This window comes from uncultured Gimesia sp. (assembly GCF_963972345.1).
Taxonomy (GTDB): Bacteria; Planctomycetota; Planctomycetia; order Planctomycetales; family Planctomycetaceae; genus Gimesia.
In genome coordinates this window covers 1-47,087 of the sequence record NZ_CAXAVM010000030.1, presented here as the reverse complement: position 1 = coordinate 47,087, position 47,087 = coordinate 1, and the positions used below count along the sequence as shown (strand labels likewise).

38 protein-coding genes and 5 tRNA genes are annotated in these 47,087 nt (G+C 51.9%); 8 read left to right on the top strand and 35 right to left on the bottom strand.

Annotated elements, in window-relative coordinates:
• Nucleotides 1–102: 102 nt before the first annotated feature.
• From rplD to AACZ40_RS07475, 22 genes are all read right to left on the bottom strand, one after another.
• Nucleotides 103–732 carry a 50S ribosomal protein L4 gene (gene rplD / locus AACZ40_RS07580; RefSeq protein WP_291168242.1) on the bottom strand — a complete coding sequence of 210 codons (630 nt, stop codon included), beginning with the start codon at nt 730–732 and terminating at the stop codon, nt 103–105.
• Nucleotides 733–786: 54 nt separating this feature from the next.
• Nucleotides 787–1,476, bottom strand: a complete 690-nt coding sequence (gene rplC / locus AACZ40_RS07575) for a 50S ribosomal protein L3 (protein WP_291168240.1) — start codon at nt 1,474–1,476, stop codon at nt 787–789.
• Nucleotides 1,477–1,636: 160 nt separating this feature from the next.
• Nucleotides 1,637–1,969 (bottom strand): 30S ribosomal protein S10, encoded by a 333-nt coding sequence (gene rpsJ, locus AACZ40_RS07570; RefSeq protein ID WP_002649712.1) that lies wholly within the window; start codon nt 1,967–1,969, stop codon nt 1,637–1,639.
• A 271-nt stretch (nt 1,970–2,240) separates the two neighbouring features.
• Nucleotides 2,241–4,340 carry an elongation factor G gene (fusA, locus tag AACZ40_RS07565; protein WP_291168235.1) on the bottom strand — a complete coding sequence of 700 codons (2,100 nt, stop codon included), beginning with the start codon at nt 4,338–4,340 and terminating at the stop codon, nt 2,241–2,243.
• Between the two features lie 384 nt (nt 4,341–4,724).
• Entirely contained in the window at nt 4,725–5,204 is a 480-nt protein-coding gene (gene rpsG / locus AACZ40_RS07560) for a 30S ribosomal protein S7 (RefSeq protein ID WP_291168233.1), read from the bottom strand.
• 90 nt (nt 5,205–5,294) lie between these two features.
• Nucleotides 5,295–5,666 (bottom strand): 30S ribosomal protein S12, encoded by a 372-nt coding sequence (gene rpsL / locus AACZ40_RS07555; RefSeq protein ID WP_145114887.1) that lies wholly within the window; start codon nt 5,664–5,666, stop codon nt 5,295–5,297.
• Nucleotides 5,667–5,892: 226 nt separating this feature from the next.
• Nucleotides 5,893–10,254, bottom strand: a complete 4,362-nt coding sequence (gene rpoC, locus AACZ40_RS07550) for a DNA-directed RNA polymerase subunit beta' (protein WP_339673814.1) — start codon at nt 10,252–10,254, stop codon at nt 5,893–5,895.
• 95 nt (nt 10,255–10,349) lie between these two features.
• Entirely contained in the window at nt 10,350–14,066 is a 3,717-nt protein-coding gene (gene rpoB, locus AACZ40_RS07545) for a DNA-directed RNA polymerase subunit beta (protein WP_291168229.1), read from the bottom strand.
• 522 nt (nt 14,067–14,588) lie between these two features.
• A complete protein-coding gene (gene rplL, locus AACZ40_RS07540; RefSeq protein ID WP_291168227.1) occupies nt 14,589–14,996 on the bottom strand; it encodes a 50S ribosomal protein L7/L12 in 408 nt (135 codons plus the stop codon).
• A 134-nt stretch (nt 14,997–15,130) separates the two neighbouring features.
• Entirely contained in the window at nt 15,131–15,667 is a 537-nt protein-coding gene (rplJ, locus tag AACZ40_RS07535) for a 50S ribosomal protein L10 (protein ID WP_291168225.1), read from the bottom strand.
• Between the two features lie 75 nt (nt 15,668–15,742).
• Nucleotides 15,743–16,447 (bottom strand): 50S ribosomal protein L1, encoded by a 705-nt coding sequence (gene rplA, locus AACZ40_RS07530; RefSeq protein WP_291168224.1) that lies wholly within the window; start codon nt 16,445–16,447, stop codon nt 15,743–15,745.
• Between the two features lie 95 nt (nt 16,448–16,542).
• On the bottom strand, nt 16,543–16,968 hold the full coding sequence (gene rplK, locus AACZ40_RS07525) for a 50S ribosomal protein L11 (protein WP_339673808.1): 426 nt from the start codon (nt 16,966–16,968) through the stop codon (nt 16,543–16,545).
• Between the two features lie 68 nt (nt 16,969–17,036).
• Complete coding sequence (nusG, locus tag AACZ40_RS07520; protein ID WP_291168220.1) at nt 17,037–17,621, bottom strand: transcription termination/antitermination protein NusG; 585 nt, start codon at nt 17,619–17,621, stop codon at nt 17,037–17,039.
• Between the two features lie 175 nt (nt 17,622–17,796).
• Complete coding sequence (secE, locus tag AACZ40_RS07515) at nt 17,797–18,228, bottom strand: preprotein translocase subunit SecE (RefSeq protein WP_291168218.1); 432 nt, start codon at nt 18,226–18,228, stop codon at nt 17,797–17,799.
• 127 nt (nt 18,229–18,355) lie between these two features.
• Nucleotides 18,356–18,428: transfer RNA gene (locus AACZ40_RS07510), tRNA-Trp, on the bottom strand.
• Nucleotides 18,429–18,516: 88 nt separating this feature from the next.
• A complete protein-coding gene (rpmG, locus tag AACZ40_RS07505; protein WP_144980952.1) occupies nt 18,517–18,672 on the bottom strand; it encodes a 50S ribosomal protein L33 in 156 nt (51 codons plus the stop codon).
• 116 nt (nt 18,673–18,788) lie between these two features.
• A complete protein-coding gene (gene tuf, locus AACZ40_RS07500) occupies nt 18,789–19,985 on the bottom strand; it encodes an elongation factor Tu (protein ID WP_291168213.1) in 1,197 nt (398 codons plus the stop codon).
• A gap of 149 nt (nt 19,986–20,134) precedes the next feature.
• Nucleotides 20,135–20,207, bottom strand: a tRNA-Thr gene (locus tag AACZ40_RS07495).
• 39 nt (nt 20,208–20,246) lie between these two features.
• Nucleotides 20,247–20,317 (bottom strand) — tRNA-Gly (locus AACZ40_RS07490).
• A gap of 39 nt (nt 20,318–20,356) precedes the next feature.
• Nucleotides 20,357–20,438, bottom strand: a tRNA-Tyr gene (locus AACZ40_RS07485).
• Between the two features lie 82 nt (nt 20,439–20,520).
• Nucleotides 20,521–20,593, bottom strand: a tRNA-Thr gene (locus tag AACZ40_RS07480).
• 454 nt (nt 20,594–21,047) lie between these two features.
• Nucleotides 21,048–22,718 carry a sigma-70 family RNA polymerase sigma factor gene (locus tag AACZ40_RS07475; RefSeq protein WP_291168211.1) on the bottom strand — a complete coding sequence of 557 codons (1,671 nt, stop codon included), beginning with the start codon at nt 22,716–22,718 and terminating at the stop codon, nt 21,048–21,050.
• Nucleotides 22,719–23,558: 840 nt separating this feature from the next.
• Between AACZ40_RS07475 and AACZ40_RS07470 the strand changes: the two genes are divergently transcribed.
• Together AACZ40_RS07470 and AACZ40_RS07465 are read left to right on the top strand one after the other, a co-directional pair.
• Nucleotides 23,559–25,010: a DUF1549 domain-containing protein gene (locus AACZ40_RS07470; protein ID WP_291168210.1), complete on the top strand. Its 1,452-nt coding sequence runs from the start codon at nt 23,559–23,561 to the stop codon at nt 25,008–25,010.
• A gap of 26 nt (nt 25,011–25,036) precedes the next feature.
• Nucleotides 25,037–26,320: a DUF1501 domain-containing protein gene (locus AACZ40_RS07465; protein ID WP_339673798.1), complete on the top strand. Its 1,284-nt coding sequence runs from the start codon at nt 25,037–25,039 to the stop codon at nt 26,318–26,320.
• A 31-nt stretch (nt 26,321–26,351) separates the two neighbouring features.
• Here the strand turns inward: AACZ40_RS07465 and AACZ40_RS07460 are convergent, their stop codons facing one another.
• Nucleotides 26,352–26,654: a hypothetical protein gene (locus AACZ40_RS07460; RefSeq protein ID WP_291168208.1), complete on the bottom strand. Its 303-nt coding sequence runs from the start codon at nt 26,652–26,654 to the stop codon at nt 26,352–26,354.
• A gap of 216 nt (nt 26,655–26,870) precedes the next feature.
• Nucleotides 26,871–27,092, bottom strand: a complete 222-nt coding sequence (locus tag AACZ40_RS07455) for an H-X9-DG-CTERM domain-containing protein (protein ID WP_291168294.1) — start codon at nt 27,090–27,092, stop codon at nt 26,871–26,873.
• 113 nt (nt 27,093–27,205) lie between these two features.
• On the opposite strand from AACZ40_RS07455, the gene AACZ40_RS07450 reads away from it, so the two are divergent.
• From AACZ40_RS07450 to AACZ40_RS07425, 6 genes are all read left to right on the top strand, one after another.
• On the top strand, nt 27,206–29,281 hold the full coding sequence (locus AACZ40_RS07450; RefSeq protein ID WP_291168207.1) for a hypothetical protein: 2,076 nt from the start codon (nt 27,206–27,208) through the stop codon (nt 29,279–29,281).
• A gap of 38 nt (nt 29,282–29,319) precedes the next feature.
• Complete coding sequence (locus AACZ40_RS07445; RefSeq protein WP_291168205.1) at nt 29,320–30,210, top strand: hypothetical protein; 891 nt, start codon at nt 29,320–29,322, stop codon at nt 30,208–30,210.
• A 96-nt stretch (nt 30,211–30,306) separates the two neighbouring features.
• A complete protein-coding gene (locus AACZ40_RS07440) occupies nt 30,307–30,606 on the top strand; it encodes a (2Fe-2S)-binding protein (protein ID WP_291168203.1) in 300 nt (99 codons plus the stop codon).
• A 33-nt stretch (nt 30,607–30,639) separates the two neighbouring features.
• Nucleotides 30,640–31,392: an ABC transporter ATP-binding protein gene (locus AACZ40_RS07435; protein ID WP_291168201.1), complete on the top strand. Its 753-nt coding sequence runs from the start codon at nt 30,640–30,642 to the stop codon at nt 31,390–31,392.
• Complete coding sequence (locus tag AACZ40_RS07430) at nt 31,392–33,776, top strand: FtsX-like permease family protein (protein WP_339673793.1); 2,385 nt, start codon at nt 31,392–31,394, stop codon at nt 33,774–33,776. Before AACZ40_RS07435 ends, AACZ40_RS07430 begins: the two co-directional genes overlap by 1 nt.
• Before the next feature lie 2 nt (nt 33,777–33,778).
• Nucleotides 33,779–35,140, top strand: coding sequence for an HlyD family efflux transporter periplasmic adaptor subunit (locus AACZ40_RS07425; protein ID WP_291168197.1), 1,362 nt, complete (start codon nt 33,779–33,781; stop codon nt 35,138–35,140).
• 46 nt (nt 35,141–35,186) lie between these two features.
• On the opposite strand, the gene AACZ40_RS07420 is transcribed toward AACZ40_RS07425, so the two are convergent.
• The 11 genes from AACZ40_RS07420 to AACZ40_RS07370 all read right to left on the bottom strand — a co-directional run.
• The gene (locus tag AACZ40_RS07420; protein WP_291168195.1) at nt 35,187–35,783 is read right to left on the bottom strand and encodes an Hsp20/alpha crystallin family protein; all 597 of its coding nucleotides are present in this window, start codon (nt 35,781–35,783) and stop codon (nt 35,187–35,189) included.
• 248 nt (nt 35,784–36,031) lie between these two features.
• A complete protein-coding gene (gene nqrM / locus AACZ40_RS07415; RefSeq protein ID WP_291168193.1) occupies nt 36,032–36,265 on the bottom strand; it encodes a (Na+)-NQR maturation NqrM in 234 nt (77 codons plus the stop codon).
• The gene (locus tag AACZ40_RS07410) at nt 36,262–37,368 is read right to left on the bottom strand and encodes an FAD:protein FMN transferase (RefSeq protein ID WP_291168191.1); all 1,107 of its coding nucleotides are present in this window, start codon (nt 37,366–37,368) and stop codon (nt 36,262–36,264) included. The genes nqrM and AACZ40_RS07410 overlap by 4 nt, the downstream gene beginning before the upstream one ends.
• Entirely contained in the window at nt 37,328–38,551 is a 1,224-nt protein-coding gene (nqrF, locus tag AACZ40_RS07405) for an NADH:ubiquinone reductase (Na(+)-transporting) subunit F (protein WP_291168189.1), read from the bottom strand. Before nqrF ends, AACZ40_RS07410 begins: the two co-directional genes overlap by 41 nt.
• 45 nt (nt 38,552–38,596) lie before the next feature.
• Nucleotides 38,597–39,208, bottom strand: coding sequence for an NADH:ubiquinone reductase (Na(+)-transporting) subunit E (gene nqrE / locus AACZ40_RS07400; protein WP_291168187.1), 612 nt, complete (start codon nt 39,206–39,208; stop codon nt 38,597–38,599).
• A gap of 1 nt (nt 39,209) precedes the next feature.
• Complete coding sequence (locus AACZ40_RS07395; protein ID WP_291168185.1) at nt 39,210–39,833, bottom strand: NADH:ubiquinone reductase (Na(+)-transporting) subunit D; 624 nt, start codon at nt 39,831–39,833, stop codon at nt 39,210–39,212.
• 2 nt (nt 39,834–39,835) lie between these two features.
• Nucleotides 39,836–40,636 (bottom strand): Na(+)-translocating NADH-quinone reductase subunit C, encoded by an 801-nt coding sequence (locus AACZ40_RS07390; protein WP_291168183.1) that lies wholly within the window; start codon nt 40,634–40,636, stop codon nt 39,836–39,838.
• Nucleotides 40,626–41,870, bottom strand: a complete 1,245-nt coding sequence (locus AACZ40_RS07385) for an NADH:ubiquinone reductase (Na(+)-transporting) subunit B (RefSeq protein WP_291168181.1) — start codon at nt 41,868–41,870, stop codon at nt 40,626–40,628. The genes AACZ40_RS07390 and AACZ40_RS07385 overlap by 11 nt, the downstream gene beginning before the upstream one ends.
• A gap of 218 nt (nt 41,871–42,088) precedes the next feature.
• The gene (locus AACZ40_RS07380; protein WP_291168179.1) at nt 42,089–43,435 is read right to left on the bottom strand and encodes a Na(+)-translocating NADH-quinone reductase subunit A; all 1,347 of its coding nucleotides are present in this window, start codon (nt 43,433–43,435) and stop codon (nt 42,089–42,091) included.
• A gap of 443 nt (nt 43,436–43,878) precedes the next feature.
• Nucleotides 43,879–45,561 (bottom strand): family 16 glycoside hydrolase, encoded by a 1,683-nt coding sequence (locus AACZ40_RS07375; RefSeq protein ID WP_291168177.1) that lies wholly within the window; start codon nt 45,559–45,561, stop codon nt 43,879–43,881.
• A 217-nt stretch (nt 45,562–45,778) separates the two neighbouring features.
• On the bottom strand, nt 45,779–47,087 hold a 1,309-nt coding region (locus AACZ40_RS07370; protein ID WP_339673783.1), incomplete at its 5' end, for a sulfatase-like hydrolase/transferase.

The window sequence follows — 47,087 nt, the reverse complement described above, 5'->3', positions numbered from 1 at the left end:
ACGACCTGATACGGCTCCAGCTGAACGCCTTTTTTTGAACCATCCGACATAACAACTAACCTCAATACTCAGACTGGATGACTAAACTGAAAATCCTGTAAACTATTCTTCAACCCGACCGAGCAGCCGATCCAGGGCCGACTTGGTCAGAACCATCTGCCGCTGATGCAGAACATCATAGGCATTCAGGTCGCTTGCAGGTGAAACCTGCACTCCAGCAATATTGCGAGCAGATTTCCATATTACAGGATCATGCCCTTCCACAGTCAGCAGACAGCTGGTGCTGGATAACCCCAGAGCCTTCAGCACGCCTGTGACTTCTTTTGTTTTTGGAACCTGCAACACCAGCTCATCAATCAGCGTTACCTGTTCATCTTCGAATTTACTTAAAATTGCCATGCGGGTCGCCAGCTTGACTGCCTTCTTAGGCAAACGATAGCTCCAGTCTTTGGGAGTTTTCGCAAAAGTGTGACCACCACCACGCCGCACAGGAGTCCGGGAAGCACCAGCACGGGCACGACCAGTTCCCTTCTGACGGTACAGCTTCTTGGTACTGCCAACAACCATACCACGGCTCTTTGTTTTGGAAGAACCAATTCGCTTATTCGCCTCATACATCACGACTACATCGTGCAGTAACTGGCGATTGATTCCATTGGCCAGTTCCGTGGACTCAAATTCATATTTGCCCACTTCTTTGCCAGCTTTATCTTGAATTGCAACAGAAATCATTTCGACACCATTTATATAAGGCAGAACTGTCTACGTACTTCAAACACTCAAAAACTAATACTTGTTAGTCTGACGAATCACCAGGTCACCCCCGTTGGGCCCTGGCACGGCACCCCGGACCAGAAGAACGCCGTTCTCCTCATCGACCCGGACCACTTTCAAATGTCTGACAGTAATCTGCTTGCCACCATATCGACCACCCATTCGCGTCCCCTTCATTACACGGGAAGGATCCGCACTCTGACCAATCGAACCACCATGACGGTGAACCCGTTTCACACCATGCGAAGCACGTTGACCAGAGAAATTATGTCGCTTCATTACACCGGCGAAACCACGCCCCTTGCTGGTACCAATCACATCGATGAACGGCACATCAGCGAAGACAGACACAGTCAGCTCGCCACCCACTTCGCAACCATGATCTTCTCCATCGGTGCGAAACTCTTTCACAAACCGTTTGGGTTCACAGCCTGCTTTTTCAACAGTGACGACACCAGCTTCGGTCCGTTTCTTCTGACGCTTACTGTCCAAGGCAGCCACGTGACCACGTTCACTTCGAGCAGCGAGGCGGCGTGGTTTATCTTCAAAACCAACCTGAACCGCTTCATACCCATCCGTGTCCAGAGTACGCACCTGGAGGACATGGCAAGGACCAGCCTGAATTACAGTGACCGGAACCATTACCCCGTCATCATAAATTTGCGTCATTCCGACCTTTTTACCCAGCAGACCGACAGGCATACTCATCACCCTTAAACAACGGGAACAAAGCTTCCACGAACACCGTCCGTACAGACAGCAGGAAGCATAGCACCACCAGCCAAAGCTGGATCCCTAACCAATCAAGCGACACCGACACAGAGCCAGCACCGCGAGCATCATAACGAAAACCGATAAAAGACTAGTTTCCGCCAGCGGACGCCTTAATTTTAATATCAACTCCAGCAGGCAACGACAATTTATTCAAAGCATCAATCGTCTTACCGGTTGGAGACAAAATATCAACCAAACGCTTATGAGTCCGAATTTCAAACTGCTCGCGAGATTTCTTGTCGATGTGCGGCCCCTTCAGAACCGTATATCGCTCAATTCGCGTTGGCAACGGAATAGGGCCATGCACGATCGCACCGGTTCGCTTCGCGGTATCAACAATATCTGCTGCCGACTGATCCAAAACGGAGTGATCATAAGCTTCCATGCGAATTCGAATTCGCTCTTGACTCGCAACGGCCACCAATAATTTCCTTCTTTAAAATTAGACTCTTACCCCGTTTAGACATTTTTCTCACACGGGGAAGCGAGCAATACTAATGAGACCCTTACCACTTGTCAACAACCCCAACAAAGCTAAAACGCTTTTTTTGAAATTCTGACATCTTCACCTGGAATTCTCATTAGCCACTGGTCATCTGAATTCCGGTACACGGCTTTCAAACCAGCAGAGGAGACAAGTTACACATTCACCCGCTGGATACCAAGCGTCCAACCCTATGATTTTTCAAAAATTATCCAATCATCTCTTTTAAGACACTCGGCGGAGCCGGTGCGTACTTCAATGGCTCCATGGAAAACGAGGCACGACCCTGCGACAGACTGCGAATCTGGGTAGAATAACCAAATAACTGTGACAGCGGCGATTCGACCTCCATCACACACAGATCACCCCGCCACTCACTGTTTAACACATTGGCATTACGGGAACTGAGGTCCGCCTGGATATTTCCCCGAAACTCATCAGGAGTCACGACTTCCATCTTCATAATCGGCTCCAGCAACTGCATTTTTGCATCCATGATACAGCCATGCAATGCCTCGGAAACCGCGGCCTCAACCGCAGTATCATTCGTTTCCCCTTCACGGGCATGGGCATCCAGGACAGTGAATTGCACATTCATCAGCGGAAAGCCAACCTGGCCACCTCCATCAACCCCCATCCTTAAGGTCTCCATGACCACTTTAGTCAACGCCGGATCCAATTCCTCGGGCTTTAACTTACTGATAATGGAAACAGGTGACTCACCCTTGAAAGGTTCCAGCCGCAGCTTGACCCTGAAATACATATTGCCGTTTGCCGAAGGGCGATTGAACTCCACTTCTTTCTCGATCGCCGCAGCGACCGTTTCGCGATAGCTCACCCGAGGCTTATGCACACGCACGCTCAAATTAAATTCTTTCTGCATCCGGTTTCGCAACACTTCCAGATGCAATTCCCCCATACCCGACACGATTGTCTGCCCGGTCTCTTCATTAGGAATGGCCTTGAAGGTCGGATCCTGGCGGGACAGCTTGACCAGGGTCTCTTCGAGTTTTTTCCGATCCGCGCTCGACTCCGGCTCAACTGCCATCGAAATCACTGTCTCGGGAAATGAAATACTTTCCAGCAGGATCGGATGCTTGATATCACACAGTGTATCCCCCGTAACCGCATCTTTGGGCCCGATCACCCCGGCAATATCGCCGGCATCAATGCTGTCTGTTTCAACTTTTTCCCGCGCGTCGGCATGTACGCGCCAGAGCTGACTGATTAATTCCTTCTTCCCCGTTCGTGCATTCAGCAGTCGCGTACCACTCTTCAACTGTCCCGAATAAACTCGGATAAAGCATAAATCGCCGTGCTTGTCTGTCTGAATCTTAAAGACCAGGCCGCACATGGGCTCATCGACTGAAGTCTCCCGCGACTCAGGCTCGCCGGCTTCACCGCCCCGCTTTTTCGGTTGCGGATTGATCCCCGCCACAGGCGGACGATCCAGAGGACTGGGCAGAAACGCTCCCACCGCATCCAGCACAGGCTGTACGCCGATAAAATTCAGAGAAGAACCGCAAAATGTCGGCTGCAGATCACCCCGCAGCGTCGCCTCCCTCAACAGGCGCAGCAGATCTTCTTCCGGGATATCCTCGGTTTCGTAATACTGCTCCAGCACCTTCTCATCCAGCTCGGCAACGGCTTCCAGCATTTTACTCCGCCACTCCTGCGCCTGCTCAAGATACTCAGGGGCAATCTCACGGACTTCGAAGCTGGATCCCATCGACTCTTTGTCGTAATAGAGCGATTTCATTTTGACCAGATCAATCACGCCTTCAAAAGAGACCCCCGTGGAAGTGGAACCCTCCCCGATCGGGACCTGCAGCGCGACCGGATTGGCGCGCAGACGGCGACGGATCTCTTCAAATGTGCGATTGAAACTGGCACCAATACGGTCCATCTTATTGATGAAACAGATGCGGGGCACATTGTATTTATCCGCCTGGCGCCAGACGGTTTCGCTCTGCGCCTCCACCCCTTCCATCGCACTGAACACCACCACTGCACCATCCAGCACCCGCAGACTCCGCTCCACCTCGGCCGTAAAATCCACGTGCCCGGGCGTGTCAATGATGTTGATCGAGTAGCCTTTCCAGTGACAGGTGATCGCAGCAGAGTAAATGGTGATTCCCCGCTTCGCTTCCTCTTCATCGAAGTCGGTTGCCGTTGTCCCCTCATCAACACCGCCGGGCCGGTGCACCACGCCTGCATAATACAGAATCCGCTCCGTGGTCGTCGTTTTACCGGCATCGATGTGAGCGATAATCCCGATGTTTCTGATATGATCTATTGAAGCTGACATTTTCCCTGCCATCCCATTCACAAAATTATTAATATACCAGTGGCCCATCCATCCTGCATTAACCGGTGATCAATGCCAGGCGAGCACGCCAACGCGCGTGCAGACCACTCCGGTCAACGCGACACCCCAGATCTGCCAAGACGCTGGAACGCGTCGCATTGAACCATTCTCTTAGTCTATTATACTCGACCCAAATGGCCTTGGAGACGCCACGGTAAAACCTGGATACAAGCCTTACCTGGCAGCAACACCTCTCCTGCCTGCAACCCAACTCACACACTCTGCTGCGACTCTTTTCATTCTTGCACTGTATCAAAAAAAAAGACGCACAAAGTAATGGCGCGAGAGCCATACCAGTGCGTCTTTATGATCGATTAACTTACTTTAGCGTGAGAAGGCGAAGTGAGCAAATGCTTTGTTCGCTTCAGCCATTCGATGAATATTCTCACGTGTGGTCATGGCTGTCCCCTCTTTCTTGTGAGCGGACATGATTTCATCAGCCAGACGGACTTCCATCGGACGCCCCTTCTTGCCGCGAATTGCTGCCAGAATCCAGCGAATCGCCAGAGTCTGCTGACGCTTGGAACTCACAGGTGTGGGAACCTGGTAAGTCGCACCACCGACGCGCTTGGATCGGACTTCCACACTGGGCTTTACGTTTTCGACAGCCTGTGTGAAAACTTCGATCGGCTCCACATCGGGAACCTTCTCTTTGATACGATCCAGGGCATCATAAAAGACGTTTTGAGCAACGCTCTTTTTGCCATCGTGCATCAGGCAGTTAACAAACTTGGAAGCCAGCAGCGAATTGAACCGCGGATCTGGCTTCAACTGACTTACACTGGCTGTAAACTTCTTGCCCATTGCAACTTTTCCTCTGACAGTAATTTCAGCGTTCGTGCAGAACACTGACAAATGTGATCAAATATTAAATGTTTGTATTGAAACCAGGGTCTATTTAGGACGTTTGGTACCGTAGCGGCTGCGTGCCTGGCGACGGTCATTCACACCCAGTGTATCCAGCACACCGCGGATGACTTTATAACGTACACCCGGCAAGTCGCGAACACGACCACCACGCACCAGCACAATCGAGTGCTCCTGCAGGTTGTGACCTTCACCCGGAATGTAAGCCGTCAGTTCTTTCCCGTTGGAAAGACGGACACGAGCCACTTTACGCAAGGCGGAGTTCGGCTTTTTCGGAGTGACGGTTTTCACCTGCAGACAGACCCCACGCTTCTGCGGACAACCTTCCAGCAGAGGAGTTTTACTCTTGGAAGTCTGTTTTTTTCTTGGCTTACGAATCAACTGATTAATCGTTGGCATCTGAAACAATCCATCTTCGTTCAAAACTTGAACTACAATAAACACTTCTATTTACATGCAGCCATCGAAACAAATGGCCACTTTATTCGCTTCTTTTCCGTACCTCTCACGGAGACAGGAACGGGACAATGTATCCAGCCCGAACGCTTCCGTCAAGTCTCACACCTGATCCATTTTTGATCAAAGGCAATCGACTGATCCGAAATATCGTTCGGACTGCTACACTTTATTCATCATACGGATTCGGACTGGGTGGAGTATTTTCCACTGAGGGATCAGTTCCCCCCTGCCCGTAATCTTCTACATCCTGACCGCCTCCCAGGGGAACCGGTTTATCAGGCTGCACTTCGTTCAACAGACTCATGCGAGCTGCCAGAATCCGTTCTTTTTCTGCTTTCAGTTCTTCCAGTGCTTCCGGACGAATTCGCACCTCGGCAGTCTGATGCTGGTAGAAACCAGTTCCTGCCGGCACGAGGTGCCCCAGAATCACGTTTTCTTTCAGACCAACCAGGTAGTCGACCCGCCCTGCCAGAGCAGCTTCGGTCAGCACCTTGGTTGTTTCCTGGAAACTGGCTGCCGAGATAAAGCTTTCGCTCTGTACGGAAGCCTTGGTAATCCCCAGCAGCTGCGAACTGGCCGATGCCGGTCGCGGCTGAGTGAAGCTGGCAGGACCCTGTCCGGCCAGTTCCACCTGGGCATTCACTTCTTCAATCGTCGCCAGTGGGACCAGGTCGCCAGGCTGGAAGTCGGTATCACCGGCATCCACAACCTTGACACAGGCACTGGTCTCTTCATTGATCTGCTGGAAGGTCAGTTTGTCAAGCACAATGCCCGGCAGCAGATTGGTATCACCAATATCTTCGACCAGAACCTTACCCAACATCCGGGAAATAATGATTTCCAGATGCTTATCGTCAATCGTCACACGCTGTGCACGATACACATTCTGAATTTCATGCAGCAGGTACTGCTGGACTGCTTCCGTACCACTGACGCGTAAAATGTCATGCGGTACCAGAGGCCCACGCACCAGCGCGTCGCCGGCTTTCACCAGGTCGCCTGCATGCACCAGCAGATGCTTACCATGCGGAATGACGTGTTCCACTTCAGTTCCGTCTTCCCCACGGACAATCACGATTCGCTTGCCGCGTTTCTTTTCGGGAACGAATTCGACTTCGCCGTCGATTTCGGCCAGAACGGAAGGGTCTTTCGGGCGACGTGCTTCAAACAGCTCCGTCACTCGAGGCAGACCACCGGTAATGTCCTGGGTACCGGAAGATTCACGTGGGTTCTTCGCCACCACGGTTCCCGCGGTGATCTGTTTTCCTTCTTCCACTTCGATACTTGCCTTTTCAGGCAGGTAATAGAAGTCGAGAATCTTGCCGGTTCCATCTTCGATGATGATCTGAGGATGCAGCTCCCCTTTGTGCTCGATGATCGAACGACGAATGTGACCACTGGGGTCCTTGTCGGTACGAATCGTCTTGCCTTCCACACACTCTTCGTAACGGACGCGTCCGCCGACTTCCGCCAGAATTGAGATGGAGTGAGGGTCCCACTGACAGATCACCTGGCCATCAGTCAGCTCTTCACCTTCGCTGACCATCAGGGTCGCACCGTTGGGAATGGTATAGCGTTCGAGTTCACGACCCCGCGGATCGTTAATCACGACTTCACCATTTCGCGTCAGTACAACGCTGAAACCATCGTTGTTGACCACAGTTCGAATGCGGGCAAAGGTTGCTTTACCAGCACGACGGGTACGAATTTCGTTTTCTTCCACTTCACGGGAAGCGGTTCCGCCGATGTGGAACGTACGCATTGTCAGCTGAGTACCAGGTTCACCCACACTTTGTGCAGCGATAATCCCGACAGCCAGGCCTTCTTCCACCAGCGAACCGGTCGAGAGGTCCATGCCGTAACACAGCCGGCAGAGACCCAGAGAAGATTCACAGGTCATCGGGCTGCGGACCTGGATTTTCTCCAGACCCATACCTTCGATACGCCGGGCAATCTCAACGGTAATCAGTTCGTTTTCACGAACGATGACTTCATCGGTAATCGGGTCCACAATGTTCGTACGACTGACACGACCACGGATCGCATCGGTCAGACTCATTTCGACCTTTTCACCTCGATAGACCACACCACGGGTCATACCCTGAGTCGTACCACAGTCGTGCTCAGTAACCACCACGTTCTGACAGATGTCCGCCAGCTTACGTGTCAGGTAACCAGAGTCGGCTGTTTTCAGAGCAGTATCCGCCAGACCTTTACGTGCACCGTGAGTCGAACTGAAGTACTCCAGCACGGTCAGACCTTCACGGAAGTTCGCTTTAATCGGGGTTTCAATAATTTCCCCACTCGGCTTCGCCATCAGACCACGCATACCACCCAACTGACGCATCTGTTCGATACCACCACGGGCACCGGAATTTGACATCAGGTAGATCGGGTTCACGTACTTGCCGTCTTCACGGTAGTCGTTTTCCAGCTCGTGCATCATGGAAGTTGTGATCAATTCACGGGCGTGGGTCCAGGTATCGAGTACCTGGTTGTAACGTTCTTCCACAGTAATCAGACCACGGTCATACAGTTTGTTTTTCTGCAGAACTGTTTTTTCCGAATCCGCAATCACTTTTGCCTTGTTCGGCGCGGTCTTCAAGTCGCTGGTGGCGAAGGACAGACCACTGAGTGTTGATTCCCGGAAACCGGTCTCTTTCATCTTGTCAAGCAGGTTGATCGTTTCCCGTCGCCCCAGTTCGAGGTAACAGTCAGAAATCACGGTCGACAGGTCACGGCCTTTCATCGTCAGGTTGTAGAAGGCCATCTTCTTCGGCAGAATGTCATTGAAGATCACACGACCGACGGTCGTTTCAATCAAGCCACCCATTTTGAAGTCGTCTGCCCCGTCACCCTTAATCCGCTTGTCGGAAGGCATCCGGACCTTGATGATCGCGTGCCGAGCAAGTCGCTTCTGCTGGAAGGCAGCATGCACTTCGTTGACACCCGAGAAGATCATGCCTTCACCCAGCCGCTCTGGTTTCTTGAGCGTCAGGTAGTAACAACCCATCACGATATCCTGCGAAGGACGAATAATGGGCGCCCCGTCGGAAGGACTGAAAATGTTGTTGGTTGACAGCATCAACGTGGTCGCTTCCACCTGGGCTTCGATAGACAAGGGCAGGTGAACCGCCATCTGGTCGCCGTCGAAGTCCGCATTGAACCCACCACAAACCAGCGGATGGACGCGGATCGCGTTCCCTTCCACGAGGATTGGTTCAAACGCCTGAATCCCGATACGGTGCAGAGTCGGAGCCCGGTTCAACAGCACGGGGTGATTCTGAATGACTTCATCGAGAATATCCCATACATCCTCATCCTTACGCTCCAGCATGCGCTTGGCAGATTTGATGGTATCGGCATGGCCGCTGTCTTTCAGGCGACGAATGATGAAGGGCTGGAACAGTTCCAGCGCGATCTTTTTGGGCAGACCACACTGATGCAGTTTCAGTTCAGGGCCCACCACGATGACACTTCGTGCCGAATAGTCAACACGTTTACCCAGCAGGTTTTCACGGAAACGTCCCTGCTTACCTTTAATCATGTCAGTCAGCGACTTCAAAGGCCGGTTGGAAGAACCCAGTACCGGACGCTTACAGCGGTTGTTATCAAACAACGCATCGACCGACTGCTGCAGCATGCGTTTTTCGTTACGCACGATGACTTCAGGTGCATTCAGGTCAACCAGCTTTTTCAGACGGTTGTTTCGGTTGATAATACGCCGATACAGATCGTTCAAATCGCTGGTGGCAAAATTGCCTGAATCCAGTAACACGAGGGGACGCAGATCGGGAGGAATCACCGGAATCACTTCCAGTACCATCCACTCAGGGCGGTTGTCACTGTCTCGCAATGATTCGACAATTTTCAGACGCTTGATGTAATCTTTACGCTTCTGCTGACTGTTTGTTTCGAACAGGTCTTTTCGCAGTTGGACGGACAATTCGACCAGGTTCAGGCTCATCAACAGCTTCTTGATGGCTTCCGCACCCATTTCGATTTCAAAAGCACCCGGACCATACTTGGCCTGGTTCTGGCGTGCTTCTTCCTCGGTCATGGTCTGGCACATTTCCAGAGGGGTCTCCCCGGGATCGGTGACGACATAATCCTGGAAGTAAACCACCTTTTCGAGGGCGGTCGTCTTCATGTTCAGCAAAGCACCCAGGCGGCTGGGCATGGATTTGAAGAACCAGATATGCACGATAGGGGCAGCCAGTTCAATGTGACCCATCCGCTTTCTACGCACGCGGCTGTGGGTGACTTTCACACCACAACGGTCGCAGATCATGCCTTTATACTTCATGCCCCGGTATTTTCCACAGGCACATTCCCAGTCTTTTTCAGGACCAAAAATCCGCTCGCAGAACAGACCATCCCGCTCGGGGCGGTAAGTTCGATAGTTAATGGTTTCCGGCTTTTTTACTTCGCCGAATGACCAGCTTCGAATATCGTGTGGACTGGCCAGTCCAATTTTCACTGAACCGTAATCGTTAATTCGCTCGTAAGCTGTCTGTGCAACACTCACTGTGCACGCTCCTTATTTTCTGAACTAATTATGATCAGACATTGATCCTGAAAAAGAAAATTCATGCCGCACGCGTTCCCCATCCCGGGGACGCGCTACCCGGGATTCTTTTCCAGTTGTAGATTCAAACCAAGTCCACGGATTTCGTTGTTTAGCACGTCAAAGCTGGCTGGCGTACCGGCTTCCAATGTATTCTCGCCATTCACCATCGATTCATATATCTTCGTACGGCCTTCGACATCATCACTCTTGACTGTCAGCAGTTCCTGCAGAATGTAAGCAGCACCGTAAGCTTCCAGTGCCCAGACTTCCATTTCCCCGAATCGCTGACCACCGAACCGGGCTTTACCACCCAGAGGCTGTTGTGTAATCAATGAGTAAGGACCGGTTGAGCGTGCATGCACCTTGTCATCTACCAGGTGGTGCAGTTTCAACATGTAGATCTGGCCCACGGTTGTTTTCTGTTCGTAAGCCTCGCCTGTTCGACCATCGAACAACTGAGCCTTCCCATCACGGGGCAGACCGGCTGATTCCAGGTAATCCTGAATCTGTGATTCGACCGCACCATCAAAGACCGGACACACGGCCCGGAAGCCATGCTTCTCGGCAGCCCAGCCCAGGTGAGTCTCCAGAATCTGTCCCACGTTCATACGACTGGGAACCCCCAGCGGATTCAACATGATATCGATGGGTGTTCCATCTTCGGTAAATGGCATATCTTCGATCGGCAGAACCTTGGAGATCACCCCTTTGTTCCCGTGACGACCCGCCATCTTGTCTCCAACAGAAATCTGGCGTTTGGAAGCGACATACACCTTCACCATCTGCAGTACGCCGTTCGGCAGTTCTTCGCCGCGTTTCATACTGTTGACCTTCTGGTCACAGGTTTCGATCACGTCTTCCACATTGGGCCACAATTCCTCAATCACTGCACGGCAGTCTGCTTTTTTCTGCGGGCTGCGGATATCCATGTCATCCAGGTGAGACAGGAAATCATGGGCGTACTGCGACACGAATTTGTCTTCCGGAATTTCACGAATCTTGCGACCATCGTCATCCACCATCGGCTGTCCGAGGGCGTTTTCAAAGGTCTTGAGGAATTCGCGGAACTCTTCGGCAACTTTGTGATTCCCCTCTTCTTCGACCTTCTTCAGCTCTTCGTCATACTGCTTGCGCTCGTAATCGGTCAGGCTCATGCGACGGGCAAATTTTTCGGTATGAATCACGATCCCTTCCACACCACTGGATGCTTCGAGAGATTCGTTTTTGACGTCTTCGCCCGCACGACCGAAAATCGCATGCAGCAGTTTTTCTTCCGGCGTCAGTTCCGCCTTGGCCTTGGGTGATACTTTTCCAACCAGAATATCACCCTGGCGGACACGGGTACCGACCTTAATGATTCCGTCTTCGCTGATATGCCGCAGCGCCTTTTCACTGACGTTGGGAATATCGCGCGTGAACTCTTCACGACCCAGTTTGGTTTCGCGAATTTCCACGTCGAATTCATCGATATGAATCGAAGTATAAACGTCTTCTTTCACCAGTCGTTCTGACAGAATGATCGCATCTTCGAAGTTGTAACCGTCCCAGGACATGAAGCCCACCAGCACGTTACGACCCAATGCCAGCAATCCATCGGCGGCAGCAGCACTGTGGCAGAGAATCTGCCCCTTCTTCACCTGGTCGCCGATACTGACGGCAGGCGTCTGGTTCAGACAGGTGCGTTCATTCAGACCTTCGTATTTTCGCAGACGGTATTTCTTGCCGTTCACTTCAACCACGTTTCCGTCCACATAGGTCACTTTACCGGCTTTTTCAGCCCGCACGACCATCCCGGAGTTCTGAGCCACCGCAACTTCCATCCCGGTTCCCACCAGCGGTGGTTCGGCAATCAGCAGAGGCACAGCCTGGCGTTGCATGTTGGAACCCATCAAGGCCCGGTTCGCGTCGTCGTGTTCCAGGAACGGAATCAGACCGGCTGAAATCCCCACCATCTGAGCAGGGTCCACGTCGATGTAATCGACATCGCCGGCAGCAATCCAGACCACGTCATCACGGTGGCGTGCCATCACGCGGTCTTCGGTAAATTTACCATTTTCCACAGGCGTGTCGGCAGGAGCCACATGGACTTCTGCTTCTTCGTCGGCCCGCATCCAGTGCACTTCGTCGGTCAACTTACCATTTTTGACATAACGATAGGGAGTGACCAGGAAGCCATAGTCATCCACTTTTGAGAAAATACTCAAACTGGAAATCAGACCGATGTTGGTACCTTCCGGTGTTTCAATCGGGCAGATTCGTCCGTAGTGAGAAATGTGTACGTCGCGGACTTCGAAGCCGGCACGTTTCCGGTTCAAACCACCTGGCCCCAAAGCAGACAGACGCCGCTCGTGAGTCAGCATGGAAAGAGGGTTGGTCTGGTCAACGACCTGCGAAAGCTCACTGCGACCAAAGAAGAAATCGATGGCGGCAGAAACACTCTTGGGGTTGATCAGAGTCCGGGGTGACATTTCTTCAACGTCTTTTTGAGTCATCCGCTCCTGAACGGTACGACGCAGTTTCAGGAACCCTTTACGGATTTCATCGGATGCCAGTTCATCAATCGTACGCAGACGACGGTTACCAAGGTTATCGATGTCATCGACATAGGCAGAGGATTCACCGACCCGCAGCCGAACCAGGTAACGAATCGAATTGATAAAGTCTTCCGGACGCAGTGTCATTTCCGTATCGGGAACGTCCTGCTTGAATTTGCGGTTGATACGGAAACGGCCCACACGACCCAGGCGATAGCGATTCACGTCAAAGAACTTTTCTTTGAACAGATCAACGGCACGCTCCAGTTGGGGAGGGTTACCAGGACGCAGGCGGGAATAAATTCGCAGCAGCGCCTCTTCGTGGCTTGCAGTCGGGTCTTCAGCAATACTCTGCAGCACGAGCAGGTCGTTGACTTCTTCCACGATCTCAACCGTTTTCAAACCGGTGTCAACGATCTCATCGATCAGCTCTTCCGTGATGGTTCCACAGCAGTCCAGAATGATCTCACCACAACGGTCATGACCGGCGGGATAGATGATGTCTTCTGCCACGATCTTACCCAGCAGCTTTTCCATGGCGTTGCTGGACGAAATCTTTTCTGATTTCGTATCGTAAAACAGTTTGACCAGATCGGTGTCGGAAGAATAATCCTTGGACATCGCCCGCAGCAGGGTCATGGCTGAGAATTTACCACTCTGGTCAATGCGTACGCCCAGTGTGTCTTTCTTGCCGACTACCAGCTCGATCCAGCTGCCACGCTCGGGAATCACCCGGCAGGAATATTCTTTCTTTTCTCCCGGCTCTGAACTCAACACAAAGTCCACACCAGGTGAACGGTGCAACTGGCTGACGATACACCGCTCTGCCCCGTTGATGATGAATTCACCACCGCCGATCATCACGGGCAGATCGCCCAGGTAAACTTCTTCTTCAATGGGCTGCTCTTTCACAAGACGCAACCAGACACGGAAAGGCCGGCCATAAGTCATACGCAACTGACGACATTCCGTGGGAGTATAGCGGGGCTTGCCCAGTTCATACTTGACGTATTCCAACTGGTATTGTCCCTGGTAACTCTCGATCGGAAACACTTCACGAAGAATTTCTTCCAGCCCCTGATTTTTTCGCTCGCGTGGCGATTTGTCGGCCTGAAGAAAACTCGCATAGGACGAAGTCTGGATTTGTGTTAAATCAGACAACTCAAAACTATGTTCAATCTTACCAAAGTTCTTGACAGTATTTGTGGGAATAGTTCGCTGTGCTGGAATCGGCATTAAGATGATCTTTTCTACTTACCTGGTGCCAGATGTGGAAATGCGCTGCGCAGTTGATGCGGGAGGACTGACAGAGCATAAACCAAGAATAGCGAGGAACCGCAGCGCGCACCTCGAGAGAATACAGCCCCAGATGCTGCATTAAAAGCGAATCGCTTGATTAAATTAAAGCCTGATAAATCGCTCAATACTACTTTGCTATTCAAAAGAGAGTGCAATGAGTCGATTGCTTAGACCAAATGGGACTGAAACGATGACTGATCGAAGCAGATAAACTTACGGAAACAAATAGGAAGCAGCATCAATACGTAACGAACAAAGCTTCTGAATACAGTCACTCCACCTACGTTCGAAGACGACCCGACCATTTTCGCGCGCTCCTGCTCGTAAGCATTGTAAACTGTGTAACAGAACACTTCAATCATTCGCAGAAAAAAACCATATGTACATATAAACGGAAACCTAACCTGTGCCAAACAATTTCGGCACAGGTCAGATCCAGATGGCTTTTTTCGTGATGGACTACTTAACTTCAGCAGTACCGCCGACTTCTTTGATTTCCTTAACCAGTGCTTCAGCATCTTCTTTCGAAATGCCTTCTTTCAGTGGCTTGGGAGCACCTTCGACCAGGTCTTTTGCTTCCTTCAGTCCCAGGCCTGTGGCCGCACGGACGATCTTAATTACCGGGATCTTGTTGTCGCCAAATCCGGTCAGAATGACGTCAAATTCTGTCTTTTCTTCAGCGGCAGGACCAGCTTCAGCAGCAGGACCAGCCATCATGACAGCGCCACCGGCGGCAGCTTTAATACCATGAACTTCGTCGAGGTATTCAGCCAGATCTTTAGCCTGGAGCAATGTCAATCCAGCAATTTTGTCACCCAGTTCTTTGGTTTCTTCACCAAATTCAGTTGTTGCTTCGGCTGTCGCCATCTTCTCTTTCCTTTCGCACGAATGCGTAAAATAAAATCTCTCAACAATGTAAATTGAATCAACGCTGCTTAGCTTCAGCAGCCGTTGCTGCAAATCCTGACAATGAAATCACAATCCCCGAAAAAATCAGCGAATTATGATTCCTCTCCTTCAGAGGATTCTTCCCCTTCGGAAATTGTCTTAATTTGCCCTGCAAGGGTCCCACCAGGACCTTTGATCGCCCCTGCCAACTGTGCACCCGGTCCAAGGATCCGGGAGACAATTTCGCCGATCAATTCCATTCGACCAGGGCTCTTACTCAACTTTGTAACATCATCCGATGAAAGCGGTGTTCCTTCTGTTACACCACCCTTAATTTCCAGCGTACTGATGTCGGAAGCCCACCTGGTCATCTCCTTAGAGAGGGCGACAATGTCTTCCCCGCCCCAGACCAGAGTGGATGGTCCTTTCAGAACTTCATCCAGACCTTCAACGCCAATATTGGCCAGGGCCCGGCGTGCCAGGGAATTCTTCACCGTCAGGGAGGCAATCCCTTTTTCCTGCAGCTTCAGGCGGAGACCGTTATCGGTAATCGCGTCCACTTTTGCAGAATCAACTACGACGAAGTCACGGACTTCGCTGATCCGAGCCTCAATCTCGGAGATGATCATTTCTTTTACAATTTTACTCATTAGATCTCTTCCAGCTTATGAAACGCCGAAAACTGTTTCTTTGTTTTAATGATGATTTCCAGATGATCTCTGCAACTAGAGAGCAACGGAAATCCCGGGGCTCATTGTCGCTGAAACAGCAACATTCCGTACATAAGACCCTTTAACCGAGGAAGGTCGCAGAGAATCCAGAAACTTCAGCATCGCCTGAATGTTCTCGACCAGCTGGTTCGCATCGAACGACAACTTACCGACCCGGCAATGAATGTTGCCGCCGGCATCCACACGAAACTCAACCTTACCCGCTTTGTAATCCTGAACTGCGGTGCCCACATCCTGGGTCACAGTACCGGCACGAGGAGATGGCATCAGACCACGAGGTCCCAGCACGCGCCCCAGCGGGCCCACCACACCCATCATGTCGGGTGTCGCAATCGCCACATCGAAGTCGAGCCAGCCACCTTTGATTTTTTCAGCCAGATCTTTGCCACCAACGGCATCGGCACCAGCGGCTTCCGCAGCATCTGCATTGGCCCCTTGAGCGAACACAACAACCCGTTGTGTCTTACCAATTCCGTGAGGCAGATTGATAGAACCACGCACCAGCTGGTCAGCCTGACGGGGGTCTACACCCAACCGCACGGCCAGCTCAACAGTCTGGTCCATTTTGACCGGCTTGATTTTGGCGGGCAGATCATTCTCCAGAGACTTCAGCACTTCGACCGCCTCTTCCAGACCGACTGTACCGACGCCTGCCAGCTTTTCGTTATAATACTTAATTCGCTTGGATTGTTTTCCCATGACTCTCTATCCGACTAAACGTGAGATGGATTAATGAATTTTTGCCTGTACTTAAGCCTGAGCTCTTCCCACAGGAAGACATTCAGCAGACCGGTCTATTTTTCAACTTCAAGGCCCATGCTGCGAGCAGTACCGGCAATAATTTTTGCAGCCTGATCAAGGTCAGGAGCATTCAGATCCGCAAACTTGGTCTTGGCAATTTCCTTTAACTGATTCATAGTCACTTTGCCGACTTTGTTTCGCTTGGGGTTACCCGAGCCTTTGGCGATCTGAGCAGCCTGCTTCAGCAATCCCGCAGCGGGCGGACTCTTCATGATAAAGTCAAACGAACGGTCGTTGTACACGCTGATGACAACGGGAATCGTCGTTCCGGCCATATCCTTGGTACGATCGTTGAACTGCTGAACGAACTGACCGATATTGACACCGTGGGGGCCCAGGGCTGTACCAACAGGAGGAGCCGGAGTCGCCGCACCACCGGGAATCTGAACTTTTACTTCTGCAACAAGCTGCTTAGCCATTCGACCGACTTTCAAACACTTTATAAATAGATGAATCTTTACTGTTTAACACAGAGCCTGATGACCCGTTAAACTTTTTCAATTTGCCAGTACTCCAACTCCGTCGGAGTCGGACGACTGAATATTTCAATCAGAACGGTTACTTTGCCACTGGCTTCATCAACCGCATCGATGGTTCCTTCAAACCCTTCGAAGGTGGCATCCTTCACCTTGACTACATCACCCACCTGGAAATCAAGCTTGATTTTGACAGGGGTTTCTTCTTTTGATTCTTCACGTCCCAGCATACGGGCAATTTCATGCTCCTGCATGGGGATCGGCTGACCTGCAGCTCCGGTAAAGTCCCCCACTCCATTCGTGGAACGCACCAGATACCAGCTGTCATCATTGAGCTCGACCTGGATCATCAGATATCCCGGATACAGCTTTCGCTCAAAGACCCGCTTTTTACCACCCTTTGTTTCTACCACTTTTTCTGTGGGGATAATAATCTCCCCGAAATACTCTTCCAGCCCATCCCGCTTAATGCCGCGTAAGAGTGCGTCTCGAATGGATTTCTCCCGGTTGCTCTGCACCTTCAACACGTACCAGAGGCGCTTTTCTGAGCCCTCCGGACTTTCAGAGGTCGGTTCAGAACCAGAATCATTACTCATGAGACACCTTCAATAGAGCTTCCGCATCTGACAAAAGCCCTGTTTGACTCTAATGCTGCAATCCAGAAGACCGCAAAAAACAGGAATCGCTCATAATGAGCAGGAAGAACAATTTATTCAAGAAGTACAGCTCAAAAAACTCTGTAATTCATTGAAAGGCAGACCCTCTTCTTCGTCAGATCTGCAAAAAGTTGATCAATCTGAACAACCACTGCCAGAATACGTCAAAGGCCAGCAGTAAAAACGCTAAAAAAAACATCAACACAATCACGACCGCGGTAGACCGCCACAACTGCTCCCAGGTCGCCCACGTGACCTTGCTGATTTCTGCCTCTACCGAGATCAGAAAGTCTGCAAAACGGGGAAAATTCACCACCCGGTATGCCAGCCACGTACAAATCACAACAATCGAGACCGCAATACCCTTCTGCATTCCAGGAGACATCCCCAGAGGCAGCACGTTGTAAAGCGAATAAGCCCCAAAAATGGCAATTGCCACCAAGCCCAGCGCAGTCAACTGACGGACCAGTCGTCCCTGATTTCTTTTATACAAACCGCCACTCACCAGAGTAGCCGAGAACGCTTGTTCCGTTTTGGATTTAGCCATGAGACCAGTTTACTAAAATATTTATAAACAGAGGCGAAACAAATAACCGCAATCCTGCGTTTTACCACGCCAGAGACATCAGACCAGACACCTCAACACACCCTGACAGCAATTGCAACTCTTTAAACACGGGCGGAGGGACTTGAACCCCCAACCGCTGGATTTGGAATCCAGTGCTCTGCCAATTGAGCTACACCCGTCTACCTGCCTGAACCGACCAGATACTTTGATAACCGGAAGCAACTCAAAAAACCGACACCAGTCACAAAACCCCGGCCAGCAAGACGCTTATTTCTTGCGAGACTCTTTGTGCAGAGTGTGACGACGCAGCTTCGGGCAATATTTCATCAGTGAAAGTCGCTCTGTGCCACGAGTTTCCTTACTGACCCGATAATTTCGCATTCCGGTCTCAGTACATTCTAACCATACATATTCACGTGCCATAACAGCCCTCAGCCCTGACGGACAACGATTTCACAAATCTAGTATAACTTGAAGGTGCCCACCCCATGAAAACAGGGTGGACACCAGATATTCAACAGTAAAAGCAATACTCTCAACTACTCAACGATTTTGGTAACCACACCAGAACCAACGGTACGACCACCTTCACGAATCGCGAAGCGACTACCTTCAGACATGGCGATAGGCTTACCAAGCTCAACCTGAACTTCAACGTTATCACCAGGCATACACATTTCTGCGCCACCCATCAATGTGGTTGAACCGGTTACGTCGGTTGTTCGGAAGTAGAACTGAGGACGGTACCCGTTGAAGAACGGAGTATGACGACCACCTTCTTCTTTGCTCAGTACGTAAACCTGACCGTCGAACTTGGTGTGCGGAGGAATGGAGCCTTTAGCAGCCAGAACCTGACCACGCTCGACGTCTTCCTTCTTGGTACCACGCAGAAGAATACCCACGTTGTCACCAGCCAGACCTTCATTCAAAGTCTTCTGGAACATTTCCACGCCGGTACAGGTTGTTTCCTGGGTATCACGCAGACCAACGATTTCCACTTTATCGCCGACAGTGATTTTGCCCTGCTCGATACGGCCGGTTACCACAGTACCACGACCAGCGATCGAGAACACGTCTTCAATCGCCATCAGGAATGGCTTATCAGCTTCACGTTCGGGAGCTTCAATGTTGGCATCCAGAGCATCCATCAGCTCACCAATGCAGGCATTGTACTTTTCGTCAGCAGGATGATCGAGAGCACCCTTGGCGTTACCACGTACGATCGTGATCGAGTCTCCATCAAAACCATACTTGGTCAGCAGCTCGCGAATTTCCATTTCAACCAGCTCGAGCAACTCTTCGTCGTCGACCAGGTCACACTTATTCAGGAAAACAACCAGCGAAGGCACATCCACTTGGCGTGCCAGCAGAATGTGTTCACGCGTCTGAGGCATCGGGCCGTCAGCAGCGGAAACCACCAGGATGGCACCATCCATCTGGGCAGCACCGGTGATCATGTTCTTGATATAGTCAGCGTGACCAGGACAGTCGATATGAGCGTAGTGACGAGTTTCGCTTTCGTACTCCACGTGACTCACAGCAATTGTCACAGTCTTGGTATCGTCACGAACGGTTCCCCCCTTCGCAACATCAGCATAACTCTTCATCTGGGCAAGACCCTTCTCGCTCTGAACGGCCAGCAATGCTGTTGTCAGAGTTGTCTTACCATGGTCGATGTGTCCAATCGTACCTACGTTTACGTGCGGCTTTGTTCGCTCAAAGACTTCCTTAGCCATCTCTCTTTAAAACCCCTTTTTTAAACCTGACACAACGCCAGACTTAAACAATAAAACCAACAAAACAAATAGCGAGGTAAAAACAGGAGTCACCCCTCGCACGCAAGAGGCACACACCTCCTGATAACCACTTAAAAATCAACTCAAAAAGCTGCTGATGGGACTTGAACCCATGACCTCGTCCTTACCAAGGACGCGCTCTACCAACTGAGCCACAGCAGCACTTTTTGATATTTAATCGAATCTCAAAACTTATAAAAAAGCGGGTGAAGGGAATCGAACCCTCACAACCAGCTTGGAAGGCTGGGGCTCTACCGTTGAGCTACACCCGCACTGCACTGTGACTCAGTCAAACTCCAACATTTATATAATGGGGGAAGCAGGATTCGAACCTGCGAAGGCGTAGCCATCAGATTTACAGTCTGACCCCTTTGGCCGCTCGGGAATTCCCCCCAACCAGCCGAAGCTGGATTTTACAAACCTAACACCACAAACACGTTAACTAATTATTTTTTTGTGGCAATCCAGGCAAAAGAGCTAGCGGTGGGAATCGAACCCACAACCTTCGGTTTACAAAACCGATGCTCTGCCGATTGAGCTACGCTAGCCTGTTGACCTGAAAACTAAGCTAACAGGCTTCAAGCCTCATGCAACCTGAACAACTCGCCTGGCTAAAGAGGTACTTTCCCCGCCGATACTCAGTAAGCAGCTCAATATAGCAATCAGGCACTTGCTTGCAAGTGTGAACGCCTGGCTGATTGGAAAAATTGTTATCTTTTCTTAATGCTGTATGCCTATACGGCCTAAGATTTTCCATCTCGAAACAATCTGCTTTTCTGTCCTCGCCATCGCTCTATTTTGCTGGAAAAAACCAACCTTAAACGCTTCGTATGCTAAGTTCAATGAGCCAACCGCTAAAGGACTGTTTTTCAGAGAAGAAAATCCGGAAGGAGGTTCGGACAGACCGTAAAAAAAAGCAGGCACGGCTCACAACAGCCATGCCTGCTCAAGGGGAGAACTCACTAAACTGATCCAGTCAGACCGGATCAGCAGAGCCTGCTTCTATATTCCGGGAATCTCGACCCGTTCCACCTGGGTAATCCGGCGGAGCTTCTTCAGCGCCCGGGATTCCAGCTGCCTGATCCGCTCCTTGGTCACGCCGAAACGATCCCCTACCTGTTCCAGGGTCTGAGGCTCATTCCGGGCATTCAGACCATAACGGTAAATCAAAATATCTTTCTCACGCCCATCCAGCTGATCCAGAATGCTCATAATCACAGCATGCTGCTTCTGATTGATCAGCTCTTCACGATACTGACTTTCCCGCTCGTCGGTCGACTGGAAGAACAACTCATCGTTCCCCGTTCGGAACCGGTCCAGCACTTTGTACTCGGCTGGAATGGAACGGGCGTAGTTCTTCATGATCGCCCAGCTGGCGTAGGTTGAGAACTTATTCCCTTTGGTATAATCAAATTTTTCAATCGCACGGATCAGTGACATATTCCCGTCACTCACCATTTCGAAGAAGTTGCCTCCCGGACGAATGTGACGCTTGGCGATCGACACGACCAGACGCAGGTTGCTGCGAATCAGGAAGTTTTTCACGTCCGTACTTTCGTCGAGCAACTTTTCGATCTGATCCATATCCCGGGCCTTAGGACGATTCGGATCCAGCTGTTCCTGAATCTGAAACGCCTTGTATTTAAGGAAATTCAACTTACGGAAGTAATATGCCTCTTCTTCCCGCGTTAACAGCGGAATGGAATACAGGCTGGCCAGGTAAGGAGGCAATCCGGGTGGCGTGCGCACCTTTTCGTTGGATTTATCGACTTCGGGAGGTGGACCCAGAATCACTTTCTCAGCATCGGCCTGCTCGAACTCATCGCTGTGCATGTAGTCGATGGTCTGAGCATGCAGACGGGCCGCCCGTGCCTCTGAAATAATCCGGTAGATACTGGCCTTCGTGCGACAATAACGCCGCGCCAGTTTCTCTACGGGGATCCCCCGCCGAAACGTGTTGTAAATGTCGCGTTTCTGCTGATCCGTAATTTTCTCTGGTGCATTAGGAAAAATAGCCAACTCAGGGTTCTCCCGGTCAAAATTTTTCAACGTGTAACGAATCGTCTCAGGAGATCGATTCATATGCCTGGCGATGCGGCGGCTGATCTCGGCAGGGCATCCGCCATACCGGGCCAGACGTCGGGCACGACGCAGGATCTCTTCACGGTCTTCATCACTCAACTGACTGAAGTTCATGCTGCGGGTAATATGTCCGCGGTTCTTCTGCAGGAAACGATCCACCGAGGATTTCAGAAAACCAACCCGTTTTCGCCCGTTAAACCGGAACCGGCGACTGACCAGCCCCTTGTCTCTCCAGCGATCTACGGTCTTGGTGGATATATTGAATTTCTTACTCAGGTCCTGCACTGTGAGAACCTCTTCGGAAACATCTTCGACTTCGATCTCTGCACTGTCGGACAGATCTTCAATGAAGCAGCGCACATCTTGCAGTACATCGGCTCCTGAGATGACGAGATCGGGATACAACTCCGAGCGGTATGTCGTAATCTGACGACAGAGCTCTGGATAAGCATATTCCTGATCCTGTTCGGCTTCGGACAGTAGTTCTTCAGCCCGCGTGATCTGAGCCAGCTTGACATCGCGAGGGGCATACTTTACCTGTTGCTCTGCCAGCTGCTTGATTGCCGGATTGTTGTATTTTGAACTGATCATGATTCCCCACCCTCTGTTTATGACTGTTCCCGGTGACCATCGTGTCCTTCACGTCATTCATCTCCAGGCTCTGTCACTTACTACGTAATAGAAGACGAATTTGAGAAGGAAAAGTTCACACGTAAATAATTTTAGCCAATCCAGCGAAGATTGCATCAAAATATCGGCACCGCTTCAGACATCCCCCTTTTTTTATATCTTTAATCCGTTACATATAAGCCACTTACAATCATACATGACAATTTGACGGAATGTCAGATTAATTCGTTTTTCCCGGTATTCTGCATGAAATACCTGCCATGTTTGACCCTGAAATCACAAAAATGTGTGAGATACCTCACATTTGACATACGACACTTCAGACCTCAATAAGTATACATGCGATCCAATCTGCGGTCAATACTAAAGTACACTTGTTCGCAATTTCAGTGCTGTAGTCGTTCTCAACTGAATAGATATCTGCATCTTCCTGAAAAAGTATCTGCAGACTACCTGACCCGATTGCATCAAATTCTGTTTACCTTCAAGCACAACGCTGTAACATAAAGTAAGAGTCTCCGGATCAGTTGATATTCACTCAGAATTCATTGCTTGAGGCTCCCATTCTGAATATACGCTGAAATCATCCACTGTATTTGACGCAACTGTATCCAGATTGTCTTACCCCTCTCTCAAACAGGTTTCTCCATAATGAAGCGTCGCGCCTCTTCTCGATGGATCGTTCTAGTTGCCTTGACTTGTCTGATTATTTCAGTCTCTTCGTCGGCAGCACCAAAAAAGAACGCGGCAAAAAAAACGCCGCCGTTGAATTTGCCTCCGTTAAAAACCCAGGAGCAGAAAATGCAACTGCTGGGTTACATCAGGCAGACCATGCCCACTCGCCGCATCGCGCAGCGGATCAACTTCAGCTCCGCCGATCTGGATCAGGCGCTCGAACAGGAACTGGGGCCTGCCACTCAGGCGTTAGCAGAACCAGTGGATGATGAGACCTTCCTCAGAAGGGCCTCGCTGGATCTGACCGGGCAGCTACCTGATCCGGAAAAAATAGCAGCCTTTATCAAAGATGCGCATCCGGGCAAACGCAGTGCACTCATTGATGAATTACTGGAATCGCCGGCGTATGGACGCAAATGGGCCCGCTACTGGACCTCGGTGATTTTTTATGAAAGCGAAGCAAACAAAAACCGCGTTGATCCCCAGGCACTGGAAAACTGGCTGGCAGAACAGTTCAATCAAGGCGCTCCCTGGGATTACATCACCGTAATGCTGATCTCGGCAACTCCCGAGCGGAATAAAGCGGTTCGTAACGACTATGGGCAGGATTATGGTCCCAATAATTTTGTGCTGGCCTGCGAAAACAAGTCTACCGAACTCGCCTCTCAGACGGCCCGTATTTTCATGGGCATCAGCATCAAATGTGCCGAATGCCATGACCATCCTTTCGACAACTGGAAGCGGGAACAGTTCCACGAACTGGCAGCGTTTTTTCATCCTTACACCTACAAAATGCCTGACCAGACTGACCCCAAGGTCCAGACTGTCGTCCAGCCCCGCTTTTTGCTGGGCGAAAAACCACACGAGGAAATGAAAGCCGACGCACGCCGTGTTTCGATCGCGGCTTACCTGGCTTACAACCCCAAAAATTACTGGTTCGCGCGGGCTTATGTGAATCGCATCTGGAGTGAACTCCTCGGCGATGGCTTCTACGATGTCGACAGCCTCGGACCTGACAGTGAAGTCATTCACAAACCGGTCGTGAATCGCATCGCCGCCAACTTTCGCTATAAAGACTTCGACCCCAAATGGGTTTTTCGGCTGATCATGAACTCAAAGGCTTATCAACGCGAGATCCGTACCAGCGACTCTGCAGCGGACTTGTTTACCGCAGTCAGACCCGCGCGTTTGCGTCCCGACGTGATTGCCGACTCGGTCGAAAACCTGATCGGAGAAGCCCCGTCCATTCGTAAAGAAATCATCCAGGCCTTTGATATGAACCCCTCCCTCCCGCAGGATGCGCTGGAAGGTTCAATCCAACAGGCACTGCTGATGATGAATAACCGGGAACTGCAGACCAGGCTCTCACAGAGCGAACTGAAACAGCGGCTGTTGAGCCTCCCTTCCGATACGGATCTGGTTCAGTCACTCTATCTGAATGTCCTGGCCCGACATGCGACCCCGTCCGAACGGGAGCGTAATCTCAGCTATCTGCGTGAGTCAGAAAAACGCGACGAAGCCGTCGACGACCTGCTCTGGGTTCTGCTCAATTCCACTGAGTTTCGCACTAAACGCTGACAGACTCCACACACAGGAACAGTCAAATGCAAACCGATGCGCTCTTACACCTGAATCTGAATCGAAGTGGCAGATTGTCGCGCCGCAATTTTCTGCAGACAGCCGCCCTGGGAGTTGGTGGATCGTCTCTGCTCTCTCAGTTTCGCCTGCACGCCGAGGATCTGAAAAAAGAGGGTCGTTCCTGCATTCTGCTCTGGCTGGCCGGTGCTCCCAGCCAGTTGGAAACCTGGGATCCCAAACCGGGTACACCCAACGGAGGAGAAACGAAAAAAATTCAGACTCAGACGCCCGGAGTCGAAATCGCGCATCACTGGCCCAAAATCGCGGGCGTGATGAATGAAATCGCCGTGATTCGCGCCATGACCGGGAAAGAGGCTGCCCACGAACGAGGCACCTATCACCTGCATACCGGACATCGCATGATGGGCATCGAAAAGTTCCCGCACTTTGGCTCGGTTGTGGCCCCCGAACTGGGAGACCCGCAATCCGATATCCCTAATTTTGTCAGTATCGGTCAAACCCTGAGTTCGGGCTTTCTGGGAGTCCAGGTGGCTCCCTTCATCATTGATCGCCCGGGTATGTTGCCGGACAACGTCGTCAACACGACATCTGATTTGCGGCAACGCAGAAGGCTCGCTTTACTCAGCCAGCAGGAGAATGAATTCGCCCAGGCGGGCGCAGCGGCGCTGGTGAAGGAACAGAGCGAACTCTATCAGAAAGCCAACCTGATGATGACCTCGCCGCGGCTGAAGGCGTTTCAATTCGATGATGAACCCGCCGCCATGCAGGAAGCCTACGGAAAATCACAGACCGGACAGGGCCTGCTGGTTGCCCGTCGGCTGGTCGAAGCAGGCGTCCCGTTTGTGGAAGTCCGCAGCACCGGCTGGGACATGCACACCAATGTCTTCCGCAGCATGGAACGTCGCGCCCCGGAAGTCGACCAGGGACTGTCTCAACTCCTGCTGGATCTCAAACAACGGGGACTGCTGGAAAAAACGCTGGTACTCTGCATGGGCGAATTCGGTCGCACTCCCAAGATCAATGCCCGCCCCCCTGCCCCCGGTCGTGACCACTGGGTCAGAAACTTTAACCTGCTGATGGCAGGCGCCGGCATCAAAGGTGGACAGGTCATCGGCAAAACGGACGAAAATGGTCAGGAAATCACCGAAGACCCGGTTCAGGTCGACGACCTGTTTCAATCCATGTGCAAAGCCATGCAGATGGACGCCGAGATGGAACTGCACACCCCCGTCGGCCGCCCGGTCAGGCTGGTTGAAGGAGGTGCCGTCATCAAAGGACTCTTCGGTTAAGCGGGGAACAGGGCAGTGGTTTCCCGACGAATCAGGACTTGATATCGATCGTCAGTTGATTCGCTTCATCCTTAACAGTCACGATGTAGTCACTTGAGGTTTCACTTATGTATTTATCAGGCATCCCTTTCGTACCGATAAAAAAGACCTGGTAGTCACCGGGAGCCACAGGGTCTGCAATGGTAAATTCCCCTTTCTTATCAAGATCACCCTGGATAAGCGTGCCATAATCGACTGAATATAACCCGACCTGCCCTGAAGTGACCGGGCTGCCATTCAAAGTCACTTTTCCGGATACGGACGCAGTATCAGCAGGCTTTTCGGGGGTCTCCAACCTGGCTTCACAACCAGATAGAATCGTCCCTGAGAAAAGAATCGGCAGCAGGTACTTAGTGTCGGGGAAATAATGCAGAATCGATCAACTTCGGCAGGAAAAGCAGCACCACCTGGTATCTAGCTGAGGTGTCTGCGCTGTTCCCGCCGCTGCCGTCTGAATGAAAGCGATTTACAGAAGTCCGATTACGGGAATTCGACAGTATTACCGTCGTCTTTATCGCTCAAATGTTGGTATACCGTGAAATTCATGTTCTCTTGAGAGAAAATGCACGGAACCATCGGCGAACACGAAATGCGCCCCACCAACATGATCACTACCGAAGTTGGCCGAGTTATCATCCCAGGAAGTCGCGGGGGTGAGGTCGGCGACTACCTGATTTCGCTTCAGCAAATGCCGGTGGAATCCAAAACTAGCCTCAAAAAGACTTGGCAGCACTGCTTCTCTCGACGTATGATAAACAGAAGTGCTGCGCAAAAGCGGTCGCCTGACTTCCGCTTTAATCCTGACTGTAACTGACTTTAAAGAAACCACACCTGACAGGCTGATTCATGTCAACCATTGCTGTCCCTTGCCCTCACTGCAAAAAAAAACTCAAGCTCCGCGATAAAAGTCTGCTCGGAAAAAAAGCAAAATGCCCCAACTGTAAACAGGCTTTTGTTTTGAAACTTCCCGCCATGACGACTCCCGCCAGCAGTGAACGCTCTGCCCCGACTGCACCTGTTGACAATCCGCCCGCCTCCGATCCGCAAATCGAACAGGTCACCCCCCCGCCGTCTGCACCACCCCGGCAGGAAGAATCCATTCAGATTGAACTGGCACAACCCACCACGCCAGTCGTGGGGACTTCTGCCAAGTGGGTACCCGATGATCCCGTGACACCACCTCCTGCTGCGCCGGAACCCGCGGTGAAGCCGCCCGCATCGGGTCTGCCTCAGATTGATACCTCCGCTCCGCCCGTGATTAACACCACGCCTGCTCCCGGCGTCGATACAGGAAACACCGGTCCCGCGTTTCCCGACATCGCAGTCGAGTCTACAGAAAATGCCGGCGTCGCGCGGTTGCGTGAGTTACGCCGCAAAAATGCAAAACGCAGAAACGTAACGATTGCCAGCATCGTGATTGTCCTGCTCCTGATCGGAGTCGGCGGCTACTTCGCCTGGGATCAGGTCGAAGAGACCATCGCCACCAAACCGGCTAAACCCGCGCCGGCACCGTCTGCCGCTGCCAGTTCCACCGTAGCTTCGACTCAAACCTATACGCCTCCAGCCAAAGTGGCTCCCAGCCCGACAAACGGAACGCCGATCCGCCTGCTGTATGTTCCCGCTGGTACACGGATCCTGATTCATCTACACCCCGCCGCACTCTGGGCCCCCGGTTCCCAGGGCGAAGAATTTCGTGCCTGTCTCGGACCGGTCGGGATCTGGGCCGAACAGAAAATCAAAGAAATCTGCCTGACCGGACCTGCCCAGATTGAAGAACTGACCTTCTATCTGATTCTGGGTTCACCGGGAGCACCACCCGAGTACGCCGCGGTGATCCGACCCACGGAGCCCCTCAAACGCTCGGAACTGATAGCACAATTCGATGGCCAGCGACTCGACGACTACAGTTTTCCCGTCTATTCCGGTGACAAATATTCCTCGATGATTGTTGATGAAAACACCTATGTCATCGGCCCTCCGGGAAATCTCCGGGCTGCAGAGATGGCAGAATCACGCGAGTACGATAGCAGCACCTCACCTGGCATTGAATCGATCCTCAAACAGACAGACCGCGATCGACACCTGACCATCGTCTTCGATCCCGATGAAGTCCGTCGACAGCAGGACGTATTGCTTCCGGAAAAAGCACATCCTTTTCTGAACGAGTTTCTGGACTGGCTCGGCGAAGATGTTGAGACCGTTGCCTGGAGCATGCATCTCGGTGCGGATGATTTTTATTCCGAATGGACGTTCCGCAATTCGACGATGATTCGGCCGGGAAAACTGGCAATTAACCTCAAAGAACAGCTTGATGTACTGCCTGAAGAAATGCTGCAAGGGGTGCGAAAAATGAATCCGGGAACCATCGGCAGCCGTAAAGTGATCGGCCGCTTTCCCGCGATGCTCAAAGCCTTCAGCATGGCCAACCAGGAGCAATCAGGCGAGCGCTACGCCCAGTTGGTCAGCAATCTCCCGGAACGGGCGGCACCAAACCTGGCGCTGGCCAGCCTGTTAACCTGGGATGAATCCACGCGCACTGACTTCTCCGTTAAAGCCAAACCCAGACCAACCGGACCGCAACTGCCGGACAAGGTGGTGGACCGGCTGAAGATGAAACTCGAAGTCGATTTCAAACGCATGCCGCTGGAAGAAGTTCTGGCTTATATTGCCGATGAAACCAAAACGAAGATCATTCTGGATGGAGCCGGTTTAAAACTGGTCGGTTACACCCAGAACATGAGGCAGACAATGAACCTCGGTACGGTCTCCGCATTAGAGACCATTCAGGCCATCTTCAATGTCAAAGACCAGGATCAGATGTGCCTGATCATTGATGAAAATGCGAAAACGGCAACCGTAACCAGTAAGCCGTTCGCGCAACAGAACAATCTGAAAACATATGAGTTTCCGCCTGCCCAATAATCAGGCGCTATCTGAATTCCCGTCACAGGTGATCGCTGATGGATATCACCACCTTTCAATGCCCTCACTGCCAGGCCATGCTTCGCATGCGCAACAGACAGGTTGAAGGCAGTACCTTCCCCTGCCCCGACTGTGGGCAGCAACTGCGTATCACTTCGACCCCACAAGGTGAACTCAGCATCTCCCATATCGAGCCGGAACCGAAGCCCACAGGTCCCTCTCCCCTGGTAATCAAGGCCCGTACCGGATGGAAGCAGTTGCAGAAAGCGGGAACTTATCTGCTGGCGAGTCCCGTCCTGATGGCCTGGCTTGTCGCGGGCACCGGTGCCCTCATCCTGTTACTGCTGATCCTCTTCGATGACCGCCCGTCTGCTCAAATTGCCGACAACCAGGCAGCTGAACCAGAAACCGTTGCCGCGGATGCGGAGTCAGAGACCACTGACACTCCTGCGGATCAGACGCCGATGGCCCAAGCGGTTCCTGAATTACCGGCTGATGAAAATCAGAACCAACCTGAACCGGAAGTCCCGGACCAGGCTGTCGACGTGCCCTTCGCACACCAGGTATTAATTGCTGCCAAACCGGAGAACCTGCCTCCGCTGATTGCGCCCAAACCTCAACCTGTGGCACAACCCGCTATGCCTCAGACCGATGTGACACTTGCGCTGCAGATCCCGATTCTCGAGTTCCGCCAGACAGATGAAATCCCCCTGAAAACAATGATGATTCAGTTTGAAGAAATGCTCGATACCCGGTTCGAGCTGGCAGAGAATGTCAAAAATGACCCCCGTCTGCTGGAAACGCCGATTGCGCTTTCCCGAAGAAATACGACTCTCTCAAATTTATTAGAGCAGATATTGAGCGAAGGAGCCCTGACATTCAGGGTGAAATCAAATAAGATTTACATAGAAAGAGCTGCTGCTCCCTGAATTAACCACTTGGAGCTGACCGTTTCTGTTTTGATCGATCACGTCTCCGCTTTATTCTGAACCGGGTTACCGGCGAATACGAAATTAGTATCTATTGTGAAACTCGACGACAAAGTCTGTTACTGTTTTCATATCAGTAAACGAAAAATCATCAACCATCTGCGTATCCATCGCCCGCGGCGCGCCAGCCAGCTGAGTGAATGTGGAGGCGCCGGCACCGGCTGTGGCTGGTGTGTTCCTTACCTGAAACGCTATTTCGCCGAGTACGAGAAATCAGGCAACGCCGAAACAGGGGATGTGCCATCGACGGCGTCGGAAGACATCACTGCCGAAGAATACGCACGGCAACGAGACCAGTACATTGAAAGTGGAAAAGGGACGCCCCCTGCCAGGTAACGTAATTCACCTCTACTGCTTCGAGATCACAACATGGCGGCTTCTGATACCGACGCACTCCCTTCTCTGCAGAACCAGGAGCGTTCGATCCTGCTCGCTCTCAAATCGATTTCCAAAACATATTTCACCGGGGATGTCTCTGTTCCTGTGTTACATAATGTCGATCTCGATATTTTCGCCAGGGAATTCCTGGTGATCGTCGGCCCTTCCGGTTCCGGGAAAAGCACGCTGTTGAATATCGTGGGCGGCATTGATGTTCCCACTGCAGGTGACGTATTTTTCCACCAGCAGAACATTTCCGAGTTCAACGAACAGCAGTTGACCCGTTACCGCCGCGAAAATATCGGCTTTGTGTTTCAGTTTTATAATCTCGTTCCCACACTGACCGCGCGGGAAAACGTCATCGTCGCTGCAGATATCAGTGACGATCCCATGTCGCCTGACGATGCGCTGGAACTGGTCGGCCTGGCGGATCGGGCAAATCATTTTCCGTCCCAGCTTTCAGGCGGAGAACAGCAGCGGGTGGCCATTGCCCGGGCGCTGGTGAAAAATCCGGAACTGCTGCTGTGCGATGAACCCACGGGCGCACTCGATCTTTCCACGGGTCGCAAAATCCTCGAAGTGCTCGGGAATCTGAATCGGGAGCTGGGCAAGACTGTCGTGATTATCACCCATAACTCCGCCATCGGAAAAATGGCACAACGGGTGATTCGTATCGGTTCCGGCACCATTGCTGAAACCCGCATCAATCCACAGCCTGTCCCCGCGAATCAGGTCACCTGGTAATGAACGTTCTGCATCGAAAATTAATGCGGGAGTTATTCGCTGCCAAAGGGGTGCTGATCGCGATCATCAGTATCATTGCCGTCGGCATCGGCTGTTTTATCGCCATGTCATCGACTTATGACAATCTCGAGTATTCCCGCCAGAGTTATTATCGACTCTGTCAGATGGCCGACTTCTCAGTGGAGCTGAAAAAAGTTCCGACCGGAGACCTGGCCGCTTTGACCGATGTTCCCGGCGTGACAAGTATTCTGCCCCGCATTGTGTTCGAAGTCACCGCTTCGCTGGAAGGAGTCGAAAAGCCATTGTCCGGCCAGGCGGTATCCCTGCCGGCCCACGAAAATCCGCCCATCAACCGTATTGTCATCAAGCAGGGAAGCTACTTCACCGATCAGCGCCAGGAAGAAGTCATCCTCAACGATGCCTTCGCCCGAGCCCACAATCTGCTGCCGGGGGATCATATCCAGTTGATTTTGAACCACCGGCTGCAGGGCCTGCTGATTGTGGGCACCGCCATCAGTTCCGAATTCGTCTACCTGCTCGGCCCAGGAGGTCTGGTTCCCGAACCGGAATCGTATGGCGTATTTTATCTGAAACATGATTACGCTGAAGATGTGTTTGGTTTCGAAGGTGCCGCCAATCAGGTTTTGGGACACCTGGCGCCTGAATTTCAAAGCCCGGATCGCGTCCGGCTGATACTCGATCAGCTGGAATTGAATCTCGACGAGTATGGCGTGTTTTCCACCACACCCCTGGCACAGCAGTCATCACACTGGTTTCTTAAAAGCGAAATTGACGGTCTCAAAGTCAGCGCCACAATTCTGCCCACAATTTTTCTGATTGTCGCTGCGCTGGCGCTGAATCTGTTGATGTCACGCATGGCGGAACAGCAGCGGACCATCGTGGGCACCCTCAAAGCCCTCGGTTATTCCAACCAGGAAATCTTTCTGCACTTCATCCAGTTCGGCCTGCTGATCGGAATCGCAGGCGGGTTGCTGGGAATTTTCATCGGCTATTCGCTGGCCGGTGCCATGACGGCCCAATATCGTAACTTTTTTGAATTCCCCTCCCTCGTCAACCAGATGTATCCCCGGGTCATCCTGCTGGGCATGCTGATCAGCATCTTCTTTGCGGTGCTGGGAACCTATCGAGGCGTTCGATCGGTCGTGCGACTTTCGCCGGCAGAAGCGATGCGTCCCAAACCCCCTTTGCGGGCCCGACGAATATTACTGGAGAAGATTCCTGCCTTCTGGAATGCACTCGACTTTCGCTGGCAACTCGTATTGCGCGACATCTTTCGGAATCGTACGCGAACCCTGGGAGGCCTGCTCTCTGCGACCGTGGGCGCAATGCTGCTGCTGGTGACCTTCTCCATGTACGACTCCGCGTTTGCGCTGCTCAATTTCCAGTATGACAAACTGCTGCTGAGCGACATCGACATCAGCTTCAAAGACGACCATGATTATGCAGCTTTACTCGAATCTCAGCAGTTGGCCGGCGTCGATGAGGCCGAACCCCTGTTTCACATCGGCTGCACGCTGAAAAATGGAATCCATGAAAAGAAAGTCGGCATCACGGGAATCACAGAGAACGCGCAGCTGACCATTCCCCGTGACACCGCAGGCAACCGCGTCGCCATACCGGAGACAGGCATTCTGGTCACGCGTAAGCTGGCTGACATCCTGCAGATCCAGGCGGGCGATTCCCTCGAAATGATTCCGGTCGCCGGCGATCGGATCGCCAGACAGGTGCCCGTCATGAAAATCATCGACAGCTACCTGGGGCTCACCGTCTATGCCGACTTCGATTACCTGAATCGCCTGATGGGGGAATCCCAAACCCTCACCAGCGTGCAGTTAAAAACCAGTCCCCGACCGGAGGTCACCCGCCAGATTTATCGGCAGGTCAAACAGATCCCCGCCATACAGTCGGTCACTTCGATTCGCGATCAGAAAGACAAACTGCAGGAAGTGCTCGTGGATCAGATGATTGTGATGATCGTCGTCGTCATCGTGTTTTCCTGCCTGATTTTCTTTGGCAGCATTTTGAATGCTTCCCTCATCTCGCTATCAGAACGGCAGCAGGAAATCGCCACACTCCGCGTGCTCGGGTACACTCCCGCGGAAGTTGGTTCGATCTTTCTGCGAGAGAGTTTTTGTGTGAACCTGCCCGGCATTCTGCTGGGACTGCCCGCCGGTTACTGGGCCTCGAAAGGCATTAACATTGCTTACGATACGGAGCTGTTCCGGATGCCATTTACCATCGATGCCATGAGCTGGGTTTACACGGTTCTGCTGGGAATTATTTTCACCCTGATTTCTCACTGGCCGGTGCAGAAAGCCATCCGTAATATGGACTGGCTCACCGCGCTCAATGTAAAGGAATAAACATGTCCCGCAAATCAATCATCATCATGGTGGTCCTGCTCGTCGGCCTGGGGGCCTTCTACCTCTTCTCCGATGCGCCGCTCCCGGTGGATGTCACTGTTGCTGAAAAAGGTGAAGTCAAGGCCTTCATCGAGGAACGGGCCAGGACCAGCCTGTCCCGCATCTACCGCATCGCCATGCCGTTAAACGGTCGCATCTTGCCGATCACCGTGGAAGAAGATGAGAAAGTGACGGAAGGCCAGATCGTCGCCGTCATGGATACGTCCGACCTGGATGCGGAAGTGGCCAAAGCCCGGTATCGCGTGGAACAATTCGCGCGAAAAATCATTGAGCAGTCCGATACCCGACTGGAAGACAACTCGCTGGTGCAGTTCGATGAATTCCTGAAGTCGATGGACCTGACTGTCGAAGCCGCCAGCAAACAGCAGGATGCCAGTCATGCCAAATGGCAATACGCCCGGGATGAATTCGACCGCAAATATCAGCTCTTCAAACAGAAAGCACTATCAGAAAGCGAACTCAACGAAGCGGACCTGTTCAAGAAACAGAGCGAAATCGATTATCAGAAAGACATTTTAACCTGGCGTTCCCTGCAGGCGATCCAGAGCGCCATGCAGATTGGCAAGATCTCGATTCTGAAATACAAAGAGAAAAAAGAACTCTCCACTGCGGTGCTGCAGGAAGAACAGAAGGAAGCCCAGTCCCGGCTGGACCAGCTGCTCCGCGACCAGAAACGGGCCACGATGCGCAGTCCCGTCGATGGGACGATCCTGACCAGAAACTATTCCAATGAACGCACACTGGCCGCCGGAGACATTCTGCTGGAAATCGGACGCCTGCAGGAACTCGAAGTTGAAGCGGACGTCCTCTCTCAATATGTCGGGGATATTCAGATCGGTTCGCTCGTCGATATTGAAGGTCCCGCGCTGGGCAGGCAATCCGTGCGCGGCAAGGTCAAACGGATCTACCCCAAAGGCTTTACCAAAGTCTCTTCACTGGGAGTCGAACAGCAGCGCGTGAAAGTGATTATCAGCTTCGACCAGAATCTGTGGAAGCAGTTGAAACAACAGCGGCGGAACCTGGGCACCGATTATCGGGTCCGCGTTAAAATTTATACGGAGATCAAGCCGGATGTAGTCAAAGTCTCGCGGTCAACCCTGTTTCGCAGTGCTTCGGGACAGTGGCAGGCGTATGTAGTCCGCAATAACAGAGCCATCCTGACGGATGTCAAAACCGGCGTGATGAACGATTTTGACGCCGAAATCGAACAGGGAATCCAGGCCGGGGACCGACTGATTATCGCCCCCAGCATGAACCTGCAGCCGGGACAGTCCGTCGAGCCGCAGGTCATCAGAGAACTCTAACGATCTAAAACAGGTTGAAAGACGCGATGGTTAAATGTGATGCGCTCTAAAAGCTGGTACCGGCGGCACTGCTGATCGGAATCTGACGCGGTTTTACAGTCGACGACTTTTCCAGCTCGACACTCAGAATCCCATTCTGGACCGAAGCTGTCACTTTATCGGGATCGACGGCAACCGGCATCGGAACCGAACGACGAAACTGACCTGAAGGACGCTCACTGACGCGCGCCGTCTGACCGGAGGTCGTAAACGTTCCTGTACTGCGACTGCCGGCAATCGTCAACATGTTGCCCGCCAGCGTGATATTAATTTCTTCGGCGGTTACGCCGGGCAGATCAAATGAGACCTGCACCTTCTCTTCCAGTTCCAGAACATCGACACGTGGCATCCAGACAGCTTCATTGCCAAACAGTCCCAGCCTGTCCAGCGCGCGTTCCCCCTGCTCGACAGCGACGCCCAGCAGTTTGTCGAATTCCGAGCGAAGTCGCTCGATGGAATTCGGGACACTGGAAGACTCTGATTTCCGCCTCCGTTCACCTTGCGTCTCTGTCTGGCTCTGCGTCTGGTCGCAGGCTTCGTCCGTAGAGCAGGCCTCTTCTGTAGAAACGTGCACGGGTTCCGGCTGTTGATCATCCATCGACATCGCTGTCTCCTCTCGAGAACTGATGGTCTCGTTTATTTAGAATGTACTGAGCTTAAGATTGTTCTGATCTGACAGGAACAGGCGGTTCTCACCCTTCGTGGTTGTAACCGCTGTCTGTATTGTCTCATATCTGATTCGCTCTGCCAGTGGAAATCTTGAGATTTTCCCGGCGAATGATTCCAGTAGCGCAGAAAACACGTCAAAGTGTCGTGATAGCGAGAGGGGACTGGAAAGCAACTGCAGCGCAGTTATTTCTCGTCTTCGATCGCACAGGAACCGGCGGCAGACATCTGTTCGGCCTGCTGCTTCTTTTTATCGGAAATGGAACAACCTCCACATTCAGAACAGCCTTCCATACCATCCAGGTTGGCAATTCCACCGCAGGAGCCTTTAATACAGCGGTTACTGAAAATAACGCCGACGGCCATTCCCAGGAACGCCAGTACAAAGATACCGAGAGCAAACAGGATTGTAGACATCATTTTTCGTTTACCTCTCCAAATATTTGTCGCCACTGCGGCGAGTAGCGTTCCGAAAAGCCGGTCTCTGTTTTCACGATGAAATAAGCGGCGATCTTCCCTGCTTTACACCAATTATACCCCTCATCGGGGCCTAATACCATCAGGCAAGTCGCCAGGGCGTCACAGTTCATACAATTTTCCCCCACGACAGTCACTGAAGCGAGTGTATGTTTGACCGGGTATCCCGTACGGGGATTGATGGTATGAGAGTAACTGACGCCTTCCACTTCAAAAAAATTGCGATAGTTGCCAGAAGTCGCCATCGACAGATTATCCAGCGGAAAGACATGCTGTACGACCCGTTGATCGCTGACCGGTTTCTCGATCCCGACTTTCCAGGGCTGCCCCTGCTGATTGACGCCCCGCGCCCGCATTTCACCCCCGATTTCGACCAGGTAATTCTGAAACGACTGTGATTCCAGGTAGGCCCCCACCTCATCGACGGCATAACCTTTGGCAATCGCCGAGAGATCGAGATAGACATCCGGTATCGTCTTCTTCAAAGCCGGCGGATCGTGTTGCACCTGAATATGGTGATAGCCCACACTCTTGCGTGCGGCTTCAATGCGGCTCTCTTGCGGTATCGTTCGCTTCCCCGGATCGGGCCCGAAGTGCCATAGATTGACCAGCGGACCCACGGTCATATCAAAGGCACCATCGCTCTGCTTACTGAGCTTCAGTCCCGCGTCCACAACTTTCACCAGCGGAGCAGAAACCGCAAACCACTCCTCCGCAGTCGCCTGGTTAAACTGCGACAGCTCCGAGGTTTTGATATACGTTGACATCTGCTGATTGATTTTTTTCAGCAGTTCATCAACGTCCTGTTGGATCTGCTGATTGTTGATGGCCTCTGCAGAATCAGCGCAGATGGTAATATGATACGAGGTCCCCATCGTGGGTCCCTCGATCTGTACTTTCTGCAGCGCCTGTGTCGTGGACGGATTCTGCCCGGACTGACAGGCTACAACTGTTACACTTAACAGCAGTAACAGCGTGAGATGCCAGGCCGAAACGCATCTCGTCTTAACCGAAGTCATCGTATCTGATGTTCTCAGGTTCGACACCCAGATCATCCAGCATGTTTCGGACGGCGGAAAGCATCATGGGCGGACCACAGATGTAGTATTCGCAGTCTTCTGGAGCCGGGTGTTTACTCAGATATTCATCCAGCAGCACCTGGTGAATGAACCCTTCCAGGCCGGTCCAGTTATCTTCCGGCATCGGATCGGACAATGCGATATGCATTTTGAAGTTATCGAAGTCTTTTTCGATGGCACGGAACTCATCTTCATAGAACATTTCCCGCATGCTGCGGGCACCGTACCAGTAAGAGACTTTCCGGTTGGTCTTGCGTTCCTTGAACAGTTCATAGATGTGAGACCGCAGCGGAGCCATACCGGCACCACCGCCGATGTAGATCATCTCGGCTTCGGTGTCAGCGATGAAGAATTCCCCGTAAGGACCGGAAATGGTCACTTCATCGCCGGGCTTCAAATTGAAAATGTAGGAAGACATTTTACCAGGCGGTGTGCCATCCGGTGAGCGTGGCGGCGGGGAAGCGACACGCACGTTCAACATGATGATCCCTTTTTCCCCGGGATAGTTGGCCATGGAATAGGCGCGAATCGTTTCTTCGTTCACTTTGGATTCGAAACGCCATAAGTTGAATTTATCCCAGTCCTCTTTGTATTCGTCAGGAATATCAAATTCACTGTATTTCAGGTGGTGAGGCGGTGCTTCGATCTGGATGAAACCACCGGCTTTGAAGGCAACGTCTTCGCCTTCGGGCAGTTCCAGAATGAGTTCCTTAATGAACGTGGCAACGTTGTCGTTGGAGCGTACTTTGCAGACCCACTTTTTGGTCTCGAAGACTTCCGGCGGAACTTCAATATCCATATCGTTCTTGACCGGCACCTGGCAGGAGAGGCGGCAGCCTTCACGGACTTCACGGTTATTGAAGTGGGATCGTTCGGTCGGCAGGATGTCACCTCCGCCGTGCAGCACTTTGACTTCACACTGGGCACAGGTTCCACCGCCGCCACAGGCCGAAGAAACAAAGATCTGGTTTTCAGCCAGCGCGTTTAGAAGTTTTCCGCCCGCGGGGACTGCGATCTTTTTCTGCTCATTGACCGTGATCGTGACATTCCCGGAGGCAACCAGTTTTGATTTTGCAATCAGAATAATGGCGACCAGGGCAAGCACGATGCCCGTGAACATAATAACGCCAAACAGAATTTCTATAACCATGATGAAACGTCGACCGCTCTAAAAAGTCAGTAATCTAGTGAAGTCTTACAGTTGGATACCGGAGAAGGCCATAAAGGCCATCGCCATCAGTCCCACGGTAATGAACGTGATGCCCAGCCCGCGTAAACCAGGTGGTATGTCACTGTATTTCATTTTTTCGCGTACGCCTGCCAGTGCGACAATCGCCAGGGCCCAGCCCACTCCGGAACCAAAACCAAACACACAGCTTTCAGGGAAGTTATAATCCCGCTCGACCATAAACAGCGTCCCACCGAGGATCGCACAGTTCACGGTAATCAGCGGAAGGAAAATCCCCAGTGAGTTATAAAGTGCCGGAACATAGCGATCCAGAGTCATTTCCAGGATCTGTACCATCGCGGCAATCACGCCGATATAACAGATCAGACCGACAAACGTCAGGTCAACATTCGGGTAACCGGCCCAGGCCAGTGCTCCTTTTTTCAGCAGATGCTGATAGATCACATTATTCACGGGCACGGTGATGGTCTGAATCACGATCACGGCGATCCCCAGACCCATGGCCGTTTTCACGTTCTTGGAAACGGCCAGAAAGGTACACATCCCCAGGAAGAAGGCCAGCGCCAGGTTCTCGACGAAGAGACACTTGATAAACAGGCTCAGATAATGTTCCCACATGTTATGCCTCCTCAATCTGATCGGTCTTCAGTGATCTCAGAATCCAGATCGTAAAACCGATAATAAAAAACGCGCTGGGCGGCAGTAACATCAGGCCATTGGCCTCGTACCAGCCACCGTCACGACTTAGTTTCATAAGTTGAATCCCGAACAGGCTGCCGGAACCGAACAGTTCGCGGAAGAACGCCACCAGCATCAGGACCGCTGAATAACCCAGGCCGTTGCCGATCCCGTCCAGGAAGCTGATGCCGGGCTCATTTTTCATGGCGAAGCCTTCGGCACGTCCCATCACGATACAGTTGGTAATGATCAGACCCACGAACACGGACAGCTGTTTGCTGATTCCGAATGCGAATGCTTTCAGGAACTGGTCAACCAGAATCACCAGCGACGCGATAATCGTCATCTGCACGATGATACGGATGCTGCTGGGAATCTGCAGTCGAATTGAAGCGACCGCTGCATTAGAGCAGGCAGTCACCAGTGTCACAGCGATACTCATCACCAGCGCGGTTTCCATTTTGGTGGTCACAGCCAGAGCCGAACAGATCCCGAGAATCTGTAACGCGATCGGATTGTTATCCAGAATCGGTCCAGTCAGGGCTTTTTTCTGTTTTGAATTCATCGTTATTTTTCCTCCTTTTCTCGAACGCGTTCGAGATAAGGTTTAAACCCTAAATCACCCAGCCAGAAATCCAGCAGGTGTGTGACGCCGCGCGAGGTAATCGTCGCACCGGACAGGCCGTCGACTTCATGAATGGCATTCGGAGACTGTGGATTGACCGTTCCCTTAATCACTTCCAGGTCAGGCTGAAAGTCGTTCGCATAGGCTTCTTTGCCAATCCATTGTGATTTCCACTTGGGATTATCAACTTCACCGCCGAGGCCCGGTGTTTCGCCATGTTCATAGAAGGTCAGACCGGCAACCGTCGTCAAGTCTGTTTCCAGTGCCAGAAAGCCCCAGAGGGTAGACCAGAGTCCTTTGCCCCGAATCGGCAACACGTACTGAGACAGTTTTCCGTTTTCATCATAAATGTGATAGACCCAGGAATAGTTTTCGCGGCGTTTAATACCGGCCAGATCCTGTGTGGAATCCAGTTTCATACTCATCTTGGGATTATCGGCGGCTGCCTTCTGATCATATTCCTGCGGATCAGGAAACAGGGCTTTGTCGTCGGTGACAACTTCGCCGGTGTTCAAATCGACGATGATGCCTTTGACTCGCTCATCGTAAATTTTTCTCACATCTGCTCCATCCCCGGGCTGAATCAGTCCGGCAGCGGAGAGAATGTTTTTTTTGCGCTCGTTTTCTTTATTCAGTTCCTGCTTGCTGCGCAGTCCGACCGCAGCCCCGGAGACGAGAATCGAGCAGGCCACACACAACGCGGCCGACACCATAAATGTGAATCCTATTGAATCACGCGACATTTCGCGCCAACCTTCTTTTAATGTTTGCTTGAACAACGTAGTAGTCAATCAGAGGTGCAAAGACATTCCCGAACAGAATGGCCAGCATGATCCCCTCTGGATACGCCGGATTGACAACCCGAATCAGGATCGTCATACCACCAATCAAAATTCCATAATACCAGCGACCAGTATCGGTCATCGCGGCAGAGACCGGATCGGTCGCCATAAAGACCAGGCCAAAGGCCAGTCCCCCGACCACCAGATGCCATTGGGGAGGCATCGCGAACATGGCGTTCGTGTTACTGCCGATCATGTACAGCAGCAGAGAAAGCCCCATCGCACCGACCAGCACACCAGCCATCACCCGCCAGGACCCGATGCCTGCCAGAATCAGGAAGATCGCGCCCAGCAGACAGGCAAATGTCGAGGTCTCACCCATGGAACCCTGAATCTGTCCCATGAAGGCCTGCATCCAGGTGATTCCCAGGCCGCCATCAGCAACAGAATTGGTAATCGCTTTCATGCCGACTTCGGGAGTGGCCACTGCCAGCTGCCCCAGAGAAGTCGCACCGCTGAAGCCATCGACGGCAGTCCAGACCGTGTCGCCCACGATCTGAGCCGGATAGGCAAAGTATAAAAAGGCCCGGGCAGTTAAGGCCGGGTTGAGGAAGTTCTTACCGGTTCCCCCAAAGATTTCCTTACCGACGACCACACCGAAACTAATGCCCAGCGCCACCTGCCAGAGTGGAATCGTGGGAGGCAGAGTGAGCGGAAACAGCATCCCGGTGACCAGGAAGCCTTCGTTGATCTCATGCCGACGAATGATGCAGAACAGGCCTTCCCAAGCACCGCCGACGGCCATACAGACAATATAGACCGGCAGAAAGTACAGGGCACCGTGGACCAGGTTGGAAACCAGGCTGCCGGCTTCGGGAGTCACACCAATGGCGGCCATCACCGCGCCACGCCAGCCGGGCACACTATCGATGCCCATGGCGCTCATCGCGGCATTTGCCTGATAGCCCGTGTTGTACATCGCCATGAAAACACAGGGGATCAAAGCTACGATCACCATACTCATCATGCGTTTCAAATCGATCGAGTCACGCACGTGTGAGGCTTCGTGGGTCACTTCACCCGGAGTATATAGAAACGTATCTTGCGCTTCATAGAGTGGGTAAAGCTTCTCGAACTTACCCCCTTTATCGAAGAGGGGGTGTACTTTATCAAGAAGATTTCGTAACGGCTTCATTTCGTGGTTTATCTTTCTTGTTTGATGCCCCCGAAACATAGTCTGCCAGGACACCACCGGCTTTGACTAATAATCGATTGCCAAAGGAAGCCGACCGGCTTCGCACCTGACAACTGGGGTTTACGTCTTTCAATATTTTTTATCGATCAGGCAAACAGTCACTTACCTGCAGGCCAGCTCATCCAGTCCTGGCGCCCCCTTCCCGGGGAGACCCGAACTTAGCCTTCTACTTCAATTGTTGTCAAACTCTTACGCAACAGAGACCCATAGTTGTATTTGCCCGGGCAGACAAACGTGCATAACGACAGATCTTCTTCATCAAGTTCCAGGCAACCCAGCTGTTTTGCCTGTTCGGTATCTTCTGTAATCAGGGCACGCAGGAGGAATGTTGGCAGGATATCCAGAGGCATCACTTTTTCATAAGTCCCGATGGGAATCATGGCTCGCTTACTGCCTTCGGTTGATGTGGTGAACGCAACCTTTTTGCCCTGCCCGACCCAGGACGAAGCGAATACGGGAACAACAGAAAATTTGTTGAAACCAGGTCCCATCCATCCCAGAAAGTCCCGATGTGTGCCTTCTTTAAGTGCAGTAACCTGCAAGGCATAACGCCCTAGGTAAGCAAACGGCCCCTGTGCTGTACGTCCGGAAAGCGCGGAGCCGGAAATCAGGCGATCCATATCGCCTTCCAGGTTGCCTTCAACCAGGTCAGTGATACTGGCCCCCATTACGGTCCTGACCAGTTTAGGTTCTTTCACGACAGGACCTGCTATTGAGATCACCCGTTCAGAAGAGAGTTTACCGGTGGCAAACAGTTTTCCAATCGCAATCACGTCCTGGTAGTTGATGTACCAGACTGTTTTCTTTTCGTTGACAGGATCCAGGAAGTGAATGTGTGTGCCGACCAGCCCTGCAGGATGGGGTCCGCCGAATTCTTCTACCGTCACGAAATCCAGTTCCAGACCAGGCAGATTCGTGCCGGGAGCCTTGCACAGATACAGCTTGCCTTCCGTCAGTGACTTCAGAACCTGCAGTCCCTGAGTGAATGCCCGGGGCTCTTCACTCAACACCACTTCGGGAGGTGGCGCGAGCGGATTGGTGTCGATGGCGGTTACAAAAATGGAATGTGGGGTGGTTTCCGGCGAAGGAACACGACTGTAAGGGCGGGTTCGCAGGCTGGTCCACAGACCGGATTTCAGCAGATTGTCCTGTACCTGCTCGCGTGTCAGGCTGGTGAGGTCGCTGTCGCCGTAGGAAGTGAAAGTTTCTTCGCCATCACCTTCTACTTCAATCACCATCGATTGAAAAGCGCGTTTGGCACCACGATTGATTTCCGCGATTTTTCCGGCAACCGGCGCTGTATAGAACACGCCTTCGGTTTTTTTATCGCTGAAAAGTAACTGCCCTTTTTTGACAGTGTCGCCAACTTCAACAGCCAGCGTGGGTTTCATACCAATATAATCAGGGCCAATCAGAGCAACCGATCGAACAAACGGCCCGTTTTCGATCAAAGCAGAAGGCGCGCCTGCGATTGGCAGATCCAGCCCTTTTTTAATAGTAATCATTGAATTATGAACCTGAATATCACGAGTTTTCTCGTTTGACTCGCCTGATGTGGTTTAAAAAACCATCTGAACGCTGTTCAAAACACGACAGACATTCTGGAAGTTCTCTGCATCTTTATAGGCGCAACCCATCTGGTTGCCCAATAATTCGCGGCTATTTTACACAGATCCCCCCCTTTTTGTAGTGAAAGCAAGGTACAAAATAGATCATTTTCGATTCTGCATCAGAAAATTTCGATTCGTAGTTCAAACTCTCATGTTTTCCCTGATTCCCATTAGTGAGAACCGGCCAGAGGATCGCTCAATTCCATCTCGCCGGCACTCACCGGGAACACAAACCACCCTCAGGAGCTGCGTGGTCTGCATAAAAAAACCACCTGAAAAACTCTGTGCTTTCAGGTGGCGGGTAACTCTGTTTATTTCTTACTAATGTTAATTTCGGCTTACAGTGCGAGCAACTTTACATTCTTATACCAGACTTTGTGCCCGTGATCCTGAAATCCCAGGTAACCTTTGCGGGGAAAGTCTTTGACGGCGTCTTTGAATTTGTGATCGGAACCATCGAGGCGTTTCCCCGGCTCGGTCCACTCGTCGGCATTCAGTTTGGCAACGATCTCATTGTTGACGGCGACGGAGACATGAGGGCCATTGCAGGTAATCTCGATATTCGTCCACTCACCCGGTTTGCTGGCACGATTGACGGAAGGAGCAACCAGATCGTAGATCGCACCGAAGTCGTGCATGCCCGTTCCTTCACCCGTGAGTACCTGTGCTTCGAAACCGGTCTGCACCGGATTTTTAAGATCACCTACCCGGAAGAAAATTCCCGAGTTACATTCTTCGGGCATCTTCACATCGCATTTGAATTTGAAATCAGCGAAGGGTTTATCATACACGATCAGGTAACCACCCGACTTATAGGGGACCAGCGCGCCATCTTCAATCGGAGCGTCAATCGGTTTGCCGTTATTGCATTTCCAGCCTGAATAATCTTTGCCGTTGAACAGCAGTTTCCAGCCTGCTTCTTTTTCTGCAGCAGTCAGTGTGTTATCGGGAGCGGCGCTGCCGGCATCTGCCAGATCCAGTTTCTTCAGTTTGGCATGTGCTTCTTTTTCTGCTTTTTCATAAACGCTGGCGAGCGTGACTTCGGCTCCCCCCTGACGTTTACTTTCGTCGGCGGCTTCCATAAAGGTGTAGATTTCAAGTGTTTCTTCAGGACTGACGGGTGCTTTACCGGAGCGGAAGAATTTGGCAATCTCGACCAGCAGGGGCTTATAGCCATCGTAGCCCCCTACGGCGACTTCACCGTTTTCCCCTACCGCGGTTCCGCCGTATCCTTTCGGGGTTCCTTTACGAACGCCGGTGAAATGACCTTCCCGTCCGCCTGCCCACTTGCCGGCGACTTCATCACGGTCGGCATTGCTGACAGTACGTTTTACAGACTGACAGCCGGGGCCCATCACGGTAAACAGGGTTTCGACGCCATGAATTCCGTACCAGAACAGATCGGGGTGCGTCGCTTCCAGTGAGCAGGGGCTGTGAGTGCTGCATTTGGTAATCTTGCCTTCTTCTCCGTTTCGCAGACGCTGAGCACCTTTGGCAAACCGCAGCGATGAAGAAGAAAACATCGGCGTATTATATTTCTCGGACAGTTCATACAGCGCGATGGCATCGACCAGTGATCCAGCGACCGGCTTATCAATAAAGACCGGCTTGCCAGCCTGAAAAACGGGAATCGCCTGTTCGAGGTGAGGACGGCCATCATTGGTTTCCAGAAAAACCACATCGACTTTCTTCAACAGCTCATCGATAGAAGGCACGATTTCCACGCCCATCGCTTTGACCTGCTCAATGTATCCGGGAACCCGGGAAGTGCTGGATTCAATATCCGGACTCCCTTTGGGGTAAGCGGCGACCACACGAATGCCCGCCAGGTCCCCTTCGGGATTTCCCGTATTCAGCATTTTCGTAAACGCAATCGCGTGCGATGTATCCAGGCCAATGATTCCGGCCTTCAACTCTTTTTTCGCCTCAGCAGCAGTTAACGGCCCTGAACAGACGACGGCCAGCAAGAGCATTGAAAATAACGAGCGGCTCAAAAGCCGAATGAGAGATCCTGAGTTCATAATGTTCCTCAATCAAGTGTGACAGGTAAGCGGTCTGGGAAACTGGCAGGTAAAACAGACTTGCACTATATAATGATATGATGAGTCCGCTTTCGATTTCCTTATGAATGTTTATAAATTCGATTATTGCAGACTCCACACCGCAATTGCAATCAAACAATCCGACCGTGATGGAAAAAAGCGATTCTTCATCTGAGTGCGAGTCTGCTGCAGATGCTCAATCGGCGTAATCTTTGCCGTTCAAACTGTCGACGACCGAATGCTGCCATTCAGTTAAAGCGGCTTTCATTTTCTTCAGTCTCTGGGGATCCACCTGGGACAGATCCTGTTTTTCTCCGGGATCTTTTGCGAGATCATAGAGTGTGAATTTGGGTTTCCCCTGTCTGGTTTCCATTTTCAACAGTTTGAAATTGCCGTCCACCAGGGCAGCAGCGCCCGGCAGTTCGTCTTTGGAATACTGCGTCTCCAGGCTGGCGGCATCTGCATCCGGTGCAGGACCTGCGGGGTTGGGTTGCCCCGGCTTCTGCTGTTTCTGCAGCGCCAGCAGAATATCCGTACTGCGTTTGGGATGTCCTTTTGCCGGGTAGGTCCAGAAGCCCATCGGCTTTTCGCGGGCCGTCATCTGTCCTTCGATTAATGGCAGCAGGCTGACGCCGTCCAGATGAGGCTGATGGGAAACTTTCGCACCGGTAATGGCCAGGACGGTGGGATAGATATCAATCGTACCGCAGGGCACGTTTGAGAGCTCCGGTTTTTTGATGACAGCCGGCCACTCGATGATCGAAGGCACGCGGACTCCCCCTTCCCAGAGGTTGCCTTTGTATCCTGCCAGTCCGCCGGTCGCTTGAGAACGTACTTCCTCTTTTTTGAACTGTGGCGGTCGGGGGCCGTTATCGCTGGTAAACCAGAGCAGTGTATTTTCTGCCAGACCCAGATCTCTCAGCTGGCCCCGTAAATGCCCCATGGCCCGGTCGACGCCGCTGATCTCACCAAAATAATTTTGGAAGTAAGGCTTCTGATCGGGATAGAGTTCCTGCAGTTCAGACTCGGCTTCGTGAGGCAAATGCGGATTCCCAAACCAGATCACTGCCAGAAACGGTTTTTTGTCTTTGTCTGCCTGTTTGATGAAATCCAGGGCCGCATCCACGGTCACGCGTGAACTTTCCCCCTTCAGTTGTTTTACGACCCCGTTGTGGCTCATGTAAGGATCGTTTTCATAAAAGTTGGGACTGGAAACCCATTCATCAAACCCGCTGTTGCCGGGAGAGACCGGGCTGTTTGCCTGGACGGAACCCAGGTGCCATTTCCCGAAATGCCCTGTGGTATAACCGACCGACTTCACTGCTTCGGCGACGGTAACTTCCTGCGGTCTGAGCGTATGCCCCCAGCTGAAGCAGGCAAAGCGGTTGGGGTGCCTGCCAGTAAGAAAGCTGCCGCGCGTGGGAGAACAGACGGGAGCAGCTGCATAAAAGCGGTCCAGTCGCAGGCTGCTGGCAGCCATATCATCCAGGTGGGGAGTTTTCAGG

What these genes read in the sequence shown, in the direction of transcription:
- rplD (WP_291168242.1), bottom strand. Translation starts at nt 732, where the DNA reads ATGATTTCTGTTGCAATTCAAGATAAAGCTGGCAAAGAAGTGGGCAAA.
- rplC (WP_291168240.1), bottom strand. Translation starts at nt 1,476, where the DNA reads ATGCCTGTCGGTCTGCTGGGTAAAAAGGTCGGAATGACGCAAATTTAT.
- fusA (WP_291168235.1), bottom strand. Translation starts at nt 4,340, where the DNA reads ATGTCAGCTTCAATAGATCATATCAGAAACATCGGGATTATCGCTCAC.
- rpsG (WP_291168233.1), bottom strand. Translation starts at nt 5,204, where the DNA reads ATGGGCAAGAAGTTTACAGCCAGTGTAAGTCAGTTGAAGCCAGATCCG.
- rpsL (WP_145114887.1), bottom strand. Translation starts at nt 5,666, where the DNA reads ATGCCAACGATTAATCAGTTGATTCGTAAGCCAAGAAAAAAACAGACT.
- rpoB (WP_291168229.1), bottom strand. Translation starts at nt 14,066, where the DNA reads ATGCCGATTCCAGCACAGCGAACTATTCCCACAAATACTGTCAAGAAC.
- rplL (WP_291168227.1), bottom strand. Translation starts at nt 14,996, where the DNA reads ATGGCGACAGCCGAAGCAACAACTGAATTTGGTGAAGAAACCAAAGAA.
- rplJ (WP_291168225.1), bottom strand. Translation starts at nt 15,667, where the DNA reads ATGAGTAAAATTGTAAAAGAAATGATCATCTCCGAGATTGAGGCTCGG.
- rplA (WP_291168224.1), bottom strand. Translation starts at nt 16,447, where the DNA reads ATGGGAAAACAATCCAAGCGAATTAAGTATTATAACGAAAAGCTGGCA.
- rplK (WP_339673808.1), bottom strand. Translation starts at nt 16,968, where the DNA reads ATGGCTAAGCAGCTTGTTGCAGAAGTAAAAGTTCAGATTCCCGGTGGT.
- nusG (WP_291168220.1), bottom strand. Translation starts at nt 17,621, where the DNA reads ATGAGTAATGATTCTGGTTCTGAACCGACCTCTGAAAGTCCGGAGGGC.
- secE (WP_291168218.1), bottom strand. Translation starts at nt 18,228, where the DNA reads ATGGCTAAATCCAAAACGGAACAAGCGTTCTCGGCTACTCTGGTGAGT.
- rpmG (WP_144980952.1), bottom strand. Translation starts at nt 18,672, where the DNA reads ATGGCACGTGAATATGTATGGTTAGAATGTACTGAGACCGGAATGCGA.
- tuf (WP_291168213.1), bottom strand. Translation starts at nt 19,985, where the DNA reads ATGGCTAAGGAAGTCTTTGAGCGAACAAAGCCGCACGTAAACGTAGGT.
- AACZ40_RS07475 (WP_291168211.1), bottom strand. Translation starts at nt 22,718, where the DNA reads ATGATCAGTTCAAAATACAACAATCCGGCAATCAAGCAGCTGGCAGAG.
- AACZ40_RS07470 (WP_291168210.1), top strand. Translation starts at nt 23,559, where the DNA reads ATGCAACTGCTGGGTTACATCAGGCAGACCATGCCCACTCGCCGCATC.
- AACZ40_RS07465 (WP_339673798.1), top strand. Translation starts at nt 25,037, where the DNA reads ATGCAAACCGATGCGCTCTTACACCTGAATCTGAATCGAAGTGGCAGA.
- AACZ40_RS07450 (WP_291168207.1), top strand. Translation starts at nt 27,206, where the DNA reads ATGTCAACCATTGCTGTCCCTTGCCCTCACTGCAAAAAAAAACTCAAG.
- AACZ40_RS07445 (WP_291168205.1), top strand. Translation starts at nt 29,320, where the DNA reads ATGGATATCACCACCTTTCAATGCCCTCACTGCCAGGCCATGCTTCGC.
- AACZ40_RS07435 (WP_291168201.1), top strand. Translation starts at nt 30,640, where the DNA reads ATGGCGGCTTCTGATACCGACGCACTCCCTTCTCTGCAGAACCAGGAG.
- AACZ40_RS07430 (WP_339673793.1), top strand. Translation starts at nt 31,392, where the DNA reads ATGAACGTTCTGCATCGAAAATTAATGCGGGAGTTATTCGCTGCCAAA.
- AACZ40_RS07425 (WP_291168197.1), top strand. Translation starts at nt 33,779, where the DNA reads ATGTCCCGCAAATCAATCATCATCATGGTGGTCCTGCTCGTCGGCCTG.
- AACZ40_RS07420 (WP_291168195.1), bottom strand. Translation starts at nt 35,783, where the DNA reads ATGTCGATGGATGATCAACAGCCGGAACCCGTGCACGTTTCTACAGAA.
- nqrM (WP_291168193.1), bottom strand. Translation starts at nt 36,265, where the DNA reads ATGATGTCTACAATCCTGTTTGCTCTCGGTATCTTTGTACTGGCGTTC.
- nqrF (WP_291168189.1), bottom strand. Translation starts at nt 38,551, where the DNA reads ATGGTTATAGAAATTCTGTTTGGCGTTATTATGTTCACGGGCATCGTG.
- nqrE (WP_291168187.1), bottom strand. Translation starts at nt 39,208, where the DNA reads ATGTGGGAACATTATCTGAGCCTGTTTATCAAGTGTCTCTTCGTCGAG.
- AACZ40_RS07395 (WP_291168185.1), bottom strand. Translation starts at nt 39,833, where the DNA reads ATGAATTCAAAACAGAAAAAAGCCCTGACTGGACCGATTCTGGATAAC.
- AACZ40_RS07390 (WP_291168183.1), bottom strand. Translation starts at nt 40,636, where the DNA reads ATGTCGCGTGATTCAATAGGATTCACATTTATGGTGTCGGCCGCGTTG.
- AACZ40_RS07385 (WP_291168181.1), bottom strand. Translation starts at nt 41,870, where the DNA reads ATGAAGCCGTTACGAAATCTTCTTGATAAAGTACACCCCCTCTTCGAT.
- AACZ40_RS07380 (WP_291168179.1), bottom strand. Translation starts at nt 43,435, where the DNA reads ATGATTACTATTAAAAAAGGGCTGGATCTGCCAATCGCAGGCGCGCCT.
- AACZ40_RS07375 (WP_291168177.1), bottom strand. Translation starts at nt 45,561, where the DNA reads ATGAACTCAGGATCTCTCATTCGGCTTTTGAGCCGCTCGTTATTTTCA.